Source organism: Ancylobacter mangrovi, assembly GCF_024752355.1.
Lineage (GTDB): Bacteria > Pseudomonadota > Alphaproteobacteria > Rhizobiales > Xanthobacteraceae > Ancylobacter > Ancylobacter mangrovi.
The window spans coordinates 115,344-171,023 of sequence record NZ_JANTHZ010000002.1; the positions used below are offsets into that span (position 1 = coordinate 115,344).

The following is a 55,680-nucleotide window of genomic DNA, read 5'->3' on the forward strand; positions in this document are numbered from 1 at the left end:
TGATCTGCCAGTGGCGCTCGATGCGTCGCGGGTCCTCGCCGACCAGATAGTCGCAATACTTGGCGAGCGCCGCCTCGGAGGCTTCCAGATGTCCCCAGGCCCCGCTCTCGCCGAAGCCGACGATGTCGTTGTCGGTCGTTATCTCGACAAAGAGAAACTGGCCGACCCGACGGGGGCGCGCGCGCTTAATCTTCATTGTGGGAACTCCAGCTTCAGTGCAGACCGAACGCGTACGGCAGTGCCGTCACGAGCCCGGGAACGAGGATCAGCAGGCACAGCACGGCGATGGCGATGACGACATAGGGGACGCTGACCCGGAACAGCGTGCCGAGCGGGACGTCGGCCACCTTCTTCAGCGCGTAGAGCACCATGCCGACCGGCGGCGTCAGCAGGCCGACGGTGAGGGCGAGCGCCATGACCACCCCGAAATGGACCATGTCGAGCCCGATCTGCGAGGCGATCGGCATGAGGATCGGGGTGAGGATGATGATGGCCGGCGTCTGCGCCATGAAGCAGCCGACCAGCAGCCAGACGATCAGCAGCAGGAACATGACGATCGTCGGGTTGGAGGAGATGCCCACAACGAGGCCCACCAGCGCCTGCGGCAGGCCGAGGCGCAGCATGATGACGCCGAAGGCCGAGGTCATGGCGATGATGAACATCAGCGTCGCGGTATCGAGCGCCGTGCCCTTGAGCTGCTCGAGGAGATCGCGCCAGGTGAGCTCGCGATAGACCAGCGTGGTGAGCAGGAGGGCGTAGAGCACCGCCACCGCGGCGGCCTCGGTCGGCGTGAACACGCCGCCATAGATGCCGGTGAGGATGATCCCCGGGGTGAGCATCGGCAGCAGGGCGTGGACCGCCTTGCGACCCACCTCGGAGGCGGACGGCCAGCTTCCCTCGGGCATCTTCTGCACATGGGCCTGGTAGGCGACCCACGACATGAAGGCGAGCGCCAGCAGGATGCCCGGCACGATGGCGGCGAGGAACAGCGTCGCCACCGACTGCTCGGCCTGCACCGCATAGGCGATCAGCACGATCGAGGGTGGGATGACCGGCCCGAGCAGCGAGGAGGCGGCGGTGACGCCGGCGCTGAAGGCGTCGGGGTAGTTCTTCGCCCGCATCGCCTTCATCTCGACCGCGCCGAGGCCGACCACGTCGGCGGTCGCCGATCCCGACATGCCGGCGAAGACGAAGCTCGCCAGCACGTTGGCGTGCCCGAGCCCGCCGCGCAGCGGCTGCACCAGCGCGGCAACGAAGTCGAACAGGCGGACGGTGACGCCGCCGGTGTTCATGAGCCGCCCCGCCAGGATGAAGAACGGGATCGCCAGCAGCAGGAAGTTGTCGATCCGGTCGATGGAGAAGCGGCTGATCATCATCGGCACGCGCGCGCCCAGCGGATCGCCGAACAGGGCCAGCCCGCCGACGATCGAGGCGAGGCCGGCGGCGACGGCGATCATCAGGCCGGACATGATCAGGCCGATGAGCGCCAGCGTCAGGATAACGGGCAGCATCAGACGTCCATTTCCTGCTCGTGCGAGACGTAGGTCTCCGGAGCGCCGAGAGTGAGGAGGATGACGACGGCAAAGGAGGCGAGCGAGGCCGCTTGAAGGGCATAGACCACCGCGATCGAGACGCTCGGTATGGCGATCAGCGTCATGTGGCGGGTCGCCTCGGCCTGCAGCCCCGCGCCGAGGGCGAGATAGGCGATCACCACGGCGCAGATGAGCTTCATCAGGATCACGTAGGGAACGAAGATCACCTTCGGCAGCAGCCCGACGAAGAAGTCGACGACGATGTGCTCGCCCCGCAGATAGGCCGGCGGCAGGCCCGCATAGACCGCGCAGACCAGCGCCAGCCGCGAGACCTCCTCGGTCCAGGCCAGCGGGAAGGCAAGCACGTAGCGGAAGGCGACCTGGCAGAGCACCGTCACGATGGTGACGACGATGAGGCCCACCGACACGGCCAACCAGGCCGTGCCGATGCCGTTTGCGAGGCGGCGCATGATGATCAGTTCGCGCTCGAGATCTGATCGACCTGATCGATCAGGCCCGGCTTGCAGTTCTTGTCCGCATACGCCTTGAGCACCGGGCGCGCCTTGGCGCGGAAGGCGGCGACGTCGGGCTCGACGATCTCGGTCTTCCCGCTCTTCTTGATCTCGGCGATGATGCGCGCATCGTCCTTCGCCACCGCGTCGTAGAGCCAGTCGAGCGCCTGCGAGAGGGTCTCGTCGAACGCCTTCCGGTCGTCGCCGAGGCCGTCATAGAAGGCGCTGTTCACCAGCACCAGATTGTACGTCCACACGTGGTAGGTGAGGCTGATGAAGGGCTGCACCTCGTGGAAGCGCAGGCTGTAGATGGTCGAGAGCGGGTTCTCCTCGCCGTCGAACACGCCCTGGCGCAGCGCCCCGTAGAGCTCGGAGAGCGGCAGCGGCGCGGGCTGGGCGCCATAGGCGGCGAACACCTGCGCGCGCAGGTCGTTGGTGACGCGGAACTTGAGGCCCGTCATGTCCTGCGGCTCGATGATCTTCTTGTTCGCGGTGACCACGCGCCCGCCGCGGCGGCCGACGGCGGCGATCTCGATGCCGTACTGCTTCTGCATGGCGGCGGAAGCTTCCTTGCCGATCTCGCCGCGCCAGACCTTGAAGCCCTGGTTCTCGTTCTCGTAGATGTATTCCGCCTCGAGGCACTGATATTGCGGGGCCACGTACTGCATCACCACCGGCGAGGAGAGGTCGACGTCGATCTCGCCCGAGGAGAGCTGCTGGAGCAGCTCGCGGTCACCGCCCAGCGTGCCGCCGGGAATGATGTTGATGGTTAGCCGGCCATCGGTCTTCTTGGCGAGCAGCTCACCCCATTTTTCCATCGCCTGCGTGCTCACGTCGCGCGCACCGTAGACAGTGGCGACGGTGACCGTGCGGGCCTCGGCAGCGGGGATCGCGGTGGTGAAGGCGAGCGCGGCCGCCGTCGCCGCGAGCGCGTGGGCCGCGAGCGCGTGTCTCCAGAACATTGCTGTTTCCTCCAAAAAACATCTGATGATTTTCTTTTTGTCAGTTCCGGCGCGGTGCGCCGGTCGTTCAGGCGGTCTCGTCCCTGTCGAGCGCCTGCAGATCGAAATGCTCTTCCATCCGTGCTCGCGCCTCCTGCGGATCGCGCCGCTCCAACGCGTGCAGGATCGCCCAGTGCTGGGCGCTGCGGTCGGCCGCCGGGCGGGGCATGAAGCCCTGCTGTTCCCAGGCGGCGCGGAAGTAGCGGTGGGCCTCCGCCTGCACCGCCTCGAGATAAGGGTTGCCGCCCGCGCGGCCGATCATCGCCTCGAAGGTGAGGTCGATGGCGTGGGCGAGCTTGGTGCGCAGCGGCTCGCTCTCGGCCCGCTCCAGATAGGCGCTGATCTCGGCGAGGTCCTCGGGACGGGCGGCGGTGGCGGCGAGCTCGACCGCCGCGCAGTCGATGAGGCGGCGCACGGCGGTCGCCTGCTTGAGCAGGCGCAGCCCCTCGCTCGACCCGACAAGCGAAGGGTCGAGCAGCACGATGCGCTGCGATTCCCGCACATAGGTGCCCGAGCCCTGCCGCACCTCGACGATGCCGAGCCCGGCGAGCAGCTTCACGCCCTCGCGCACCGCGCCGCGCCCGACGCCGAGCGCGGCGGCGAGCTCGCGCTCGGTCGGCAGCCGGTCGCCGGCCTTCATGCGCCGCGTGGCGATGAGGTGCTGGATCTGCCGCGCCACCTCCCCCGATACCTGGCGGCGGGAGATGGGCTGGAAGCCTTCGAGCTGATTGATTGGAAGATCGGTCATAAGCTCATCCGATGGTCGGACCAATTATAAGCGCCAGCGGGCGCACCCTGTCAACCGGCTGGAGCGGAGGCCATGTGGAGAGGCGGCGGCGGGGCTGAGGGCGAGGCGGTGGCCGGGGGACGCCAGCGCTTGGGTGGCGGGTTGCCCGGAAGCGGGCTCCGCCGTCGCACAAACAGGCGGGAGGTAGAGAAGCCCATGCCCACTCGGGCAGAGGCGGGCGGCCCTTCGCCGGATAAATCTCGGCGACGCGGCAAGGGGTTTGCTGTTGGGTCCGCCGAAATAGGCACGGCGGCAGACGACGATGAACGGCGTGCCGGCCGGCATCGCAGGCGCCGCCGCCTCTCGGCATGAGGGGGCGCGAGATAGCCGTCCTCTCAGACCAGTTGGCCGGCCGGTTCCTGCGCGAGGCCGACAGAACGACGGCGCCGCGCTCGCCCCGAAGGTCGTCCGTGCGGACGAGCACCCGCGTGCGGACCGCCATGCCGGCAGCGCGGGCGCGGGCGGCGCGCCGCCATTCCGCGCCTGCGCCAACGGCGCCCTTAGGTCTCGGACAGGGCGCGCTTTGCCTGCGCCAGCCGGGCGAGATAGCGGTCGCGCCACGCCTTGCGCTCGTCGAGCCCTTCCATCGGCGTCGCGGCGCGGCGCTGGCGCTCGACCTCGGACACGAGCCCGGCATGCCATTTGCGCGGATCCGCCTGCTCGCGGGCGAGGTCGTGATACATCGGCCCCAGCTTCTCGCAATAATCGTAGATGCCGCCCTGCGCGTTCAGGTCGATGGTCTCGAACGGGCCCATGAAGAACCAGCGCATGCCGAGCCCTTCAGCCATGGCGAGGTCGACCTCGGCGGCCGAGACGATGCCGTCCTCCACCAGCCGGAAGGCTTCGCCGAGGACCGCGCTCTGGATGCGGTTGACGACGAAGCCGGCGATCTCGCGGTTCAGCCGGATCGTCACCTGCCCGGCCTGCGCCATCACCGCCTCGGTGCGGGCGACGACGTCCGGGTCGGTCCAGGGCGCCGGGACGATCTCGACCAGCGGCACGAGGTGCGGCGGGTTGATCGGGTGGGCGACGAGGCAGCGCTGGCGCCCCTCCATGCCCTCGGAGAAGGAGGAGGCGGGCAGCCCCGAGGTCGAGCTGGCGAGCACGGTGTCCGGCCCTGCCAGCCGGCCGAGCTCCCGGTAGAGCTCGACCTTCACCGGCAGCCGCTCCGGCCCGCTCTCCTGCACATAGGCCGCGCCGTCCAGCGCCTCGGCCAGCGAGCCGGCGGGCCTGAGGCGCGCCATGACCTCGGCGGGCTCGTGGCCGTTCAGCAGGCCGAGCTCGGCCAGCGGGGGCAGCGCGCCGCGCACGAAGTCCAGCGCCGTATCGAGCGAGGCCGGCGTCGGGTCGTACATGGCGACGTCGAACCCGGCGCGGGCGAAGACGATCGCCCATGACCGCCCCACCAGGCCGCATCCAACCAGCGCAATCTTGGTCGTCATTCCGTTTCCTCTCCTAGGCGGGCGACGCGACCGGGCCCGCGCAGGGTCGGGAGGCGCTGCCGGCATTGTTGCGGGACCGGGCGGCGAGCGCGGTCACGAGGCGCACCAGGCAGCCGGCATCGCCATGGGCGCCGGGCTTGGTGACGAGGGTCATGCCGTCGAGCGGGGTGCCGCGGACGGCGCAGAGCGCGATACCCGGCTCCAGCAGCGTCTGCGGCTCGATCCTGTCGACGCCGAGGCGGTGCAGCAGGGCGATGGTGGTGTCGCCCCCGGTGGCGATGATCCCGCGGACCGGTCGGCTGGCGATGATGTCGGCGGCGGCGGCGGCGAGCAGGCCGGCGACGGCGGCGGCATCGGCGGGATCGCCTCCCTCCACAGGTGCGGCGCTGGCGACGACTATGGCCGGGCGCCCCTGCGCGGCCTCGAGCGCGTCGCGCACCAGCCCTTCATGGTCGCCCGCTCGCAGCGCTGCCTCGCCGAGCCACGCCACGCGGCCGAGGCCGGCCTCTTCGAGCGTGGCAAGTTGGGCGTGCGAGGTGGCGCTCGCCGAGCCCGCCACCACCAGCACCTGTCCCTCATCCGCGCGCTGCGCGGCGAGGACCTCGGCCACCGCGGCGGCGAAGTCGGAAGTGCCGGCGAAAATGGTGATGCCCGCACGGAGGCCGGCACACGCCAGGACGTGCAGATGCTCGGCGCGCTCGGCGTCGCACACGATCACGCGCCCCTGCGCATCCTCGAGCGTGCGCAGCAGAGCGTTGGGATCGGCGAGTTCGTCGAGCGCGACGGTGGCGATCTGCGCGTCCATCGCCGCGTGCAGCAGGGTGGGGATATGCGCCGATTCCGGCCGGGCGCGGATGAAGGCCCCTGCGTCGACGCCGCCCGAATCCGCGTCCGCGAGCCGCGTCTGCACGCCGTCGCGCGTGATCCGGCCGTTGCTCGGCGTCGCCGGCACCACCATGATCGAGCGGCCCGGCATCGCGTCGAGCATCGCCTGCAGTTCGAGCCCGACCTGGCCGCGCAGCAGGGAATCGATCTTCTTGTAGAACAGCGTGCAGCCCGCCGCGACGAGATGGCGGGTCGCCGACGCCACCACGCGGCGCGCCTCGGGTGCGGGCATGTGGCGGCTCTCCGTCATCAGCGCGAGCAGATCGGCCGGGGCGCCCTGGCCGGCACTGTGATCCGGGGTACGCGCGGTCGCGTCAGCGGTCTCGAGGACGCAGCGGAATCCGCGCTGGGCGAACGCGCCGGATACCGCGGCCGCGCCGGTCAGGTCGTCGCCGACGATGCCGATCCGTTTCCACATCATCGCCGCCCCCCTCGCGACGCACCCCGCGCAGACGAAGCCCGCCGGCCGGCAGGGGCGATGCATAGCCGGCAAGGCAGCCGGGCCGCTCGCGCTTTCATGATTTCCTCCCGCCGTTTCCCTTCGAGTATAACCCGAGCACCGAACGGTATACCGGTTTGTATCCTTGCATGTCGCGCGTTCTTGGTGTCAACTCGCCTGCATGGGATGGTTAGCGCATTTTGTGCGGTTTTGAAAAATCCTGTGAGAAAATGTTTACATTCGGGAGGGCCATGCTAGAAACGACGCTGCGGGATGGTGCCGGCGCCGCCAGCAATGCAGGTGTCGCGGGGACGCCCGGACGCGCTTCTTGGCCCGAGGGCCGAAGCAACTCGTCGACGTCGCATCACCGTGGACACGCCAAAACCCAAATCCACAAGATGTCGTGCATGCCGCAACTGGATGTAACCAAATAAGAAAATCCTGAAAAACGTGCCGAATGGCACGAATTGGGGAGCGAGATGACTCTGGATGGCCCGATCGACTGCGATATTCATCCCATCGTACCTTCGTCGGAGGCTTTGCTGCCGTACCTGCCCGGCCACTGGGCCGAGGTCGTAGTCCAGCGCGGCATCACCGATCTCGACAGCGCGAGCTACCCCCAGTCGACGCCGCTGGCCAGCCGCCCGGACTGGCGCTCGGACCATGCGCGGCCGGGCGCCGACCTGACGCTGCTGCAGGCCCACGCGCTCGACCGCTGGGGCCTGAGCGCGGCGATCTGCAACTGCGTCTACGGCGTGTGGCCGGTATTCAGCGCCGATATGGCGGCCGCCTTCTCGCACGGGCTCAACGCCTGGATCGCCGCCGAATGGCTCGACCGCGACCCGCGGCTGCGCAGCTCCATCATCGTGCCGCTGCAGTCGCCCCAGCTCGCCGCCGAGGAGATCGACCGCTGGGCCGGCGACAAGCGTTTCGTGCAGGTGCTGCTGCCGGTGTTCGCCGACATGCCGCTCGGCAATCGCTACTACTGGCCGATCTTCGAGGCCGCCGCGCGCCACGGGCTGCCGGTCGGCATCCATGCGGGGAGCACCTACCGCAACCCCGTCACGCCGTCGGGCTGGCCGTCCTACTACGTCGAGGACTACGTGGCGCAGTCGCAGGGCTTCCACTCGCAGCTCGCCAGCCTGATCTGCGAAGGCACCTTCGTGAAGTTCCCCGAGCTGAAGGTGGTCTTCATCGAATCGGGCTTCACCTGGATGCCCTCGGCGCTGTGGCGCCTGAACAAGTACTGGCAGGGCCTGCGCATGGAGGTGCCCTGGGTCGACCGCTCGCCCTCCGAGATCGCCCGCGAGCATATCCGGCTCACGCTCCAGCCCGTCGACGCGCCGCCCGATCCCGAGCTTCTCAACCGCTTCATGACGCACATGGAATCGGAGGACATGCTCCTCTTTTCCAGCGACTACCCGCACTGGCAGTTCGACCGGGACGAGGTGGTGCCGCCGGGGCTGAGCCCCTCGCTGCTGCGCAAGATCCAGTACGACAATCCGCGTGCAACCTACTCACGATTGACGGAGCGTGCACAATGAACGTTGTCGGCAAGATTGACGCCACCAAGGGCAAGGGCGTCGGAAACCGTCTGGCGGTTGCCGATTGCGATATCCATCCCACGGTGAACGGCTATCGCGATCTCTACCCCTATCTCGAGAAGCGCTGGCAGACCCATCTCCAGACCTACGGCGCCAAGGTGCGCCACGGCTACCAGCGCGGCGCCGCCTACCCGAAGGGCCAGCCCGACGCCAAGCGCCGCGACGCGTGGCCGGAAGGCGGCGGGCTCGCGGGAAGCGACCTGCGCCTGCTGCAGACCCAGCATCTCGACGCCAACAATGTCGAGCTGGGCGTGCTCAACCCGCTCACCTTCTGCGGCTACGGCCTGCTCAACTCCGACCTCAGCGCCGCGCTCGCGACCGCCGCGAACGAGTGGCAGAAGAACGACTTCACCCGGCGCGACCCGCGGCTGAAGGCGTCGATCGTGGTCCCCTACGAGGACGGGCCGGCCGCGGCGCGGGAGATCGAGCGCTGCGCGGCCGAGGACGACTTCGTGCAGGTGCTGCTGCTGAGCCGCACCGCCGAGCCGCTCGGCAAGCGCAACTACTGGCCGATCTTCGAGGCCGCCGCCGCCGCCAACCTGCCCGTCGGCGTGCACGCCTTCGGCTATGGGGGCGCGCCGGTCACCGGCTCGGGCTGGCCCTCCTACTACATCGAGGAGATGTTCGGCCATTCGCCCTCGTGCCAGGCGCTGCTCGCCAGCATGATCTTCGAGGGCGTGTTCGAGCGCTACCCGAACTTCAAGCTGGTGCTGATCGAGGCCGGCTGCGCGTGGCTGCCCGCCTTCACCTGGCGCCTCGACAAGCACTGGGAGCGGCTGCGCAGCGAGGTGCCCCACGTCAAGCGCCCGCCGTCCGAATACATCCGCCAGCAGGTGTGGATCACCACACAGCCGATCGAGGAGCCCGAGCCGCGCAGCCATCTGGTCGACGTCATCGACTGGATCGGCTGGGACCGGCTGCTGTTCGCCTCCGACTATCCGCACTGGGATTTCGACGATCCGGCGGTGGCCTTCCCGATCGATATCCCGCTCGACCTGCGCCAGCAGTTCCTGCTGACCAACGCCAAGGCGCTCTACGGGGTGCAGTGATCCCGCTCTACGGGGGTGCAGTGACCCCTGGCGCCGAACCGGGGCACGCCGAACGCGGCCCCGCGTGAAGCCCGGCGCCTCGCGTCGCCGGGCCGTTCCGGGGTGTCGGGAAGGAGCCGAAAGAAGCTCGCCCGGCCCCGCCGATCAAGAACAACCAGGAGGAAACCGATGACGTCCGACGGCAAGGGAATTTCACGACGAACCGCCATGAAGGCCGCCGGCGCGGCGGGCGGCCTGTTCCTGATGGGCAAGGCCCCGGCGCTGGCGCAGGGCACGCAGGAACTCACCTTCCTCACCGGCGAGGACGGCAAGGACACGCAGGCGGTCTGGGCCAAGATGTTCAAGGAGTTCACCGACAAGAACAAGTCGGTGAGCGCCGTGGTGCCCGAATATCTCAACCCCGACGAGGCGCTGTCGCGCCTGTCGATCCTGCTCAACACCGGGCAGGCGCCCGATGTCGGCAAGTTCGACGACGTCGAGCTGACCGCCCTCGCCTATAACGGCATGCTCGAGCCGGTGACCGACATCGTCGAGGCGATCGGCGTGCCGGAAGGCGCGCGGCTGCGCTACAAGGGCGAGGACTATTTCGTCCCCTCCGACATCGGCATCCCGATGATGTTCTATCGGAAGGACTGGTTCGACAAGGCGGGCCTGCAGGCGCCCAAGGGCTGGGACGACTACCTGAAGGCGGCCGAGACCCTGACCGACAAGTCGCAGCGGCGGTATGGCGACCTGCTGGTGACCAATCCGAGCTCGGGCTACACTACCAATGTCGCGCTCAACCAGGCGTGGTCCAATGGCGGCCTGTTCTTCGACTGGATCGACGGCAAGTGGCAGGTCGTGGTCGACCAGCATAAGGACGAGCTGACCCAGACCATCGAGTGGTTCAAGAAGCGCACCGCCTTCTCGCCGGTCTCCGCCAACTACGCCTATGCGCAGGTGAACCAGGCGTTCGCGGCCGGCAACGTCGCCATGATCGAGTACCCGGGCGCGCGCACGCTGAACTACCTGCATTCCGACTTTCCCGATATCGAGAAGGTGACGGGCGTGGCGCCAGTACCGGCCAACAAGAAGCCGGCGGTGAAGCTCTCCAATGGCGGCCTGTGCATCTTCAAGAAGCAGGGGCGCGATCCCGCCGCCGCCAAGGCGCTGGTGCGCAGTATGGTAGAGAGCCCGCTCTATCTCGAATGGCTGTGGACCGTGCCGGGCCATCTGGTGCCGACCAACAAGGCGCTGTTCCTCGGCAAGTGGCGCGAGCACGAGTTCTTCAAGGCGCATCCGGACCTGCTGGCGACCATCGATGCGGCCTATCCGAGCGGCTACAGCGCCGTCACGGGGCCGGTCGCGACCAAGGGCCCGGACCTCAATCCGGCCGCCAGCAGCGTGTTCCGCGCCGGCGTCTATGCGAGCCTGATCGGCAGCCCGATCCTCGACGGCACGTCGGCCGAGCAGACCCTTGGCGCCATCGCCAAGTCGATGCAGACCGCGATGGACAAGCTGAAGACGTAACGGCATGGCTCTTCACAGCGCACGCGAGTCCTACCCCGGACAGAACACTCCCGGCCTGAGAGATCAGGCCGGCGGCCGGGGCAAGGCTCTCCGGAGCATCATCGGCACCGCTATCGTCGCGCCGTGGCTCCTTCCGGCCCTGCTGATCATCGGCCTGGTCCAGATCGGGCCGATGCTCTACGCGATCTGGCTCAGCCTCTACGAGAAGGACGCCTTCTCCTTCACCTGGGACTGGGTCGGGCTCGGCAATTATGAGACCCTGCTGCAGAGCGCCGAGTTCTGGTCGGCGGCGGGCTTCGGCGTGTGGTTCGCGGTGCTGTCGGTGGTGGTGCAGCTCGCCGTCGGCGTGCCGGTGGCGCTGCTGCTGCACCAGAACCTGCGCGGGCGTGGCCTGGCGCGCGGCATCGTGCTGCTGCCCTACATGGTGCCGACCGCCGCGATGGCGCTCGTCTTCGCGCTGATGATGAGCGACATCTACGGCGTGTTCGACCACATACTGGTCTCGCTCGGCCTCATCGACGAGCCGATACCCTTCCTCGGCTCGCATGCATGGGCGCTGCCGGCGACGCTGGTCGCCTCGACCTGGAAGTGGACGCCCTTCGTCGTCATCGTGATCCTCGCCCGGCTGCAGACGATCGAGGTCTCGCTCTACGAATGCGCCAAGGTCGAAGGCGCGAACGCGTTCCAGCGCTTTCGCGACGTCACCCTGCCCTCGCTGCGCAGCACGCTGCTGCTGATCGTGATGCTGCGCTGCATCTGGATGTTCAACAAGTTCGAGGTGCCCTACCTGCTGACCAAGGGCGGCCCCGGCAGCGAGACCACCAATCTTCCGATCTACGCCTACAAGGTGACCTTCCTGCAGAACCAGCAGGGGCTCGGCGCCGCACTCTGTGTCGTCATGTTCGCGATGCTGTTCATCTTCGCCAGCATCTACACGAGCATCGTGAAGCCGGAAAAAGAGATCGAGGTGGAGTGAGATGGCTACGACACGGTTCCTGTCGAAGGGATTGAACTATCTCGCCCTCGCCGCGGTGTGCCTCTTCTTCATGTTCCCGATGTACTGGATGCTGAAGGGCTCGCTGGAGACGGCGCCTGAGCTGCTGAGCGCGCATCTGCTGCCCGGCTCGATCTCGTCGGAAGCCTTCCGCGAGCTCATCGGCCAGGCCTCGTTCCGGCAGTACTTCTTCAACAGCGCCACGGTGGCGATCGCCTCCACCATCGTCTCGACGACCTGTGCGGTGCTGGCAGGCTACGGGCTCGCCCGCTTCAAGTTCCCGGGCAAGGCTGCGATGAGCCGGGGCGTGCTGTTCTGCTACATGTTCCCGTCGCTGGCGCTGTCGATCCCGCTGTTCAACATCTTCTACAGCATCCGGCTCGGCAACACGCTGTTCGGCCTGATGCTGACCCATGTCACCCTGTCGCTGCCGTTCGGCATCTGGCTGATGTGGCAGTACTTCCAGACCATTCCCTCGGCCTTCCGCGAGAACGCGGCCCTGCTGGGGGCCGGGCGGTTCCGCACCTTCCTGGAGGTCGAACTGCCGCTGGCGCGCTCCGGCCTGATCGCGGTCGCGATCTTCGCCTTCGCGCTGTCCTGGGAAGAATACGAATTCGCCTTCGTGCTGATCACCTCGGAAGCGTCCAAGACGCTGCCGATCGGCATGACGCAGTTCGTCACGCGCGACTACGTGGTGTGGAACATGATCATGGCGGCCGGCATCACCATGGCCGTCCCCGCCTTCCTGCTGATCTCGTTCCTGCAGAAATACCTGGTGGCCGGCTTCACCTCCGGCGGACTGAAGGGCTGACGACAGCTCCCATCCGCGCCCATGGCCGGCGCGGCAAGACAACAGAGAAACCGGGAGGCCGGGAGGAACATGGCGAACATCGTACTGAGCGGAATCTACAAGGAGTTCACCTCGGGCCGCGAGACGCACCTCGCGGTCGACGGGCTGAACCTCGACGTCGCCAACGGCGAGTTCATCAGCCTGGTCGGCCCGAGCGGCTGCGGCAAGAGCACCACGCTGCGGATGATCGCAGGGCTGGAGAGCCCGGACCGGGGGCGGATCTTCGTCGACGGGCGCGACGTCACCGCGGTGCCGCCCCAGTCGCGCGGCCTCTCCATGGTGTTCCAGAACTACGCGATCTTCCCGCACATGACCGTGCGCCAGAACATCGGCTACGGGCTGAAGATCGCCGGCATGGCGCGCGCCGACCAGGAGAAGCGGGTGCGCGAGGTGGCGCGCCTCGTCGACATCGAGAACCTGCTCGACCGCTACCCGCGGCAACTCTCCGGCGGCCAGCGCCAGCGCGTCGCCGTGGCGCGGGCCTTCGCGCGCAACCCGGACATCATCCTGCTCGACGAGCCGCTCAGCAATCTCGACGCCAAGCTGCGCGACCAGACCCGGGCGGAGCTGAAGCAGCTTCACCAGCGGGTCGGCCACACCATGATCTACGTGACCCACGACCAGCTCGAGGCGCTCACCCTGTCGGACCGCATCGCGATCATGAACAAGGGCGTACTGCAGCAGTTCGCGGCACCCTCGGTGGTGTTCCAGCAGCCGGCCAACCTGTTCGTCGCGACCTTCATCGGCTCGCCGACCATGAACATCATCCCCGCCACGCTGCTGCACGGCGAGGCGCACACCGCCGTGCACATCGAAGGCTGGTCGGCCAGCCTGCCGCGCGGGGGAAGCGAATGGCTCGGGCCGACCGACGTGAGCGCCGCGCTGGTCGGTATCCGACCGAAGGACATCACCGTCCATGACGGCCACGTCGAGGGGCGCCTGCCCGCCGTCGTCACGCTGATGGAGCCGACCGGATCGGACGCCATCCTGCATCTCGACGCCGACGGCAGGGCGCTGGTCGCGCAGGTCGCCGACCGGTTCGATTTCGAGCCCGGCGACAAGGTCTCGCTCGACCTGTCGCTCGACCACCTGCACCTGTTCGACGTCGACAGCGGGCTCGCCCTCTATCACGGCCGGGCGAAGTACGGAGCCAGGCCGGCGCGAGCGCATGCCGGCCCCACCATGGCGCAGGGAGCGGCGTGACGGCGATGAAGAAGTATGTTGTCGGGTCCACCAAGGACATTCCCGAGGGCAGCCGCACGCTCGTTCACGTGAAGGGCCGGCCGATCGCCATCTTCAACATCAAGGGCGAGTATTTCGGCCTGTTCGACCGCTGCCCGCATCTCGGCGGCAGCCTGTGCCGCGGCGCGCTGACCGGGCTGATCCAGTCCAAGATGCCGGGCGAGTACAGCTTCATCCGCGAGGGCGAGATCGTGCGCTGCCCCTGGCATGGCTGGGAGTTCGATATCCGCACCGGCAAGTCCTATTGCGACCCGGAGAAGATCCGCGCCCGCAACTTCCCGGTCAGCGTGGAGGACGGCCGCCACCTGATGGAAGGGCCCTATGTGGCCGAGACGGTGCCGGTGAAGGTCGAGGACGACTACGTCGTCGTCGAGCTATAGGCAGGGGCCGCGCCCCCGCGCGCCCGACCTGCGGGCCTCGCTTCAAGCCCTCCGCCGGATCCCGATCCGGCGGATTTTTTTGCATGAAACAGTCGAAGCCAGACGCGTCGCGCGGGAGCGGCAATGCCGCCCCGGGCGCAGGCTCACCCTGGCTCAGCCGCCCCTTCAGGCGCCCTTGTCGAGCCGCTGCCGGGCGAGCCGCGCGGCGAGCTGAAGCGCGCTGATCATGGCGGTAGCGTCCGCCGTGCCCTTGCCGGCGATGTCGTAGGCGGTGCCGTGGCCGGGCGTGGTGCGGATGACCGGCAGGCCATAGGCGACCGAGGCGAATTTCAGCCGCTTCAGCGGGATCGTCCCCTGGTCGTGATAGAGCGAGACCACGCCGTCATAGCGCCCCTCCTCGCCCTGCATGAACGAGACGTCCGCCGGCACGGGGCCGACAATGTCGTAGCCCCGGCCGACCGCCTCGCGGATGGCGGGCTCGATCTCGTCGATCTCCTCCTTGCCGAGCAGCCCGTTGTCGCCGGCATGCGGGTTCAGCGCCGAGACCGCGATCCGCGGCTTCTCGATGCCCCAGGCGTTCTTCAGCGCGTCGGAGAAGCGGATGGCGATGTCGAGCACATTCTCCTTCGTCACCTTGCCGACCGCCGCCGCCAGCGACATGTGGCTCGTCATCTGCGCCACGCGCAGCTTGCCGCCGACGAGGATCTTGAGCGGCTTCGGGCCCCTGGACAGGGCCTGGATGAATTCGGTCTGGCCGGGATAGTCGCGCCCGGCGAGCTGCAGGCCCTGCTTGTTGACCGGGCCGGAGACGATGGCGTCGACCTTGCCCTCGAGCGCGATGCGGACCGCGGTCTCGGTGTCCTCGGCCGCGGCGGTGCCGCCGGCCTTAGAGAGCTTGCCGATCTCCCACTCCGCGTCGTCGATATTGTGGGTGTCGAGCACCACGACGGCGTTGGAGTTGATGCCGTCGATCTCCGACGCGTCCTTGATGGCGACGACGTCCGGGCGCTTCGCCGGGTCCCAGGTCGAGAGCGTGCGCTCGACGACGCTCGCGGCGCCGACCAGGATCGGCCGGCACTCGGCGCGCACGCCCGCTTCAATCGCGCCCTTCAGCGCCACTTCAGGGCCGACGCCGGCCGGATCGCCGAGCGTGATCGCCACCACGGGCAGCCTGGATGGACTGGCCGGCATGTCTTCCTCCCGCATTCGCAGCCGGTTCAGCGAAGGCCCGACCACCGCGGCGGTCCGAAGCCGAGCTTGCCCGGATTCATGATGTTGTTGGGGTCCCACGCGTCCTTGAGCGAGGTGATCAGGTGCCAGGCCTCGCCATACTGGTCGCGCATGAAGCGCCCGAGCTTGAGGCCGATGCCGTGATGCTCGTTGATGACGCCGCCATATTTGAGCGAGACGGCGATTGCCGCGTCCCACAGCCGGTCGTGCAGCGCCACCGCCTCGTCCGGATCGTCCGGCGCCTCGTCGACGTAGAAGCGGTCGTAGATCATCCCGCCCCACGGGTACCAGTGCGAGAAATGCGCGGTGTAGCGGGCGCCGAGATGAGCGAAGCCTTCCTCGATAGCGCGCTTCTTGGCGAGATAGAGCTCCGGCAGCTTGTCGAAGGTCGTCACGCTGTCGGTGGTGCCGAAGATCTGCGGCGGCGCCGGGGCGTGGCCGGAAGCGAAGGGCTGGTATTTGTTCTCCCACCAGACCGAGGCCAGCTCGGGGCCCAGATCCTCGCCGCCGGCCGCGGTGCAGATCGCGGCCACCGCGTCGACCTCGACCTCGACGACGGGCGCGTTGCCCTCGCAGCAGATGACCATCACCGAGCCGGAGATGTCGCGGCCGATGACCTTGCCGAGCTTGCCCGCATCGGCGGGATCGTAGAGACGAATGACCGCGGGCTTCCACCGCTTGGTCATGATCTGGCGCGCAGCCTCGATGCCGGCAACGGCGGTGTCGAAGCGGAAGGTCACGAAGTCGCGGCGCTCGGGCAGGCGCTCGAGCTGGAACTTGAGCTCGGTGATCGCGCCGAGCGTGCCCTCGGAGCCGACCAGCACCTGCAGCAGGTCCGGCCCGGCGGCATGGTTGCGCACCGGCAGGGTCTCGACGATGCGGCCCGGCGGCATCACGGCCTTCACCTGCAGCACGAGGTCTTCCGCCTTGCCGTACTTGGTCGAGACCACGCCCGAGCCGCGCGCCGCCACATAGCCGCCCGCGGTGGCGCCGTGATGCATCGAGCCGGGATAGTGCGGCAGGGTGAGGCCGCGCTCGTTGAGCTTCTGCTCCAGCTCCCAGCCATTCATGCCGGCCTCGACGGACAGGATCAGGCTCTGCTCGTCGATGTCGAGGATGCGGTTCATGCGGCTGAGGTCGAGCGCGATGCCGCCATAGGGCGCCAGCGTGCCGCCCTGCGTGCCCGAGCCGCCGCCGCGCACGATCACCGGCACCCGGAAATGATCGGCGATGCGCACGACCTCGGCGACCTCGGCCGTCGACGCCGGCGAGACGGCGAGGTCGGCGCTGGGCAGGGGAAGGTCGCGGTACTTCAGATATTGCGAGAACCAGGACCAGTCGGCCGCCTGCGCCTGCAGAACCTTCGGGTCATCGCTGACATGCGCCGGCCCGACGGCGCGCTCCAGCTCGTGGGCGACCATCGAGCGGATATAGGCGGCACCGCCGCTGGCGGCCGCCGCCCCGGCGGACGGGCCGGCCGTGGCGGGCCTGTCCAGCACCTGGGCTGCGCTTTGGGTTCGCATCGTTCACCTGGCCCTTCTACCTGTCGGTCCGCCCGACGTGCCGCGCGGCAGGAAGGCTGCGGCGCGCATCAGCAGGTCGGTCAGACTCAGCCGCATATGTGCGATGTGCTCCTTGACCATCGACACGACGCTCTCGACGTCGCCGTCGCGCATGGCCCGGGCGATCCGCTCGTGCTCGGCGGAGCATTCCTGAAGCCGCTCCGGCCGCACCGAGGTCGCCCAGAAGCGATGGATCCGGCGGCGCGTCTTCACCGCCAGCGAGGTGATGAGCTCGTTGTCCGCGCCGGCCTCGATCAGCTTGTGGAACTCGCGGTCGGCGAGGCCCCAGCGCTCGATGTCCTGCGCCTGCGCCGCCGCCTTCATCTCGGCCGTGTAGCCGATCAGCGCGTCGAACGTCTCCGGCGGGCAGTGCTGGATCGCGCGGGTGACGATGTAGCAGTCCAGCACTTCGAGCAGGTCGCAGATCTCGTTCACGTCGCGCGGCGTCAGCCCGCGCACGACGTAGGAGCTGCCGCTCGGCTGCTCCAGCAGGCCCTCGAGCTCCAATTGGCGGAGCGCGGCGCGCACCGGCGTGCGGCTGACGCCCATCTCCTTGGCCAGCTTGTTCTCGGAAAGCGCCGTTCCCGGCGGGATTTCCAGAGCAATCAGGGATTGGGTCAGCCGCTCGTAGACGAGGTCGCTGCGGCGGGTTGCCTCCGAGGCACTGAACGCTTCTTCGCTCATCGTCGCTCCTTGGATGCCAACCTGTATACAGACCTGTGCGGCACCGTCAATCGATGATCCCGATCCGCGCCCAGAAAATGGAAAACCCGTGCGCCGGCGGGCGCGCCGGGCCTATCTGAGCGCGAAGGAAACGGTGAGGTCGTCGACGTCGCCCTCGTCCAGCCGCCGCACCTTGAGGTGCCGGGTGAGCAGCACGAGCTTCGCCGTCTCCTCGAGTTCCTCCGCCGCGAAGACCGCGTCCTCCAGCGACTTGCCCGACACCACCGGCCCGTGATTGGCGATCAGCATCGCGGCGTGGTCGCGGGCCTTGATCTCGAATTGCGGGCCGAGCGGGGCGCCGGGCTTCACATAGGGCAGCACCGGGACCTTGCCGACGCGCATCACCACATAGGGCGTGATCGGCGGGATCGCGTCGCGCGGGTCGACATCGGCGAGGCAGGACAGCGCGGTGGCGTAGGTCGAGTGCAGATGCACCACGGCGCGCGCCTTCGGCCGGCTGCGGTAGAAGCCCAGATGCAGCGGCAGTTCCTTGGTCGGCTTGTCGCCTGATACCGGATGGCCGGTCTCGTCGACCTTGGACAACCGTTCAGCCTGGAGGAAGCCGAGGCAGGAATTGGTCGGCGTCGTCAGGAAGCCGTCGTCGAGCCGCACCGAGATGTTGCCGGTCGAACCCGAGGTCAGGCCGCGCTGGAAGAGGGATGCGCCCCATTTGACGATGGCCGCCCTCAGCTCGTGTTCGTCCGTCATACCGCCTCCAAAGCGCGCAAGGCACGATCGTAGAAATCCCGTCCGCCGAAGTTGCCGCTCTTGAGCGCCAGATGCAGCGGCGTTCGGCCGTTGGCGACCAGCGCCGGGACCCCGGGGTCGATCTCGCCGCCGACGCGCAGCTGCGAGATGCCGAGCGCCGTCACCACCGCGCCCGCCGTCTCCCCGCCGCCGACCGCCAGGCGCGCGACGCCGAGCGCGGGCAGGCTCCGCGCGAGATCGGCGAAGAAGGCCTCGAAGGACTGCGCGACCGCCTCGCGCCCGTAGCGGGACTGCGCGGCGGCAACCTTGTCGGGATCGGCGGTCGAATAGATCAAGGGACTCCGGTCCAGATGCTCGCTCACGAAGGCCAGCGCATCGGCAACCGTGATCCGGCTGGAGATGAGCGCCTCGGCCTCGACGCGCAGCCCGGGATGGGCATGCAAATGAACGGCCACCTGCTCGCGCGTCGCCACCGAGCAGGAGCCCGAAAGCGCGACGCCCGGCCCGGTGGCGCGGGCCTGCTGCGGGGCGGCGGCGGCGAGGAGGCCCTGCCGGCGGAAATTCTCCGGCAGCCCCAGCGCGATGCCCGAGCCGCCGGTGACGAGCCGATGCCCGGCGATCGCGGCGCCGATCGCCATCAGGTCCTCGTCGCCCAGCGCGTCGACGACGACGAGGCGGTTGCCGGCGGCGGCCTGTGCGTCGAGCGCGGCGCGGATCGGCTCGCTGCCGCGCCGCACCACGTCGAACGGCACCAGCCCCACCTCGCCCCGCGTCTGGTGCCGCAGCCAGCGGCACAGGTCCGCATCGGTCATCGGCGTCAGCGGGTGGTTCTGCATGCCGGATTCGTTCAGCAGGCGGCCGCCGACGAACAGGTGGCCGGCGAAGATCATGCGCCCGGCGAGCGGGAAGGCCGGGCAGACGACCGCGACCGGCGCGTCGAGGGCGTCGAGCAGCGCCTCAGCCACCGGGCCGATATTGCCTTGCGGCGTCGAATCGAAGGTCGAGCAGTATTTGAACAGGATCTGCGTGCAGCCCTGGCCGCGCAGCCATTCCAGCGCGTCGAGCGACTGGCGCACCGCCTCCGCCGGGGCGATGGAGCGCGACTTGAGCGCCACCACGCCGGCCTCGCAGTCGAGCCGCCCGTCCCCTTCCGGGATGCCGACGAACTGGGTCGTGCGCATCCCGCCCTTGGCCAGCGTGTTGGCGAGGTCGCTGGCGCCGGTGAAATCGTCCGCTATGCAGCCGAGCAGCATGGTCGTCTCCCGTCAGGCCGGGCCCGTCGCGGCCGCGAGCTCGTCTTCGATGTGGACGCGCACGATCGCGTCGAAATCCGGTTCCGCCCGGAAGCCGAGTGCGAGGGCGGCCTTCGGGTCGAAGCGCTGCGGCCAGCCGAGCACGATCCGCGCGATGGTCTCGTCCGGCTGGCGCCGGATCAGGCGCACCGCCCTCTCGCCGCCGAAGCGGCGCAGCGCCTCGATCTCCTCGCCCACCGTCGCCGACACGCCGGGCATGGTGAGGCTGCGCCGCGCGCCGAGGCCGGAAAGGTCGATCCCGGCCGCGTGCTCGAGGAAGCCCACCGCCGCGCGGGGCGAGGCGAACCAGTGCCGCACCGATTCGGGAACCGGCAGCACCGCCTCCTCGCCGACCAGCGGCTCGCGCAGGATACTCGAAAAGAAGCCGGAAGCGGCCTTGTTCGGCTTGCCGGGGCGGATGCAGATCGTCGGCAGGCGAATGGCGATGCCGTCGATGAAGCCGCGCCGGCTGTAATCGGCCAGCAGCAGCTCGCCGATGGCCTTCTGGGTGCCATAGCTGGTGGAGGGCGTGGCAAAGAACTCGTCGGGTATCTCCTCCGGGAACGGCGCCCCGAACACGGCGAGCGAGGAGGAGAACACCAGCCGCGGGCAATAGGGCCCCTGCGCGCCGGCGCTGCGGATCGCCTCCAGCAGGTGGCGCGTACCGTCCAGATTGATCCGGTAGCCCTTCTCGAAATCCGCCTCGGCCTCGCCCGAGACGATCGCGGCGAGGTGGAAGATCACGTCCGGCCGCCCGGCGACAAGCTCGGCCGCATCGCCGAGCGAGGAGACGTCGGCGGTCAGGGTGCGGATGCCGGGCCCGCACTGGGACGGCTCGATCACGTCCGCCAGCGTCAGCAGGTCGATCGGCCGGCCGGCGACCTCGCCCCTCGCGACGAGCCGGGACGCAAGCTTGCGGCCCAGCATCCCGGCCGCGCCGATGATCATCACATGCATTGTCGTCGACCCCGCCGCACGGCCTCCGTCCACGCTCGCGGGGAATAGCGTCGAGCACGCGCCGGCGCGTGCTTTCCCACCATCCTGCTGTATGAACTCTGTGAGACTTTTGACATTTTCTGTGAAAATATGATTACACTTTGGCCGATTGTGTTACAAGAGGGATATCGTCGTCGAAGGAAGTGAAGCCGCGTTTCGGGACAGGACTGCATCCTCGGTGCTGCAGAACCCTCCCCCTTCCGGGCTCCGACTTCGGTGACGCGATCTCCGTCAAAACGATTCCCGGCAAAGAGCCGAAGGCCTCCGGGACAATCCGCGTCATCATAATACCTGGGGAGGATGTGAGTGATGCCTAGTTCGATATGGGCCCGTGTGCCCACTCGCGCGGCGACAATAACCCTGTACACGCTGTTCTGCAGTCTGCCGGCGATGGCCCAGCAGCAGGTGGTGCGCTTCCTGCACAACGAGACCGATCCGCCGAGCATCGAATTCTACAACAAGGCGATCGCCGAGTTCGAAAAGGAAAATCCGGGCATCGAGATCCAGATGGAGGCCGTGGGAACCGACGCGCGCCTGCAGAAGGTGATGGCGACGATCTCGGCCAAGACCATGCCGGAAGTGTTCAAGATCCTTCCGGAGGAAGTGCCCGAATTCGCCAAGCGCGGCTACATCATGAAGCTGGACGATTTCGTCGACCAGATCGGGCGCGACGACTTCGTCGCCGGCTCGATCGCCACGGTCGACGGCGCGGCCTACAGCGTGCCCTACACGATGGGCAATTTCAGCGTCCTGTTCTACCGTAAGGATCTGCTCGACGCGAAGGGCATCGCCGTCCCGAAGAACTGGGACGAGTTGAAGGCGGCGGCCAAGGCGCTCACCGGCAACGGGGTCTACGGCTTCGTCTTCCCCGCGGGCAAGAACCGCATGACCAGCATCTTCTTCAGCTCGCTGATGTGGTCCGCCGGCGGCACCTATTTCGACAAGGACCTGAACGTCACCTTCAACAACCCGGGCACCATCAAGGCGCTCCAGTTCATGAAGGACATGAAGGCCTACGCCCCGCCCGGCATCGCGTCGTACTCCTATAACGACATGATCAACTCCTACATGACCGGCACCGTGGCGCTCGACATCTACGCCTCGCGGCTGCCGGCCAACGCGGCGGCGAACACGCCGGACCTGTTCGCCAAGACCGAGGCGGCGCCGATGCCGATCGGGCCCGCCGGCCTCGCCGTGCATTACGTCAGCCCGGACAGCTTCGCGCTGACCACGCCGGCCGCCGGCTCCAAGAGCCCTGAGGCCGCGCAGAAGTTCCTGAAGTTCATCATCACCGGCGAACGGCTGAAGGACTTCTCGATGACCGCTTTCCCCCATCTCATCCCGCCGCTGAAGAGCGTGCAGGCCGAGCTGATCAAGGACGGCTCGGTGCAGCTCGACAACCGCACCGAGTTCGCCGAGCAGGCGTTCAACACCACCAACGCGCTCGACTTCGACATCGAGGCCGGGGCGACGTTCAAGGACGGCAAGGTGACGCTGTCGGGCGTGCGCAACCCCTATATCGGGCCGATCATCGCGCGCGACATTCCCGCCGTGGTGGTCCAGCGCGTGGTGCTGCAGGGCGAGGACCCCGCCGCGGCCGCGGCCTGGGGCGCCAAGCAGATGCAGCAGATCGTGGACGATCTGAAGAGCAACTGACCTCGATGCCGGCATCCGGGGCACCGCCCCGGCGCCCCGGGACCGTCCGCCAACCGGGCGGTCCCGTTCGGGCCTCGGTCGGGATGCGAGCCGTCCCGCCCCTCTCGGAAGATCTCTGGAGGTACGACGCTCATGGCGCTTGTTGAAGTAAAACAGATCACGAAGAAGTTCGGAGCCTACTCCGCCATCAGCAACGTCAGCCTGACGGCGCAGGACGGCAAATTCCTCATCCTGCTCGGCCCGTCCGGCTGCGGAAAGACCACGCTGCTGCGGATGATCGCGGGGCTGGAGCTGCCCACCTATGGCGACATCGTCATCGGCGGCAAGGTCGCCACGCGGCTTCATCCCAAGGACCGGAACATCGCCATGGTGTTCCAGAACTACGCGCTCTACCCCCACCTCACCATCTACGAGAACGTCGCCTTCCCGCTGCGGGTGCGGGGCTTTTCCGGCGACATCGACAAGAAGGTGAAATGGGCGACCTCGCTGGTCGGCATCGAACACCTGCTCGAGCGCAAGCCGCGCCAGATGTCGGGCGGCGAACGCCAGCGCACCGCCCTCGCGCGCTCGCTGGTGCGCGACCCTTCAGTGTTCCTGCTCGACGAGCCGCTCTCCAATCTCGACGCCAAGCTGCGCCATTCGGCGCGCGAGGAGCTGCGCCAGTTCCAGGAGCGCATCGGCGTGACCTCGATCTACGTGACGCACGACCAGGTCGAGGCGATGGGCCTCGGCGACCGCATCTGCGTCATGCAGGGCGGGGTGGTGCGCCAGCTGGGCACGCCCGAGGAAATCTACCTGAACCCTGCCGACACCTTCGTCGCCAGCTTCATCGGCTCGCCGCCGATGAACCTGATCTCCGACGAGGGGCGCACCATCGGATTCCGGCCGGAGATGTTCCTGCCGGAATCCGCGTTCGACCCGAGCGAGGCGCTCTACCGCACCGAGTTCACGGTGCAGCGCATCGAATATCTCGGCGGCGACCGGATCCTCTACGGCATGGTCGGCGCGAGCCTGCCCTCGAGCAAGGCCATCGCCCGCCTGCCGGCCACCATCGGCACGCTGCCGGAGGTCGGCACCACCGCGAAGTTCGCCATGCGCCTGTCCGACATCCGTTACTTCGACGGCGAAGGAAAGGCCGTGGAACAGTCCCGGCGTCACGAAGCACGGCTGGTGGTCAATGGCTGAACCCAACACCGACCTGCCGGGCGACCGGCTGCTCGCCTATCTCGCCCTGTCCCCCAGCATCGCCATCCTGATCCTGCTCGTCGCCGTGCCGATGGTCACGGTGTTCGCCATGAGCATGCAGCACATCAGCCTCGGCGAACTGAGCGGCCCCTTCGTCGGCCTGCGCAATTTCGAGCGCGTGCTGGCCGACCCCGCCTTCCTCAACGCGCTGGGCAACACCTTCGTCTGGGTGTTCGGCAGCGTCGCCATCGAGATGGCGCTCGGCCTCGGCATCGCGCTGCTGCTGAACATCGACTTCAGGATGCGCGGCATCGCCCGCGCGGTGATCCTGACGCCCTACCTGATCCCCACCGTCGTCGCCGTGCTGACCTGGCACTACATGTTCAACGACATCATCGGTGTGCTGAACTACCTGCTGATGGCCGTCGGGCTCATCAGCCAGCCGCTGCTGTGGCTCAACAGCACCTCGATGGCGATGTTCTCGGTGATCCTGGTCGGGGTCTGGAAGTTCTTCCCCTTCGTCGTCATCGCGCTGATGGGGATCCTGCAGGCGATCCCGCAGGAGCAGTACGAGGCCGCCGACATCGACGGGGCGAGCGCGCTGCAGAAGTTCTGGCGCATCACCCTGCCGCACATCATGCCGGTGTTCCTGCTGACCGCGCTGCTGCGGACGATCTGGACCTTCCACAAGTTCGACATCATCTACCTGATGACGGGCGGCGGGCCGATCGACGCCACCACCACGCTGCCGGTCCTCGTCTACCAGCAGGGCTTCGTCGACTTTGCGCTCGGGCGCGCGGCGGCGACGGCGATCATCACCTTCGCCATCCTCGGCGTGCTGCTCGCCGTCTATCTCCACCTGATGAAGCGCGCGGAGGCCCGCCAATGAGCACGACGGAGCTCTCCCTCGCCGGCTCCCAGCCGGGCGGCCTCGGCCGCTACAACCGGCAGGCGGCGGACCTGCACTATGTCACCTCGCGCGTGATGGTCTATCTGCTGGCCTTCACCGCGGTCAGCGTGATCGGCTTCCCGCTGTTCTGGATGGTGATCTGCTCGTTCAAGACCTCGACCGAGCTCTACCAGTTCCCGCCCGCCTTCCTGCCGCACGACTGGACGCTGACGAACTACCGGGACCTGTTCATCCAGACCAACTTCCCGATCTACTTCGTCAACAGCCTCGTCGTTGCCGGCGGGGCGACGCTGCTCTCGCTGGTCGTCGGCGGGCTCGGCGCCTACAGCCTCAGCCGGTTCAAGTTCGCCGGCATGCGCACAGTCTCGATGCTGACGCTGCTGTGCTACATGCTGCCGGAAGTGCTGCTGGTGATCCCGCTCTACCTGTTCGTGGTGGATCTCGGCATGGCGGACACGCTGATCTCGCTGATCATCGCCAACACCGCCTTCACCCTGCCGCTGACCATGTGGTTCATGCGCTCCTACTTCAACGCCATCCCGGCGAGCCTGGAGGAGAGCGCGATGATCGACGGCTGCTCGCGCTTCCAGGCGATGCGGAAGGTCACGCTGCCGCTCGCCCTGCCGGGCCTCGTCTCGGTCGGCGTGTTCAGCTTCAACCACGCCTGGAACGAGTTCCTGTTCGCGCTCGTCTTCACCTCGTCGGAAACCAAGAAGGTGCTGTCGCTCGGCCTCGCGACCTGGATCGGGCAGGACAACATCTATTCCTGGGGCATGCTGCTCGCCGGGGCGGTGCTCGTCACCATCCCGGTCGTGCTGTTCTATCTGCTGGTGCAGCGCCGGCTGGTGGTCGGCCTGTCGGAGGGCGGCGTGAAGGGCGAATGACGCCCCTGGGCCGCGAGGGCCTCACCGGGGCGCATGTGGGGGACGGGAGGGGCGGGCATCCTCGGGGTGCCCGCCCTTGCCTGCTACTTCACGTAGCCGGGCCCGTCGATGAGCGGGAAGCGGGCGATGCAGCTCTCGTCGACCTCCACCCCGAGGCCCGGCCCTTCGGGCGCCCGGGCCATGCCGTCCGCGAAGACGTAGGGGCTGCTGCAGAGCGTGTCGCGGAACGGGTTGACCTCCGCGACCTCGGCTTCGAAATAGCCCGGATTGTCGATCGCGCCGAGGAAATGCAGCGTCGCCGCCATGTTGAGGCTGGTGGCCGAGCAGTGCGGGTTGATCGACAGCTTCCACGCCGAGGCGAGGCCGGCGATGCGCAGCGCCTCGGTGATTCCGCCGGCCTTGGAGAGGTCGGGCTGGAGATAGGTCACCGCCCCGTCCTCGATCAGCCGCACGAACTCGAAGCGGGTGTAGTGGTTCTCGCCGGCCGCGAGCGGGGTCGAGCCGAAGCCCGCCGCGGTCCGGTAGCGGCGGTAGTCGTGCGGGGCGAAGGGTTCCTCCAGCCAGCCGACGCGGTTGGCGTCGAGGCACGGCATGATCGCGCGCACATGCTCGACCGTGGCGTTGGCATTGGCGTCGGTGAGGATGTCGACCTCCGGCCCGACGCGCTCGCGCACCGCCGTCACCCGCGCCATGTCGTTGGCCGGCGTGTCGCCGATGCGCAGCTTCATCGCCCGATAGCCCCGCGCCACCAGCGCCTGCGCCTCGTCGGCGAGGCTCTCCGGCGGCTGGTAGCCGAGCGCGATGCCGCCCGCATAGGCCTTGGCCGGACGCCGCGCGCCGCCGAGCAGGGCATGGAGCGGCAGGCCGAGCGCCTTGCCGCGTATGTCCCACAGCGCCATGTCGATGCCGCTCATGGCGATCGCGGCGGCCGCGCCCATGCCGTGGCTGGCGAGTTGCAGCAGATAGATGCGCTGCCAGATGCCGACGACGTCGTTCACGTCATGGCCGGTGACGAGCTCGCGCAGCGTGCTGTTGACGAGGTTGGCGATGGCGCCCGGCGCGCGCCCGTGATGGGCCTCCCCATAGCCGGTAAGCCCGTCGTCGGTGGTGACCTTCACCAGCACCGTGTCGCGCTTCACCGTGGTGCCGATGCCGAGCGTGACGCGGGCATTCTCGGGCAGGCGGGCCGACAGGGGAAAGGCCTCGATGGAACGGATATGCATAGGCGGCGTGTCCTCGAATTTGTTATTTTATGTGAATAGCGGCCTTCTGGAACGGAGGACGAGCGCGCCTTGATTCCGTTTCCTAACAGATCCGCACAAAAACCGTACATCCATTCTTGCGCGCGAGATAGAGCGGTCTATAGTAGCCGATCAATAATCCTCGGCCGTCCGGCAGTCCTGACGCTGCTGACACGGGCGCGGTAACAAGAATGCCGGATGCCGCTCGCGGTCCATCCGCGGAGGAGCGCAAGGGCTACAAGTCGATGGACGCTGGCATACATTCGATCGACTGCGACATTCACCCCTCGATTCCCGGCACCAAGGCACTAATGCCCTATCTGGAGGAGCATTGGCGCGATCATCTCTCGTTCCGCGGGATCGATGACGTCGAACTGACTTACAACGCCTACCGCAATCCGTTTTCCTGCCGGCCCGACTGGCGCCCGCCCTCCGGCAAGCCGGGCGGCGACCCGTCACAGGTGCTGGAACAGGCGCTCGACGCGTTCGGCGCCTCGATCGGCATCCTCAACCCGCTGTGGGGCGGTCCGGTGGTTTATGCGGACGACATGGCGTTCGCGCTCTGCCACGCGGCCAATGACTGGATCGCCGCGACCTGGCTCGATCGCGACCCGCGCCTGCGCGCCTCGATGCTGGTGCCGTTCGAGAGCCCGGAGCTGGCGGCCGAGGAGATCGAGCACCGGGCGCGGGACCCGCGCTTCGTGCAGGTGCTGCTGCTGGCGATGACCGAGGCGCCGCTCGGGCGCCGGCACTACTGGCCGATCTATCGCGCGGCGGCGCGTGCCGGCCTGCCGATCGCGATCCATGCCGGGACCGGGTACCGCAATCCGCCGACCGGCATCGGCTGGCCCTCCACCTATGTCGAGGACTACGCCGCGCAGACCGGCGGCTTCCAGACCCAGGTGCTGAGCCTGATGACCGAGGGGGTGCTGACCAAGTTCCCCGAGCTGAAGGTGGTGCTGGTGGAATCAGGCGTCGCCTGGCTGACCAGCTTCCTCTGGCGCCTGAACAAGACGTGGCGCGGCGTCCGCATCGAGGTGCCGTGGATCAAGGAGGCGCCGGCCGAGATCCTGCGGCGCAGCCTGCGCATGACGATCCAGCCGCTGAACGCGCCGAAGGGCGAGGAGCAGGTGCGGCGCATGCTCGACCATATCGGCGGCGACCACATGCTGCTGTTCTCCACCGACTATCCGCACTGGCATTTCGACGGCGGCGACGCGATGCCCCCCGGCCTGCCCGCCGCGCTGCACCGGAAGATCCGGCTCGACAATCCGCTCGAGACATATAGCCGGCTAACGGAGACGCTGCAATGAGCGATACCGCCAAACGTGAGGTCGCCGTCGCTTCCGCGCAGAAGCTCGGATTGTTCGATGCCGATATCCATCCGGTGCCGAAGAGCGGCACCGAGATCCGAAGCTATCTCGCGCCCGACTGGCACGGGCATTTCGACCATTACCGCGAGTTCCAGCGCAAGCCGTTCGCGAACGCCAATTCCTATCCGCGCGCGGTCCGGGCGCTGTCGCGGCGCGATTCGTGGCCGCCCGGCGGAGGCCTGCCGGGCTCGGACCTCGAGTTCATGCGCGAGCAGCATCTCGATCCCTACAACATCGAGTGCGGCGTGTTGCAGGTGCTCGATCCGGTCGGCAACAAGCTGCGCCATCCCGGCTTCGCCGCCGCCATGTGCTCGGCGATCAACGACTGGCAGGCGCTGGCCTGGGCCGAGCCGGAGCCCCGGCTGAAGGGCTCCATCATCGTGCCGCAGGAGGACACCCGCGCCGCGATCCGAGAGATCGAGCGGCTCGGCAGGTCTCCCCTGTTCCGGCAGATCATGATCAGCCCCCGCAGCGAGGAGCCGCTCGGGCGCCCGCGCTACTGGCCGATCTACGAGGCCGCCGAGGCGCTCGGCATCAGCGTCACGCTGCATGTCGGCGGCGAGAACGGCTTTCCGGTCACGCCGGCGGGCCACCCCTCCTTCTTCTTCGAGCAGCGGGAATCGCACGTCCCGGCGGCCGAGGCCGTGCTCACCAGCCTGATCCTCGAAGGGGTGATCGAGCGCTTCCCGCGGCTGCGGGTGATCACGGTCGAGGCCGGCGGCATCGGCTGGGTGCCGGCGCTCTCCTGGCGGCTCGACCATTGCTGGGAGCGCATGGGCGGCGAGATACCTCAGGTCCGCAAGCCGCCCTCCAGCTATCTGCGCAGCAATTTCTGGTTCTCCAGCCAGCCGATCGACGAGCCGGAAAAGCCTGAGCATCTGCGCGAGGTGTTCGATTGGGTGGGCTGGGACCGCATCCTGTTCGCCACCGACTACCCGCACTGGGATTTCGACGACCCGAAATATGCGGTGAAGTTCGCCATGACCCCGGCCGAGCAGCAGATGTTCTTCCGCGACAATGCGCGCACCGCGTTCGGGCTGCAGTGACGATGGCGCGTTTCGTGGTGGCGAAGGTCGGCGAGATTCCGCGCGGCGAGCAGAAGGTGGTCCGGGTGAAGGGCCGCGAGATCCTGCTGCTGAACGTCGACGACGAGTACGCCGCTCTGCTCAACCGCTGCCCGCACGAGGGGGCGAAGCTTTTGTGCGGCGCTCGGGTGGGGCTGCTCGAATCCGACGAGCCCGGCCGCTTCTCCTATACCCGCCAGGGCGAGTTCCTGCGCTGCCCGTGGCACGGCTGGGAGTTCGAGATCAGGACCGGTCAGTCCTGGTGCGATCCCAAGGACACCCGGATCAAGAACTACGACGTGAAGATCGAGCCGGGGGAGAGCCTGGCGAAGGGCCCCTATGTGGCCGAGAGCTTCCCGGTCCATGTCGAGGACAGCTACATCGTCATCTATCTCTGAGCGCTCCGCCCAGGGGGCGCGTGCTGTCAGAAAAAGCTGTCGTAGTGGATCTGGCCGCGCGGCACCGAGGCGCCGGTCTCCAGCAACTCGACCAGCGCCTCCACCATCGGCGCCGGGCCGCACAGATAATAGTCGAAGTTCGGCATGTCGGCGCTCGCCAGCACCTTCTGCACGATCTCGTGGATGAAGCCGCGATGCCCGGTCCAGTCGGCCGCGCCCGCGGCAGTCGGATCGGAGATCGCCACATGGCATTCGGCATGGGTGTGCAGGCGGCGGTTCTCCTGCCAGAAGGTCGTCGTGCACAGGTCGTCCGGGCCGCGCCCGCCATAGAAGACCGTGATCCTGCGGTGCTCCAGCAGTTCGTCGTCGGCCACCGCCGCGCGCGCGATCGAGATGATCGGCGACAGGCCGGAGCCGCCGGCGATGCAGATGATGTCGCGCCCGGTGTCGGTGCGCAGATAGGCGTTGCCATAGGGGCCGTCGAGCTCGACAGCCGCGCCCTCTTCCATCTCGAACAGCCGCCCGGTGCCCGCGCCGCCCGGCACGCGGCGCACCACGAACTCCCAGCGGCCGTCCTCATTGGCGAGATTGGACATGGAATAGGCGCGCCGCCCCGCGACGCCGGGCAGTTGCAGCAACGCGAACTGGCCGGGCAGGAAGCGGGCGGCGCCCTCGGCGGCGAAGGCGAACTCGGCCATACCCGGGGCCAGCATGCGGCGGGAGACGAGCCGCGCCGGCCGCCGCGCCGGCCGGATCGGTGGCGCCAGTGCCGGGTCGGGGCGCAGCTTGATGGTGCAGTCGCCGAGCGGACGCGACTGGCAGGCCAGCCGGCGCCCGCGCTCGCGGGCCCTCGGCGACAGGCCCTTGGCCTCCAGCCAGATGTCCTCGACGGCGCCGCCGGCGAGGTCGAAATAGCACTTGCCGCAGCCGCCCGAGAGGCATTCATGCGGCAGGCCGATGCCCGCGCGCAGCCCGCCGCTGAGAATGGTGTCGTCCTTGCCGCAGGGAAAGGCCAGCGGCCCGCCGGCTATGGTGACGGTGTGGATGCCGGCCTTGATGTCAGTGCCCATGAGCCCGTCCCGAACCGGCGGTCAGCGCGGCATCGCCACGTAGATCTCGCCGTCCTCGAGCCGCACCTCGTAGGTCTGCAGATCCTTGGTGACCGGCGCGCAGACACCCTTGCCGGTCTTCACGTTGAACGCGCCGCCATGCAGCGGGCACTCGATGGTCTCGCCGTCGAGCCAGCCGTCGGACAGGTAAGCGAGGGCATGGGTGCAGATATTGTCGGTCGCGAACACGCCGCCCTCGTCCTCGAGCCGGTAGAGGGCGATCGACTTGTCGCCGATGGCGACGCCCAGGATCGCTCCCTCGCCGAGCTCGGCCAGCGAGGCGGCCCGAACCCAGGTCACATTTTCGGTGGTCGTCACGTTCTGCCCGCTCGTCTGTTGGAGGAGCCGCCGAGGGCTCTCGCGTTGATCCCTGGCGCGCCGGTCCCGGAAGGGATTTCAGGTGGCGCGCCGCGCCGCTTTCCACGCCGCGAAGACGATGCGCCCTTGTAACATAGACCGGAGCCATGTAAACATAAAATCACAGAATCCGATCAAATCGTAACGGAGAATACGGCCGCGATGACCCCGAAAATGAACTCCGTCGGCGTCATCGGATTGGGATCGATGGGTTACGGCGTCGCGACCTCCTGCATCGCAGCGGGGCTCGAGACCTACGGCTCGGACATCCGGCCGGAGGTATGCGCCAGGCTGATCGCCGAGGGCGCGGCGGATGCCTCGACCTCGCCGGCGGCCTTCGCCGGCCGGCTCGACGCGGTCATCCTGCTCGTGGTCTCCGCGGCGCAGTGCGAGGAGGCGCTGTTCGGCGAGGACGGCCTCGCGCCGAAGCTTCGCCCCGGCGTGCCGGTGGTAATCTCCGCCACCATCGCGCCGGCCGATTCACGCCGGCTCGGCGCGCGGCTCGCCGGGATGGGCCTGCCCATGCTGGACGCGCCGGTGTCCGGCGGCTCGATCAAGGCCGGCAAGGGGCAGCTCACGGTGATGGCGGCGGGCGCGCCGGAGACCTTCGACGCCGTCGCGCCGCTGCTCGATGCCATGGCCGAGAAGGTGTACCGCACCGGCACGCAGATCGGCGACGGGGCGATGGTGAAGACCGTGCACCAGCTCCTCGCCGGCGTGCACATCGCCGTCGCCGCCGAGGCGATGGCGCTCGCCGCGCGGGCCGGCATTCCGCTCGAGCTGATGTACGATGTCGTCACCCATTCCGCCGGCAATTCCTGGATGTTCGCCGACCGGATGCAGCACGTGCTCGACGGGGACTACACGCCGCGCTCGGCGGTCGATATCTTCGTCAAGGATCTCGGCCTGGTGAACGCGACCGGCGACAGCCTTTCCTTCCCTCTGCCGCTCGCGCGGAAGGCCTACGAGCTGTTCGCCAAGGCGAGCGAGCAGGGCTTCGGCAAGCTGGATGACAGTGCTGTTATAATGAATTATGTCGGTTCCGAGCTCCCGGGCACCCGGGACAACTGAAGAACGGCGAGGCACATGGCGAAACTGGCGAGTGCTTCGGCGTCGGCGCGGTTGAAGGCCAGCCGCGACGGGCAGCCGATGATCCCGGCGGAACGGCAGCACTTCATCATCGACCGGCTGGACGAGATGGGCGTGCTCAGCATCGCCGCTCTGAGCGAGGTGCTCGGCGTGTCGCAGATGACGGTCCGCCGCGACATCGAACAGCTCGAGCGGGCCGGGCGCGTAATGTCCGTCACCGGCGGGGTTCAGCTTCCCGAGCGCATCCTCTCCGAGCCCTCGCACACCATAAAGGGGCAGATGCACCGCGCCGAGAAGGTGGCGATCGGCCGGCTCGCCGCCTCCATGGTGAAGAGCAATGACGTGATCTATCTCGACGCCGGCACCACCACGCTTGAGATCGCCAAGCGGCTGCTCAACCTGCCCGACATCACCGTCGTCACCAACGACTTCACCATCTGCAGCACGCTGGCCGCGGCCGCGCACTGCCAGCTCTGCCACACCGGCGGGCGCGTGGACCGCGAGAACCAGTCCTGCATCGGCAACCGCGCCGCCGACATGGTGAAGCAGTTCAATTTCGACATCGCCTTCATCTCGACCTCCTCATGGGGCATGCGCGGCATTTCCACGCCGTCCGAAGACAAGATCGCGGTGAAGACATCGGCGGTCGAATGCGCCGTGCGCAGTGTGCTGGTGACGGATTCGAGCAAGTACGGAAAGCTCGCCGCCTATCACTCGCTGCCGCTGCGCGCCTTCACCACCATCATCTCCGATTCCGGGCTGGCCGAAACCGTGTGCCAGGGCATCCGCGAACAGGGTATCGAATTGCTGGTCGCCTGAGGGCGGACGAGCCAGGCCCGCCCTCTCCAGCACCGGGGCGCGTCGCGCCGGCTATCAGCCGGCCCGCGCGGCTTGTCCCGCGGCCTGCTCCATCGCCGTCGGCAGGGCGCCGCGCAGGAAGTCGCGCAGTTCGCCCGAGGGCCAGCTCCGCCCTTCGATCGCGTCGAAGGAAGGCGCGCGCCATTGCGGCGTCCCGCCCTCCGCGCTCACGCGCGACATGGCGGCGATCACGGTGCGGGTGAAGTCGCTCGTCGACACGCCGGCGCCGTTGGCGGCGAGGTCCGAGGTCAGGGCGCTGCCCTCGCGCAGCACCAGCGCCAGCGCCCGCTCGATCCGCCGCGCGGCGGCGAACCGGCCGACATGGTCGAGCAGCAGCACCGCCGCGCGCAGCAGCGCGGTGGGATTGGCGAGGTTGCGGCCGGCGATGTCCGGCGCGGTGCCGTGCACCGCCTCGAACAGCGCGACCTCGCGGCCGAGATTGATCGAGGCGCAGACCCCGAGCCCGCCGACGAGGCCGGCGGTGAGGTCGCTCAGGATGTCGCCGTAGAGATTGCTGGTGACGATGACGTCGAAGCTTTCCGGCCGGGTCACGAGGCGGCAGGCGGCCGCGTCGACCAGGATCCGGTCGGCCTCGATGCCCTTCCAGCGCGCCGCTTCCTCGTCGAAGATGCGGTCGAAGCCGCCATCGGTCACCTTGAGGATGTTCGACTTCGAGATGCCGGTGACGCGGCGCCGTCCCAGCGCCTGCGCGACCGCGAACGCGGCCTGGCAGATCCGGCGCGTATTGGTCTGCGAGTTCGCCTTCAGCGCCACCGAGACGCCCCGGTCGAGCCCGTATTCGAGGCCGAGATAGAGATCCTCGAGGTTCTCGCGGATCAGGACGAGGTCGACGCCCGGGAAACGGGCATGCCCCTCGAGGCCGGGCAGTACCGCGGCCGGGCGGATGGCGGCGAAGGTCTCGAAGGTCTCGCGCAGCCGGACATTGGCGCTGCGCTCGCCGCCGCCCAGCGGCGTCGCCAGCGGCGCCTTGAGCGCGACCCCGCAGCGGCGGATGGTGTCGATCGTCGCCGCCGGCAGGCCGGTCGGGTCGCCGCCTCGAAACACGCGCTCGCCCGCCGCGCACGGAATCCATTCGATGCCGGCGCCGGCCGCGTCGACGATCTCGGTGACGGCGGCGCTGATCTCGGGACCGATGCCGTCCCCGGGGAGGAGTGCGACCGGGATCGCGTCGGTGCTGTTCGATGTCATCGGATGGGCCTTTGTCATTGTTCGGCGAAAGCGGTGAGGCCGAAGAGGCGGGCAGGGTTGGTCGTGAGGATCGCGCGGCGCGCGCCGGCGTCGGGCACCCAGCGGGCGAGCCAGTCGAGCGTGTCGGTGTAGCGGTAGCGGCCCTCGAACTGGGTCCATGGCCAGTCGCTGCCCCAGACCACGCGGCCGGGGCCGACGGTGGCGACGAGCGCACCGGCGCATCCGGCGGCGGCGCCGTCGGCGAAGCGGTAGGGACCGGAGAACTTGAACCAGAGGTTCTCCGTCTCCGCCGCCGCGGCGAGCAGCGCCTCGAAGCCGCCGCTCGCGTCGCCGGCGGGCGTGCGGCCGAAATGGTCCACCAGCACCGGTCCGGGAAGCTGCGGCAGGCACGGCGCGATCGATCGCCACTGCGCCCCCTCCGCCTGGATCTCGATCACGAGGCCGGCGGCGGCCAGGCGCTCGGCCATCTCGCGGTGGACGCCGCGGCTGAAATCGGGCGCCGGCCCGCCGATGCAGTTGAGCCGGATGCCGACGATGCCGGCCCTGCGTAGCGTGGCGAGGTCCTCCGCGCCCATGCCGGGATCGATCACCGCCACGCCGGCGAAGGCGCCGCGCGAGCGCAGCACCTGCTCGATCACGTAGCTGTTATCCGTGCCGAGAAAGCTCGGCTGGACCAGGATCGCGCGGGCGATGCCGGCCGGCCGCATCACGCCGAGCAGGTCCGCCGCGGTCGCGTCGTAATCGGGCTGGTAGCGCCGCTGTGCGGCGAGCGGGAGGCTGCGCTCGAACACATGGACATGGGTGTCGACCGTGGCCGGCATGTCTGCCGCAAGCCGGAAGCCGCCCTGGAAAGCCGATGCTGCATCCCGACTCATTCTCGACAAACCACCTTGATTGACTCCAATAGAGTTATATAAGACTAGAGCTATAAGCAGGACATCAAGGTCTTGCAAGCGCCAGGAGGAGACGGACGTGGCGATGAGCGAAGCGAGGGCCCAAGAGGCCGACACGCCGGCGATCGTCATCGACAAGGTGACCAAGCACTACGGCCCGCACCGCGCGCTCGACGACGTGGAGCTGAGCGTCGCCAAGGGCGAGGTCGTGGTCATCATCGGCCCGTCGGGCTCGGGCAAGTCGACGCTGTGCCGGACCATCAACCGGCTGGAGACGGTCGACAGCGGCCGCATCCTCGTCAATGGCCAGCCCCTGCCGGCCGAGGGGCGCGAGCTCGCCCAGCTTCGCGCCAGCGTCGGCATGGTGTTCCAGTCGTTCAACCTGTTCGCCCACCGCACCGTGCTCGAGAACGTCACGCTCGGCCCGATGCGTGTGCGCGGCCTGAGCGCGAAGGCCGCCCGCCGGCGCGCGCTCGAACTGCTCGAGCGCGTCGGCGTGCACGAGCATGCGTACAAGATGCCGGCCCAGCTCTCGGGCGGGCAGCAGCAGCGGGTGGCGATCGCCCGCGCGCTCGCCATGGACCCCGAGGTGATGCTGTTCGACGAGCCGACCTCGGCGCTCGACCCGGAAATGGTCAGCGACGTGCTCGACGTCATGCGCGCCCTCGCCGAGGGCGGCATGACCATGGTGGTCGTGACCCACGAGATGGGCTTCGCCCGCTCGGCGGCGGACCGGGTCGTGTTCATGGATGGCGGGCGCATCGTCGAGCAGGCCGAGCCCGAAGCCTTCTTCGCCGCGCCGAAGAGCGAACGGGCGCGGGACTTCCTCGCCAAGGTTCTCCAGCACTGACCCCCGTCGCGAGCGACGGCTCTCCACCACAACAACAGGGACGGAAACGATGAAACTCTTTGCTTCGATGGCGCTGCTCTGCGCCGTATGCGCCGGCGCCACGGCGGCGGTCGCGCAGGACGCGCCGAACTTTCCGGCCGGCTCGACCATGGAGCGCCTGTCCAAGGCGCCGAACCTGCGCGTCGGGGTGAAGTTCGACCAGCCGCTGTTCGGGCTGCGCGACCTGTCCGGCAAGCCGGTCGGCTTCGACGTCGAGATCGCCAAGCTCATCGCCGGCAAGCTCGGCGTGCCGCCCGAGCGCATCACCTGGGTCGAGACCTCCTCCGCCAACCGCGAGCCGTTCCTCGAGCAGGGCAAGGTCGACTACATCGTCGCCACCTACGCCATGAACGACAAGCGCAAGAAGGTCATTAACTTCGCCGGGCCGTATATCGTCGGCGGCCAGGACCTGATGGTGAAGAAGGGCAACCCGCTCAAGATCACGGGACCGGCCGACCTCGCCGGCCGCAAGGCCTGCGTCATCAACGGCAGCGAGGGCCAGGCGGTGCTGGTGCGCGACTACAAGGACGCGACCGTGGTGCCGTTCGACGTGATCTCCAAATGCGTCGAGGCGCTGAAGAACGGCTCGGTCGACGCGGTGGCCACGACCAACTTCATCCTCGCCGGCCTCGTCAGCCGCGACCCCTCGAACCTCGAGCTGGTCGGCAAGCCCTTCACCCGCGAGCCCTGGGGCATCGGCATGCCGAAGTCCGAACCGGACCTCTGCCGCTTCGCCGAGAAATCGCTGACCGAGGCCGACAAGGACGGCACCTACGCCAAGCTCTACGACGCCAAGCTGAAGCCCTATCTCGGCGGCGAGGGCAAGCTGCCGGAACTGGACCCCTGCCCGTGACCGGCCGCGGGACGGCGGGCGGCAGATCCCCTCAGGGTAGCGCGCGGACATGAATGTCTTTCTCGACAATATCGGGGTGTTCCGGGACGGCGTCCTGGTCACCCTCGCGCTGGCCGCGGCGTCGACCGCCGTGGCCCTGCCGCTCGGCGTCCTGCTCGCCGTGATGCGGGTGTCGCCGGTGGAAGGCTTCCGCACGGTCGGCACGGTCTATGTGGGGATCGTGCGCAACATCCCGCTCACGGTGGTGTTCTTCTTCTCCGCCTTCGTGCTGCCACAGCTCGGCGTGCGCTTCTCCTATTTCGGCTTCGCGGTCATCGCGCTGGTCGCCTACTACGCCTCCTTCTTCTGCGAGGCGGTGCGCTCGGGCATCAACGCGGTGCCGGTCGGGCAGGCCGAGGCGGCCCGCTCGATCGGCCTGCCGTTCCACGAGTGCCTGCGCTTCGTCATCCTGCCGCAGGCGCTGCGCAGCAGCATCCCGCCGATGGTGAACGTGATGATCGCGCTGGTGAAGAACACCGCGGTCGCCTCCGCCTTCGGGGTCACCGAATCGCTCGGCACCATGGAGCTGCTGGCCAACCGCGAAAGCACCGCCGTGCTGTCGGTGCTGATCGCGACCGGCCTCGTCTATCTGGCGATCACGATCCCGCTCGGCCTCCTCACCACCCACATCGAACGCAAGGTGGCGTTTTCCCGATGAGCTCCGTCCTCTACGACGTTCCGGGACCGAAGGCGCGGCGGCTCTCCCGCCGGCTGACCTGGCTGGCGGCGCTGCTGGTGGCGGCGGGGCTCGGCTGGATCGCCTACTCCCTGTCGCAGGCCGGCTTGCTGGCGCCGGAACTGTGGACCGCGCTGCTCAACCCGAACCTCGTGACGCTGCTCGCCGGCGGGCTGCTCGCCACCATCGAGGTCGCGCTGCTGTCCATGGTGCTGTCGCTGATCTTCGGCGCACTGCTCGCCGCCGGCCTGCTGTCGGGCTCGAACTGGCTGGTCGGCGTGCTGCGCGGCTATGTCGAGCTGTTCCGCGGCCTACCGCTGCTGCTGCTGATCTTCTTCATCTTCCTCGGCGGCCCGGCCATCGGCGTCGACGTGCCCACCTTCTGGTCGCTGGTGATCGGCCTCGTGCTCTACAACACGGCGGTGATCGCCGAGATCTTCCGCGCCGGCATCCTCTCGCTCCCGCGCGGGCAGATCGAAGCGGGACTGGCGATCGGGCTGAGCGAGGCCGAGGTGTTCCGCATCATCCTGCTGCCGCAGTCGATCCGGCGCATGCTGCCCGCCCTCATCAGCCAGCTCGTGGTGGTGGTGAAGGAGACCTCGTTCGGCTTCATCATCGGCTACACCGAGCTTCTGCGCGACGCCCGCACGGCGGTGGAGTTTCTCGGGGGCAGCTACTCGCTGCCGGTCTACACGCTGGTCGCGATCATCTACATCGTCATCAACTCCTTGCTGTCCTGGGTCGCCGAGCGGACCCAGAGGATTCTCTAGGAATCCCGTGCGGCAACGGGCATCGAGGGGACGCGACATGACGAATCGAAGCACCGGCTCCAATCCCCCCGCCCCGCTCGAGGGCGACGCGCACCTGCCGCTGTACCGGCGGCTGTACCAGACCATCGCCGGGCGCATCACCAGCGGCGACTGGCGGCCGGGCGACGCGCTGCCGGCCGAGCTCGACCTCGCGCGCCTCTACGGCGTGGCGCCGGGAACGGTGCGCAAGGCGATCGACGAGCTGGTGGATGACGGGCTGATCGAGCGGCGGCACGGCTCCGGCACCTTCATCCGCCGGCCGAACTTCGACAACATGATGGTCCGGTTCCTGCTGTACCGCGACCCGGAAGGCCGCGAGATCATGCCCGCGAGCCACATCATCTCGCGCGAGATCGTGCCGGCGCCCGCGGCCATCGCCCAGCATCTCGGGATGGCGGAGGGCGAGGACGTGATCCGCATGGTGCGCCACCGCCACTGGGAGGGGGCGGCGCGGCTGCTGGAGGACATCTACCTGCCGCCCGCGCGCTTCCGGCCGATGATCGAGCATTCGCCGGAGGAGATCGGCCCGCTGCTCTACCCGGCCTATGAGAGGCTGTGCGGCCAGCTCGTCTGCTTCATCGAGGAGGAGATCACCATCCTCGACGCCACGCCGGAGGATGCCGCCCTGCTCGGCCTGAAGGACGGCGACCTCGTGGTGGCGATCGAGCGCATCGCCAAGAACGCCTCGGGCCAGCCGATCGAATGGCGCATCTCGCGTGGCGAGGCCCGCCGCTTCCGGTACAGGATCAGCGTCGGCTGAGGCTGCCGTGGCATCCTTCCCGCTCGCCACCCATATACCGCCGTGCAGAGGTACAGCTTCGTGTCTTCATCCCGCCTTTCGGCCCATATCGGCTATCTCTACGGCGAATTCCCGCTGCTCGAGCGCGTGAACGCGGCGCGGCGGGCGGGGTTCTCGGCGGTCGAGCATCCCAACCCGATGGCGATCCCGGCGCGCGAGATGCGGGCGCGGCTCGAGGAGCAGGGCATGGCCTTCGCCCAGATGGCGGCGGCGACCGGCGACGGCGCGCGCGGCGAGAAGGGGCTCACGGCCTTGCCCGGCCGCGAGGCCGACTTCCGCGACGCGCTGGCGCGTAGCCTCGACTATGCCGAGGCGATCGGCTGCCCGCTGCTCCATCCCATGGCCGGCGTCGCCGAGGGCGATGCCGCGCGCGCCGCCGACACCTACCGCGCCAATCTGCGCCACGCGGTCGAGCAGTGCCGCGGGCGGCCGGTCCGCATCCTCGTCGAGGCGATCAGCGAGGCGGCGGTTCCCGGCTATTTCATGTCGCGGCTCGAGCAGGCCGTGGCCATGGCCGACGAGATCGCGCCTGACGAGATCCTCCTGCTCGCCGACACCTTCCACGCCGCCGCCAACGGCACCGACCTCCTCGCCTTCATCGGGGCGCAGGCGCCGCGCATCGGCCATGTGCACATCGCCGACCATCCCGGCCGTCACGAGCCGGGCACCGGCAACCTCGCCTTCGAGCCTGTCCTGCGGGCGCTGCTCGCGGCGGGGTACGGGCGGGCGATCGGCTTCGAATACATCCCAACCGCCGCGACGGACGCTACTCTCTCCTGGATGGCGGCGTGGAAGGACCTACTGAACGCGTGACGCTCCCTCGCGCCGCGGTTCCACAAGCGAAGGTGACATCATGATCCGATCGATCAATCCGGCCACGGGCGCGGAGATCGCGCGCTACGAATTCAACACGGCGGGCGAGGTGGACGCCGCGCTGTCGGCCGCGGTGGCGGCGCAGGCACGCTGGCGCGAGGTGCCGATCACCGAGCGCGTCCGCCTGCTCACCCGCATGGCGCAGGTGCTGCGCAGCAACGCCGACCGCTACGCCCGGCTGATCACGCAGGAGATGGGCAAGCCGCTCGCCGAATCGATCGCCGAGATCGAGAAGTGCGCCTGGAACTGCGATTTCTACGCCGAAAAGGCGCCTGAGTTCCTGGCCGACGAGCCCGTCGCCTCGAGCGCCTCGGAAAGCCTCATCGCCTATGACCCGCTCGGCGTGGTGCTCGCCATCATGCCGTGGAACTACCCGTTCTGGCAGTTCTTCCGTTTCGCCGCGCCCGCGCTCGCGGCCGGCAACGGCTCGGTTCTGAAGCACGCCAACAACGTGCCGGCCTGCGCCCTCGCCTGCGAGGAGGTGCTGCGCGAGGCGCAGGCCCCGGCCGGGCTGGTGCGCACTCTGCTGATCGACGCAGGCGACGTCGCCGCGCTGATCGCCGACGAGCGGATCGCGGCGGTGACGCTGACCGGCTCGACCGAGGTCGGCGCCATCGTCGCCTCCCAGGCCGGCAAGGCGCTGAAGAAGCAGGTGCTCGAGCTCGGCGGCTCGGACCCCTTCATCGTGCTCGCCGACGCCGACGTCGAGCAGGCGGCGGCCATGGCGGTGAAGGCGCGCTACGTCAATGTCGGCCAGAGCTGCGTCAACGCCAAGCGCTTCATCGTCGAGCAGAGCGTGGCGGATCGTTTCGCCGACGCCTTCGTCGCCGGGGTCGCCGGGCTCAAGGTCGGCGATCCGATGGAGATGGACACCAGGATCGGCCCGATGGCGCGGGCCAATCTGCGCGACACGCTGCACGACCAGGTCGAGCGCTCGATCACCGCCGGTGCCACGCTGCGATGCGGCGGCGCGCTCGCCAACGGGCCGGGCTTCTACTACCCGCCGACCGTGCTCGACAACGTGACGCCGGCCGCCGCCGCCTTCACCGAGGAGACCTTTGGCCCGGTGGCGGCGATCATCCGCGCCGGCGATGCCGAGGAGGCGATCCGCCTCGCCAACCAGAGCGAATACGGTCTCGGCGCCGCACTGTGGACGCGCGACCTCGATCTGGCGCGCCGGCTGACGCGGCGCATCGAGGCCGGCGCGGTGTTCGTCAACGGCATGGTCGCCTCCGATCCGCGCCTGCCGTTCGGCGGCATCAAGCGCTCGGGCTACGGGCGCGAGCTCGGCTATCACGGCATCCGCGAGTTCACCAATGTGAAGACGGTGTGGATCGGCCCCGCGCGGGCCTGATGAGGCGGTCCCTCACGATGTCCGCCAACCAAGGAGCGAGCGTATGACGGAGCAACCGCGCGCGAGGGCCGCGATCCTGCGGCCGGGCGAGATCACGCCGCATGACCGCGGCAACGGGGCGCGCACCATTCCGCTGGTGACGCGCGCCTCGGGCTCGACCAGCCTGCTCAACGGCATCACCGAGTTCGGGCCCGGCGCGGCAATCGCGCTCCACACCCACAATTGCGAGGAGAGCGTGATGGTGCTGGAGGGCGAGGCGATCGCCGAGATCGACGGCACCGCGCACCTCATGGGCGCGGGCGACACCACCTGGGTGCCCGCCAACCTGCCGCACCGCTTCATCAACACCTCGGATACGCAGCGGATGCGGATCTTCTGGACCTACGCCTCGGTCGAGGCCACCCGCACCATCGTCGCCACCGGCGACACGCGGTCCATCGATTCCGAGCGGAAATAGCGGGGGCCGCCGGGCTCCCGCTGGAGGCGGGGCAACGGACCCGGGGAGACGGCGCGTGCCGCGCCCCCCGGCCTGCCCTCCCAGGCACTCTGAACAGTCGACGCAGCCGAAGGCGCCGAAGCGTCTCCGGCCGGTCTGGCACGGCTCCTAGGCCGGCACGCGGACGGCGGCCTCGTCGGACATGCCGCTCAGCCAGCGCTCCACGTCGATGGCGGCCATGCAGCCCATCCCCGCTGCCGTCACCGCCTGTCGGTAATGCTCGTCCGTCACGTCGCCGGCGGCGAACACGCCCGGCACGCTGGTCTGCGTGCCGCGGCCCACGATCTCGATATAGCCCGACGGCGTCAGCCGGAGCTGGCCGGCGAACAGTTCGGTCGCCGGCTTGTGGCCGATGGCGACGAACACGCCGTCGACCGGGATCAGGTCCGCCACCCCGGTCACGCTGTCGCGCACGCGCAGGCCCTGCACGTTGCGCGGCTTCTCGGAGCCGACGATCTCCTCGACCACCGTGTTCCAGCGGATCTCGACATTCGGCGCCCGGCGCAGGCGCTCCTGCAGGATGGCTTCCGCGCGCAGCGTGTCGCGGCGATGGATCAGCGTCACCCGGGCGGCGATGGAGGACAGCGCCAGCGCCTCCTCGACCGCCGTGTTGCCGCCGCCGATCACTGCCACCTCCTGCTGCCGGTAGAAGAAGCCGTCGCAGGTGGCACAGGACGACACACCGAAATTGCGGAACGCCGTCTCACCGGCGACGTTCGTCCAGCGCGTCTGCGCGCCGGTGCAGATGACGAGCGCGTCGCAGAAATAGGTCGCGTTGCGGCCGGTCAGGCAAAACGGCCGGCGTGAGAGGTCGACCGAGACGATGTTGTCGGACATGGCCCGCATGCCGAACGCCACCGCCTGCGCCTTCATCTGCTCCATCAGCCAGGGGCCGGTGATCGGCGCGGCGAAGCCGGGATAGTTCTCGACGTCGCTGGTGGTGGAAAGCTGGCCGCCCGCCTGCTCGCCCTCGACCATGATCGGCGCCAGCATGGCCCGCGCGGCATAGAGACCGGCGGTGCAGCCGGCGGGGCCGGAGCCGAGTATCAGCACATTCGTGTGGTGTTCAGTCATCGAGGCACACGTTCGGTTCGATGAGCCGCCACGGCGGCCGGGCGCGGGCGTGTGGAGTGCGGGCTTGTAGTCATTCCCAGACGCCGATCGGCATGGGCAGCCCGTCATAGGCGTCGGGCCGCAGCAGCGACGAGCCCTGCTCGCCGAAGCCGTCGAGCACGAAGGCAAGCTGGCGAATGTGCTGGGCCGAGTGCCAGGTGGAGCGCTCGAGCACACCGTGCACCGGCTGCAGGCCGTAATAGACCTGGATCATGTCCTGCTCGGTGGGAAGCGGCCGCGCGGCCCAGTCTTTCAGCCGCGCGAGGATGGAATCGGCATAGCCGAGGACGTCGTCCTTGGTCTTCAGGTCGGGACGCTTCACGCTGAAGATCGTGCGCAAGTCCTCGAGCCCGTTCTCCATCGCCTCGAGGAAGGCGTGCGGGCTCTGGAAGATGTGGTAGCTGAGGTCGCGCATAGTGCGCGGGCGCTCCGCGACCGGCCGGTATTCGAGCTTGTCGTCGGGAATGAGCGTTATCAGCTCGCGCGCGCATTCCAACAGGTAGATCCATCGCTCGACGAGCTGGGGGATCGACAGGCGTCGCCCGGAGAACGGGATGCCGACGAACTTCGCCACATCCGCCAGTTCCTGGGCGAACACGAACTCGTCGCCCTTGCTGACGATTGGCACGGTGCGCACGCCGAACTTGAGCAGTTCGTCGAATCCGGTCGGCTCGGCGAGGACGTTGACGGAGACGAAGGGGACCTCCATCGAGGTCAGGAACTCCTTCACCTTCACGCAGCTCGAGCAGCCCGGCTGCCAGTAGACCTTGAACGGATGTTCTTGGGTTTGCACAGGAATTCTCCTTTGAATGCTTGCTGCGCCACGACGCCGACCCGGCGTCAGGCTTCGAGCGCGCGCCCGTAGCGCCGGCTGACGAGCCGCGCCGCGATCGGCCAGATGCCGATGAGGACCGCGATGGTCAGCAGGATGATGCTGATGGGGCTGCTGATGAGGATCATCGGATCGCCCTGTCCGATGGCGAGGGCGCGACGAAGCTGCTGCTCGGCCAGCGGGCCGAGGATGAGGCCGATCACCACGGGGGCTATCGGGTAGTCGAGCAGGCGCATGACGAAGCCGAGCACGCCGACCACGAGAAGGATGGTCAGCTCGACCGGCGAGGGGTTCGAGCCCATGGTGCCGAGAACGGCGAACAGCAGGATGCCGGGATAGAGCCAGTGCCGCGGCACGGTGAGCAGCCGCACCCAGAGCCCGACCAGCGGCAGGTTGAGCACGATCAGCATCATGTTGGCGATGAACAGGCTGGCGATCAGCCCCCACACCAGGTCGCCGTGATTGGCGAACAGCAGCGGGCCCGGATAGATGCCGTATTGCTGGAAGCCGGCGAGCATCATGGCGGCGGTGGCCGAGGTCGGCAGACCGAGGGTGAGCAGGGGCATCAGCGTGCCCGCCGCCGAGGCATTGTTCGCCGCCTCCGGGCCGGCGACGCCCTCGATGGCGCCGGTGCCGAACTCCTCCGGGTGCTTCGAGAAACGCTTCTCGACCGCATAGGAGATGAATGTCGGGATCTCGGCGCCGCCGGCGGGCAGCGCGCCAATCGGGAAGCCGATGACGGTGCCGCGAAGCCACGGGAAGATGGAGCGCTTCCAGTCCTCGCGCGTCATCCAGAGCGAGCCCTTGATCGCCGTCACCTCCTCGTGGAAGTCGAGCGAGCGGGTGGCCATGAACAGCGTCTCGCCGACCGCGAAGATGCCGACCGCCAGCGTCGTGACGCTGATGCCATTCATCAGGTCGAGGCTGCCGAAGGTCATGCGCGGCTGGCCGGAAAGCAGGTCGATGCCGATCAGCCCGAGCGCGAGGCCGATGAACAGGCTGACGAAGCCGCGAAGTTGCGATTCACCGAGCGCCGAGGAGACGGTGGTGAAGGCGACTACCATCAGGATGAAGTATTCCGATGGCCCGAAGGCGAGCGCGATCTTCACCAGATAGGGCGCGAGCAGCGCCAGTGCCGCAGTGGCGATCGAGCCCGCCACGAAGGAGCCGATCGCGGCCGTGGCGAGGGCGGGACCGCCGCGCCCGCGCCGGGCCATCTGGTTGCCTTCCAGCGCGGTGACCACCGAGCAGCCCTCGCCGGGCGTGTTCAGGAGGATCGAGGTGGTCGAGCCACCATACATGCTGCCGTAGTAGATACCAGCGAACATGATGAGCGAGCCGGCCGGGTCGAGCTTGAAGGTGACCGGCAGCAGCAGCGCCACCGTCATCGCCGGCCCGATGCCAGGAAGCACGCCGATTGCCGTGCCCAGCATCACGCCGATGAAGGCGAACAGGAGGTTCATCGGCTGCAGCGCCGTATGAAGCCCGTTGAACAGAAGTGAGAAGGTCTCGAACGTCATAGGAGCGCCTCCAGAGGTCCTTCCGGAAGGGAGAGCTGCAATCCGAAGCGGAAGCCGATATAGGCCGCGAGTGCCGCGAGAATGCCGGCCGGCAGCAGCACCAGGAACGACTTCCTGGCGAAGGCGCGCGCGGAGAGCGCGAACATGACGCCGGTGGCGAGGGTGAACCCCGCCGTGTCGAGCAGCACGATGTTGGCGACGAGGCCGCCGAGGATCCAGGGCAGGGCCCCGGCGTTCGGGACGCCGAGGTTGACCGTGTGGTGGCCGAACGCCGATTTCAGCGTCAGCAGCCCGAGGACCGCTAGCCCGGCGGCGATGAGCATCGGGAAGGTCGACGGCCCGACGCCGACATCGGTCATCGGCTGCCTCAGATGCGAGGCGTCATAGACCGTCAGCCCTGCCAGCAGCAGGAGAAAGGCGCCGATCAGCAGCGTGGGGACGTCGCCGCGCCGGCCGTGCCCGGAGAAACCGTGCTCGCTCATTTGATGAATCCGATCTCGCGCAGGACGTCCGTCGTGATGTCGGTCTCCGACTTGACGAAGGCGTCGAGCTCGGGGCCGGTCATAAGGCCCGAGGTCCATCCGCGCTCTGCCAGCAGCTTGCTCCACGCCTCGCTGGTGGCCGCCGCCTTGACGCAGGCGACGAGCGCGGCGTGCTGCTCGTCGGTGATGCCGGGCGGGGCGGTGACCATGCGCCAGACCTGCGCCACCACGTCGACGCCCTGCTCCTTGAGGGTCGGCGCGTCGACCTTCGGCAGACGCTCGGGGCCGGCGACGGCGAGGAGCCTGAGATCGCCCGAGGCGATCTGCTCGCGGAACTCGCTATAGGTGTTCAGCCCCGCCGAGACCTTGCCGCCGAGCACCGAGGCCAGCGCCTCGCCACCGCCGGCGAAGGCGATGTAGTTGACCTTGCGCGGATCGACGCCGACCGCCTTGGCGATGAGGGCGGCGGTGATCTGGTCGGTGCCACCGGCCGACCCGCCGGCCCAGCTCACCTTGCCGGGATCGGCCTTCAGAGCGTCAAGGAGGTCCTGAAGTGTCTTGAAGGGAGAATCCTTCGGCACCACGATCACCTCGTACTCGCTGACGAGGCGCGCCACCGGGCGGGTGTCGGCGAGCGTGATCGATGAGCCGTTGGAGAGGATCGCGCCGATCAGCACATTGGCCGCGACCATCAGCGTGCCGGGGTCCTTGCGCGACTGCGTCACCATCTGCGCAATGCCGATCGTGCCGCCCGCGCCCGGCACGTTCAGCACCTGGACGTTGTCGTCGAGCTTTTCCGTGACGAGGATCTGTTGAAGAGCGCGTCCGGTTTGGTCGAGACCTCCGCCCGGGGCGGCGGGCGCAATAATGTGCAGCGGGCTGGGGCAGTTCTGCGCGAGCGCAGCCGAACAGACGGAGCCCAGCGACAGCGCCGCGAGGGCGCCGACAATAACGGTCTTTCTCATTCATTCCTCCCGATGGCGCATGATTATTTTATGGCGCGCCGTTTCTCCTTCCGCGGCGCCTGCCCTCTTCGACGCGCGGGCACCGGGTATCCCTTTTGCACTTTCACGCTACAGATTGTTCGTTTCACTGTAAACGAGCAATTCTGGCATACCAGAGAAAGTTTGAAATTCGCGCCGTCGGCCGGCCGACGGGGACTGCGCGGCGCGCCGCAAGGGGCTATTGACAAGCGCCCCGATCGATTGTTCGGGTTCCGCCCGGAATTATTGACCCTTGGGAATACATCGGGGACCGCACCGCCGACGCGTGCGGCGAATGTTCAGTCCATGGATTCGCTCTCGGCCCGACCGGGCTCCAGCCGACGCAGCACCGCGCTCAACGACCTCGCACGGCGGATCGCGGACCATATCCGCGAGTCGAACCTGCCGAGCGGCGCCCACATCTCGGCCCAGGACCTCGCCAGCCGCTTCAGCGCGTCGCGCACACCGATCAACCGGGCGCTGCGGCTGCTGGAGACGCGCAACATTCTCGTCCACCACACCAATCGCGGCTTCTTCGTCGCCTCGGGCGACAGCGCCCACACCGAAGCCGACGATTCGATCAACGAGCTGGAGCGGATCTACACGGCGATCCTGACCGACCGGATCCGGGACAACATTCCGAACGTCGTCCTCGAGAGCCACCTCATCAACCGCTACAACATAAGCGCCAGCCAGCTCTCCATGGTGCTGTCGCGCATTGCGAAGGAAGGATGGATCGAGCGCCGCGGCGGCTATGGCTGGGAGTTCACCGAGTACCTGACCACGCCCGAGGCGCTCGCCCAGACCTTCCGGGTGCGCCAAGCGCTCGAGCCGGCCAGCCTGCTGGAGCCGGGCTACGAACTCGATCTCGACCGCGCCGCCTATTGCCGGCTGGTCGAGCAGAACATGCTGGCGGGCGACATACAGAGCATGTCGCCCGAAGCGCTGTTCATGCGCGGCGTGCGCTTCCACGAGACGATCGTTGCCGGCAGCAAGAACCCGTTCATGATCGAGACGATCCAGAAGATGAACCGGCTGCGCCGCCTGCTTGCCTACTACGCCACCGAGCAGCGGCGGGCCTACCACCAGCACTGCTACGAGCATCTCGAGCTGCTCGACCTGCTGGAGGCTGGCAAGCACCGCCAGGCCGCCGACGCGCTGCGCCTGCATCTCCAGAACGTGGAAGCCAATTACGAGCGCATCCGCGCCGTGCTGACGAAGTGAACGGCTTCCGGATGGCTGGTTGGCGCAACAACAGAGCCGGCTAATTATCTATTCTCCGTAGGATATGCGCGGTTGCGATCGGCCGGCCAAAGCAGTGCTCGCGCCCAGGCCCGAGAACCGACCAACGCTAGATCGGCAGGATAACTTGCAAGTTTTCCTGTCGATCTCTATGTTCGGGGCATGAGCGTTCCCGCCGATGCATCGATGCCGCTGGAAGCGGCCGTGACCGAGCTTTCGCTGGCGATCGGCCAGCTCCTGCGGCGGTTGCGCGCCGAATCCAATCCCGACGGGCTGACCTGGTCGCAGACCGTGGCGCTGGCCCGGCTGGAGGAGATCGGCCCGACCACGACGGCGGACCTCGCCCGCGCCGAGTCGGTGAAGCCACAGTCGATGGGCGCCACGCTCGCCGAAATGGAGCGCGAGGGGCTGGTCGAGCGCCGCCCGCACCCGACCGACGGCCGGCAGGTCCTGTTCGCCCTCACCGCCGCCGGCATCGAGGCCAAGCGCAAGCGCAGCGCCGCCAAGCAGAAATGGCTGCTGTCGGCGATGGCCGCCCTCGATCCCGACGAACAGCGCACGCTCATCGCGGCCGTTGCCCTGGTGAGGCGCCTGAGCGAGGCCGGGACGGGCCACCCCGACGACTGAGGCCGGTCCGGCCCCGCCATCCCAACATCAGAAGGACAATACCCGTGACCGTAACCACCCTCGACCCGAGGTCGGCGCTCATCGTCGTCGACCTGCAGAAAGGCATCGTCTCGCTTCCGACCGCGCATCCGGCGGGCGATGTGGTGAAGCAGGTGCGCAAACTGGCGGACGCGTTTCGCGGCCATGGCCTGCCGGTCGTGCTGGTCAACGTCGCCGGCGGCGCGCCGGGCCGCACCGAGCAGCAACGGCCGCGACGGGACTATGCAGCCGACTGGGCCGAGCTCATTCCCGAACTCGATCGCCAGCCGCAGGACCATCTGGTGACGAAGCATACGCTGGGCGCGTTCACCAACACCGATCTCGACGCCTGGCTGAAGGCGGCCGGCGTCACGCAGGTCGTGGTCGCCGGCATCGCCACCAGCATCGGCGTCGAGACCACCGCGCGGCAGGCCTATGAGCTCGGCTTCAACGTCACGCTCGCGACCGACGCCATGACCGACCTGCAGGCGGATCCCCACGCCTACAGCATCACGCACGTCTTCCCCCGCATCGGCGAGACCGGCACGACGCAGGAGATCATCACGCTGCTGGAGCGGAGCGCCTGAGGGTGAACTGGCTCCACGAGCTGTCCTATTTCGCCGGCGGCGCGTTCCTCGCCAACGCCGTCCCGCACTTCGTCAGCGGGATGAGCGGAAGGGTGTTCCAGAGCCCGTTCGCCCGTCCGCCCGGCGAGGGGCTGTCGTCCTCGACGGTGAACGTGGTATGGGGATTTGCCAACTTCGTCGTCGCCTATGTGCTGATCGCCCGCGTCGGCAGCTTCGACCTCCACGCCACGCGCGACGTCGCCGCCGCCGGCGCGGGGGTCCTGCTGATGGGCGTGATCGCCGCGCGCCTGTTCGGGCGTTTGCACGGCGGCAACTCGCCGGCCTGAGCGGAGGACAGCCCCCGCCGGATCAGCCCTCCGCCCCCGGCCCGCCATAGGCACCCTCGTGCAGCGCGGTCTTGCCGCGGAACACCCAGTAGGCGTGGGCCTGATAGGCGAGGACGATCGGCAGCACGATCATGAGCCCGACGGCGATGAAGGCCAGCGTCTGCGGATCCGACGCCCCGTCCCACACCGTCACCTCGCGCGGCACCACATAGGGCCACAGGCTCACCACCAGTCCGACCAGGCCGAGCGCGAACAGCGCCAGCGCCGAGAGGAAGGTGCGCGGCTCGGCGCCCTCCCACAGCCCGCGCCACGTGAAGGCGACCACCGCGAGCGCCATCAGCGGCACCGGGGCGAGCAGGGCGAGGTTCGGCCAGGCGAACCAGCGCGCGGCCACCTCCGGCACGCTCCAGGCGCTCCACAGGCTCACCAGCCCCATCATGACGGCGGCGAGGATCAGCGCCGAATGGCCGATCTCGCGGGCGAAGACCTGGGTCGACCCGTCCGTCTTCCAGATCAGCCAGCCGGCGCCCATCAGCGCGTAGCCGCCGATCAGCCCGACGCCGCACATCAGGCCGAGCAGGCCGAAAAAGCTGAACGGGCCGCCCGCGAACATGCCGTGCTCGACATGCACCCCGCCGATCAGCCCACCGAGGATGAGCCCCTGGCACAGCGTTGCCACGATCGAGCCGGCCGAGAAGGCGATGTCCCAGACATAGCGAAAGCGGGTCGCCTGCAGGCGGAAGCCGAAGGCCACGCCCCGGAAGATGAGGGCGAACAGCATGAGCATGACCGGCAGGTAGAAGGCCGGCAGCAGCACGTAGTAGCCGGCCGGGAAGGCGGCGACGAGCAGCGTGCCGCCCATCACCAGCCAGGTCTCGTTGGCGTCCCACACCGGCTCGATGCTCGCCATCATCAGGTCGCGCTGCTCCTCGCGGGGCGCGACGAGGAAGATGATGCCGACGCCGAGGTCCAGCCCGTCGGCGAGCACGTAGACGGTGACGCAGAACGCCACCAGGGCGCCGAAGATCAGCGGAACGCCGTCCGACTGCATGAGCTCGATCATGGCATCAGCCTCCGATGGGACCGGACGTCGCGGCGGCGCCGTCGACCAGGGTTGTGGTGTTGAGCCGCTCGAGGCCGGGGCGCTCGCGGGTCGGGGGCGCGGCGTCGTCAGGGCCCTTCAGCGCCACGCGGGCGGCGAACCAGAAGAAGGCGAGCAGCAGCAGGTTGTAGATGACGAAGAAGCCGATGAAGCTCGCCGTCACCGCGCCGGCGCTGACCGGCGAGATCGCCTGCGCCGTGCGCAGGTGCCCGTAGACGACCCAGGGCTGGCGCCCGGCCTCGGTCACGGTCCAGCCGGCGACCACGGCGACGAAGCCGAGCGGCATGGTGGCCATGGTCAGAAGCTGGAACCAGCGCGCCTCGAACAGCCGCCCGCGCAGGCGCAGCGCCAGCCCGGCGACGGCGGTCGCCAGCAGCAGCATGCCGATGCCGACCATGATGCGGAAGGCGAAGAAGACTATCGGCACGTCCGGCTGGTCGGAGGGCGGCACGCTCTTGAGGCCCTGCACCTCGCCGTCCCAGCTATGGGTGAGGTAGAGGCTGGCGAGGTGGGGGATGTCGAGCGCGTAGAGGTTGCGCTGGTCCTTCTGGTCCGGCCAGGCGATCACCGTCATGGCCGGGCCGCGCGTGGTGTCCCACAGCCCCTCCATGGCGGCGAGCTTGACCGGCTGCTCCTTCAGCGTGTTGCGCCCCTGCAGGTCGCCGAGGAAGATCTGCGCCGGTGCGGTGATGAGGGCGAGCCACATCGCCAGCGAGAAGGCCGCGCGCGACACCTCGAGGTGCCGGCCGCGCCACAGATGCCAGGCCGAGACCCCGGCGACGATGAAGGAGCCGGTGAGGAAGCTCGCGCAGACCATGTGCGCCAGGCGATAGGGGAAGGAGGGCGAGACCACCGCCTGCCACCAGTCGACGACGTGGAAGATGCCGTTCGCGTCCTCCACCGCACCGGCGGGGGTCTGCATCCAGCTATTGGCGGCGATAATCCATGTGGCGCTGAACAGCGCCCCGCTCGCCACCATCAGGCAGGCGAAGAAATGCGCGCCCCGGCTCACCCGCCCCTCGCCGAACAGCATGATGCCGACGAAGCCCGCCTCCAGGAAGAAGGCGGTGAGCGTCTCGTACATGAACATGGGGCCGAGCACATTGGCGACGGCGCGCGAATAGCCGGCCCAGTTGGTGCCGATCTCGTAGCTCATCACGATGCCGGTGATGACGCCCATGCCGAAGCCGAGCGCGAAGATGCGCATCCAGAAGCGCATCAGGTCGCGATAGACCGTGTTCCCGGTCCGCCACCACAGCAGGCTGAGCAGGGTGACGAACCAGGCGATGCCGATGGTGAAGGTGGGCCACAATATGTGGAACGCGGCGGTGAAGGCGAACTGCGCGCGGGCGATGTCGACGGCGTCCATGGTCAGCGCCCTCCCCCGGCCGGGGTGCACTTCTCCAGCCGCACCGGCACCGCCTTGTAGGAGGGCGTGAAGCTCTGGGGATCGTGCGCCGCCAGCGGGACCAGCGGGTTCATCTCCGGGTAGTAGGCGGCGCAGGCGCCGTCCGGGAAGGCGTGGGGCACGACGCGGAAGCCGCGCACCCGGCGCTCGACGCCGTCCTCGGCGATGGTGACGATGTCGACCCGGTCGTCGGCGGCGAGGCCGCGCCGTTCGATTTCCGCCGGGTTGAGGAACAGCACGTCGCGCTGGCCGTAGACGCCGCGATAGCGATCCGAGAGCGAGTAGAGCGTGGTGTTGTACTGGTCGTGGCTGCGCACGCTGGTCAGCCACAGCGCCTCGGGATCCGTCATTGCCGGGTCCTCGCACAGGCCCTCGCAGACGAGGAGGTTGGCCTTGCCGGACGGCGTCGCCCAGATGCGCTCGCGCGCCGGCGAGGCAAGGTGGAAGCCGCCGGGCCGGGCGATGCGCGCGTTGTAGCCCTCGAAGATCGGGAACACCGCCTCGATGTCGTCGCGGATCAGCGCGTAGTCGCCCACCAGCCGCTCCCAGCCGACCTTCGAGCGCGTGCCGAGCGTGGCGCGGGCCATACCGGCGACGATGGCCGGCTCGCTCATCAGCTGCTCGGAGGCGGGCGGGTTCATGCCCTTCGAGGCGTGCACCATGGACATCGAATCCTCGACCGTGACCGCCTGCGCGCCGCCCGCCTGCAGGTCGAGCTCGGTGCGTCCGAGGCACGGCAGGATCAGCGCCTCGCGGCCGTGGACGAGATGGCTGCGGTTGAGCTTGGTCGAGACCTGGACGGTGAGGTCCAGCCGGCGAAGCGCCGCCTGCGTCGCGCCCCAGTCGGGAATGGCGGCGGCGAAATTGCCGCCCATGCCGATGAACACCCGCGCCTCGCCGCGCAGCATGGCGTCGAGCGCGGTGACGACGTTGTGGCCGTGCGCGCGCGGCGGCTCGAAGCCGAAGCGGGCGGCGAGGGCGTCGAGCAGCGCCGGACCCGGCACCTCGGTGATGCCGACCGTGCGGTCGCCCTGCACGTTGGAATGGCCGCGCACCGGGCAGATGCCGGAGCCCTCGCGGCCGATATTGCCGCGCAGCAAGGCGAGGTTCGCGAGCTGCTGGACGTTCTGCGCGCCGTGCCGGTGCTGGGTGAGGCCCATGCCGAAAGCGAGGATGGCGCACTTCGAGCGGGCGTAGGCGCGGGCGGCGCATTCGATGTCGTCGCGCGACAGGCCGGACCTGCGCTCGATGTCGGCCCAGTGCGTGGCGTCGAGATCGGCGACCAGCGCCTCGATGCCGGCGGTGTGCCCGCGGATGAAGTCCCAGTCCAGCACCCGCGCGCCGTCCTCGCGCAAGGCGAGGCGGTCGGCCTCGACCAGCCACTTCATCATGCCCTTGATCACCGCGACGTCGCCGCCGACCCTGACCTGGAACAGGCGCGAGGAGATCGGCGTCGCGGTGAGGGTCGCCATCTCCACCGGGTTCTGCGGCGCCTGGAAGCGCTCCAGCGCCCGCTCGCGGAACGGGTTGAACGACATGATGGTGGCGCCGCGCCGGGACGCGTCGCGCAGGCTCGTCATCATGCGCGGCGAGTTGGTGCCGGGGTTCTGGCCGAAGATGAAGATCGCGTCGGCCTTGTCGAAATCCTCCAGCAGCACCGTGCCCTTGCCGACGCCGAGCGACTGCGGCAGCCCGACGCTGGTCGCCTCGTGGCACATGTTGGAGCAGTCGGGGAAATTGTTGGTGCCGTATTCGCGGGCGAAGAGCTGGTAGAGGAAGGCGGCCTCGTTCGAGGTGCGGCCGGAGGTGTAGAACTCGGCCATGTTGGGGTCTGGCAGCGCGTTGAGGTGGCGGGCGATGGTGGCGAAGGCCTCCTCCCAGCTCACCGGCACATAGGTGTCGCTGCGCTCGTCATAGCGCATCGGGTGGGTGAGGCGGCCGACCATCTCGAGCTCGAAGTCGTTCCATTCCTCGAGGTCCGTCACCGTGTGCGCGGCGAGGAATTCGGGCGTGCAGCGCTTCGCCGTCGCCTCCCACGCCACCGCCTTGGCGCCGTTCTCGCAATATTCGAACGGCGAGGTGTGCTGAGGATCGGGCCAGGCGCAGCCGGGGCAGTCGAAACCGCCGGGCTGGTTCATATGCGCCAGGGTCGCCATTCCGGAGACGGCGACGTGCTGTTCCACCAGCGCCTCCCCCATGGCCTTCAACGCGCCCCAGCCGCCGGCCGGCTGGTGATAGGGGCGGATGGTCTTCACGATCCCCATGGGGTCCTCCTCTGGCCGGACAGCGCCCCGACCGGGCGCGGATGGCTGCCGATTGCTCGAAACAGAGGACAGGAACGGCGCGGGTCGATCCATTCTACGTGGGTTTGCCCGAATATATTTTCGGCTATAGCGTATCATACCTGCGTATATCCGTCACGTATTCCGGGCGTTTAACAGACGTCTATCCGCCGTCTCCGACGCGATCTTAAGTATAATTTTCTCTTCAGCTTACATATCGGCAGGGAATGCTTCTCGTCACGGCGAAGGCGCGATGCGATTCGGCAAAGATGCGTGGCGGGCGAAAAGACCTGACCCACCGGCACGCGCACCCTCGGCCATCATTCATTCCGGCCCTGGAGGGGCACATGAACATGGCCACGGATCCCGCCAAGCTCGACGCCCGCCCCGTGCCGGCGCCGCTCCCGCCCGGCCCCGCCATTCCCGGGGCGAAGCCGGCCGTTCCCCCGCCGCCAAAGTCCCATGTCGGGCGCCGGCGCGCCATCGAGGCGGCGATCGCCCTCGTCGTGATCGGCGGCCTCGCCGTCGTCGGCACCGAATACTGGAAGGTCTGGCGCTTCGAGGTGGCGACCGACGACGCCTATGTGCAGGCGGACATCGTCACCATCGCCCCCCAGGTCTCCGGCTATCTCACCGCGGTCGACGTCACCGACAACCAGCCGGTGAAGAAGGGCGACGTGCTCGCCACCATCGACCCGCGCGACTACCAGGCGGCGGTCGACCAGGCCGGGGCCGACGTCGCCGAGGCGAAGGCCACCATCGACGACCGGCAGGCGCAGATCGCCGAGCAGCAGGCGCTGATCGAGGAGGCGAAGGCGCAGATCGTCGCCGACGAGGCGCAGGCGACCTTCGCCGAGCAGAACAACAAGCGCTTCGGCACGCTGGCGCAGGACGGCTACGGCTCGGTCGAGACCGCCCAGCAGGCGAGCGCCCAGATCACGCAGGCGCAGGCGCAGGTGAGCCGCGACAAGGCGGCGCTCGACGCCGCGCAGAAACAGGTCGCCACGCTCGACGCCCAGCTCGAGCAGGCGAAGGCGACGCTCGCCCACAATCAGGCGGCGCTCGACAAGGCCAAGCTAGACCTCGGCTACACGGTGCTGCGCGCGCCGGTGGACGGGGTGGTGGGCGCGCGCACGCTGCGCGTCGGGCAATATGTCGAGCCGGGCACGGCGCTGCTCGCGGTGGTGCCCCTGCAAGCGACTTACGTGGTCGCCAACTACAAGGAGACGGAGCTGTCGCAGGTGGAGCCGGGGCAGGCGGTCTCGATCGAGGTCGACACCTTCCCCGACCGGCCGGTGCGCGGCTACGTCGCCAGCCTCGCCCCCGCCAGCGGGCAGGAATTCGCCCTGCTGCCCCCGGACAACGCCACCGGCAACTTCACCAAGATCGTCCAGCGCATCCCGGTGC

55 protein-coding genes (2 of these 55 running past the window's edge) are annotated in these 55,680 nt (G+C 68.4%); 29 read left to right on the forward strand and 26 right to left on the reverse strand.

Annotation, left to right across the window (positions count from 1 at the left end; genetic code table 11):
• From NVS89_RS05875 to NVS89_RS05905, 7 genes are all read right to left on the reverse strand, one after another.
• Positions 1–196, reverse strand: partial view of a mandelate racemase/muconate lactonizing enzyme family protein gene (locus NVS89_RS05875; protein WP_258731644.1) — the 5' end (the start) only. It extends 968 nt beyond the left edge of the window; 196 of the gene's 1,164 nt are visible here — the first part of the coding sequence; the start codon lies at positions 194–196; its stop codon lies off the left edge, out of view.
• A gap of 16 nt (positions 197–212) precedes the next feature.
• Positions 213–1,511: a TRAP transporter large permease gene (locus NVS89_RS05880; protein WP_258731645.1), complete on the reverse strand. Its 1,299-nt coding sequence runs from the start codon at positions 1,509–1,511 to the stop codon at positions 213–215.
• Complete coding sequence (locus NVS89_RS05885; RefSeq protein WP_258731646.1) at positions 1,511–2,002, reverse strand: TRAP transporter small permease; 492 nt, start codon at positions 2,000–2,002, stop codon at positions 1,511–1,513. The genes NVS89_RS05880 and NVS89_RS05885 overlap by 1 nt, the downstream gene beginning before the upstream one ends.
• Before the next feature lie 5 nt (positions 2,003–2,007).
• On the reverse strand, positions 2,008–3,006 hold the full coding sequence (locus NVS89_RS05890) for a TRAP transporter substrate-binding protein (protein ID WP_258731647.1): 999 nt from the start codon (positions 3,004–3,006) through the stop codon (positions 2,008–2,010).
• 67 nt (positions 3,007–3,073) lie between these two features.
• On the reverse strand, positions 3,074–3,793 hold the full coding sequence (locus NVS89_RS05895) for a FadR/GntR family transcriptional regulator (protein WP_258731648.1): 720 nt from the start codon (positions 3,791–3,793) through the stop codon (positions 3,074–3,076).
• 539 nt (positions 3,794–4,332) lie between these two features.
• Positions 4,333–5,274 carry a 3-hydroxyacyl-CoA dehydrogenase gene (locus NVS89_RS05900; protein WP_258731649.1) on the reverse strand — a complete coding sequence of 314 codons (942 nt, stop codon included), beginning with the start codon at positions 5,272–5,274 and terminating at the stop codon, positions 4,333–4,335.
• 13 nt (positions 5,275–5,287) lie between these two features.
• Entirely contained in the window at positions 5,288–6,580 is a 1,293-nt protein-coding gene (locus NVS89_RS05905) for a four-carbon acid sugar kinase family protein (RefSeq protein WP_258731650.1), read from the reverse strand.
• Positions 6,581–7,077: 497 nt separating this feature from the next.
• Between NVS89_RS05905 and NVS89_RS05910 the strand changes: the two genes are divergently transcribed.
• The 7 genes from NVS89_RS05910 (at position 7,078) to NVS89_RS05940 (ending at position 14,226) form a co-directional block, all read left to right on the forward strand.
• Positions 7,078–8,142 carry an amidohydrolase family protein gene (locus NVS89_RS05910; RefSeq protein WP_258731651.1) on the forward strand — a complete coding sequence of 355 codons (1,065 nt, stop codon included), beginning with the start codon at positions 7,078–7,080 and terminating at the stop codon, positions 8,140–8,142.
• Positions 8,139–9,251: an amidohydrolase family protein gene (locus NVS89_RS05915; RefSeq protein ID WP_258731652.1), complete on the forward strand. Its 1,113-nt coding sequence runs from the start codon at positions 8,139–8,141 to the stop codon at positions 9,249–9,251. The genes NVS89_RS05910 and NVS89_RS05915 overlap by 4 nt, the downstream gene beginning before the upstream one ends.
• 207 nt (positions 9,252–9,458) lie before the next feature.
• Positions 9,459–10,760 carry an ABC transporter substrate-binding protein gene (locus NVS89_RS05920; protein WP_258731653.1) on the forward strand — a complete coding sequence of 434 codons (1,302 nt, stop codon included), beginning with the start codon at positions 9,459–9,461 and terminating at the stop codon, positions 10,758–10,760.
• Positions 10,761–10,764: 4 nt separating this feature from the next.
• Positions 10,765–11,736, forward strand: coding sequence for a carbohydrate ABC transporter permease (locus tag NVS89_RS05925; RefSeq protein ID WP_258731654.1), 972 nt, complete (start codon positions 10,765–10,767; stop codon positions 11,734–11,736).
• Between the two features lies 1 nt (position 11,737).
• On the forward strand, positions 11,738–12,565 hold the full coding sequence (locus NVS89_RS05930; RefSeq protein WP_258731655.1) for a carbohydrate ABC transporter permease: 828 nt from the start codon (positions 11,738–11,740) through the stop codon (positions 12,563–12,565).
• Positions 12,566–12,634: 69 nt separating this feature from the next.
• Positions 12,635–13,807, forward strand: coding sequence for an ABC transporter ATP-binding protein (locus NVS89_RS05935; RefSeq protein WP_258731656.1), 1,173 nt, complete (start codon positions 12,635–12,637; stop codon positions 13,805–13,807).
• Positions 13,808–13,812: 5 nt separating this feature from the next.
• Positions 13,813–14,226 carry a Rieske (2Fe-2S) protein gene (locus tag NVS89_RS05940; protein ID WP_258731657.1) on the forward strand — a complete coding sequence of 138 codons (414 nt, stop codon included), beginning with the start codon at positions 13,813–13,815 and terminating at the stop codon, positions 14,224–14,226.
• Between the two features lie 165 nt (positions 14,227–14,391).
• Here the strand turns inward: NVS89_RS05940 and pdxA are convergent, their stop codons facing one another.
• The 6 genes from pdxA to denD form a co-directional block, all read right to left on the reverse strand.
• Positions 14,392–15,417, reverse strand: a complete 1,026-nt coding sequence (gene pdxA / locus NVS89_RS05945) for a 4-hydroxythreonine-4-phosphate dehydrogenase PdxA (protein WP_258731658.1) — start codon at positions 15,415–15,417, stop codon at positions 14,392–14,394.
• A 26-nt stretch (positions 15,418–15,443) separates the two neighbouring features.
• Positions 15,444–16,979 (reverse strand): FAD-binding oxidoreductase, encoded by a 1,536-nt coding sequence (locus NVS89_RS05950; protein WP_258731659.1) that lies wholly within the window; start codon positions 16,977–16,979, stop codon positions 15,444–15,446.
• A gap of 3 nt (positions 16,980–16,982) precedes the next feature.
• Positions 16,983–17,702: a GntR family transcriptional regulator gene (locus NVS89_RS05955; RefSeq protein ID WP_258731660.1), complete on the reverse strand. Its 720-nt coding sequence runs from the start codon at positions 17,700–17,702 to the stop codon at positions 16,983–16,985.
• A gap of 111 nt (positions 17,703–17,813) precedes the next feature.
• Positions 17,814–18,449 (reverse strand): 3-oxo-tetronate 4-phosphate decarboxylase, encoded by a 636-nt coding sequence (otnC, locus tag NVS89_RS05960; RefSeq protein WP_258731661.1) that lies wholly within the window; start codon positions 18,447–18,449, stop codon positions 17,814–17,816.
• The gene (otnK, locus tag NVS89_RS05965; RefSeq protein WP_258731662.1) at positions 18,446–19,702 is read right to left on the reverse strand and encodes a 3-oxo-tetronate kinase; all 1,257 of its coding nucleotides are present in this window, start codon (positions 19,700–19,702) and stop codon (positions 18,446–18,448) included. The genes otnC and otnK overlap by 4 nt, the downstream gene beginning before the upstream one ends.
• A gap of 12 nt (positions 19,703–19,714) precedes the next feature.
• Positions 19,715–20,698, reverse strand: coding sequence for a D-erythronate dehydrogenase (gene denD, locus NVS89_RS05970; RefSeq protein ID WP_258731663.1), 984 nt, complete (start codon positions 20,696–20,698; stop codon positions 19,715–19,717).
• Between the two features lie 429 nt (positions 20,699–21,127).
• Between denD and NVS89_RS05975 the strand changes: the two genes are divergently transcribed.
• The 4 genes from NVS89_RS05975 (at position 21,128) to NVS89_RS05990 (ending at position 25,372) form a co-directional block, all read left to right on the forward strand.
• Positions 21,128–22,393, forward strand: a complete 1,266-nt coding sequence (locus NVS89_RS05975) for an ABC transporter substrate-binding protein (protein WP_258731664.1) — start codon at positions 21,128–21,130, stop codon at positions 22,391–22,393.
• Positions 22,394–22,525: 132 nt separating this feature from the next.
• Positions 22,526–23,578 (forward strand): ABC transporter ATP-binding protein, encoded by a 1,053-nt coding sequence (locus NVS89_RS05980; protein ID WP_258731665.1) that lies wholly within the window; start codon positions 22,526–22,528, stop codon positions 23,576–23,578.
• Positions 23,571–24,467 carry a carbohydrate ABC transporter permease gene (locus tag NVS89_RS05985; protein WP_258731666.1) on the forward strand — a complete coding sequence of 299 codons (897 nt, stop codon included), beginning with the start codon at positions 23,571–23,573 and terminating at the stop codon, positions 24,465–24,467. Before NVS89_RS05980 ends, NVS89_RS05985 begins: the two co-directional genes overlap by 8 nt.
• Positions 24,464–25,372, forward strand: coding sequence for a carbohydrate ABC transporter permease (locus tag NVS89_RS05990; RefSeq protein WP_258731667.1), 909 nt, complete (start codon positions 24,464–24,466; stop codon positions 25,370–25,372). The genes NVS89_RS05985 and NVS89_RS05990 overlap by 4 nt, the downstream gene beginning before the upstream one ends.
• Before the next feature lie 83 nt (positions 25,373–25,455).
• Here NVS89_RS05990 and NVS89_RS05995 read toward each other — a convergent pair whose 3' ends face one another.
• On the reverse strand, positions 25,456–26,595 hold the full coding sequence (locus NVS89_RS05995; RefSeq protein ID WP_258731669.1) for a mandelate racemase/muconate lactonizing enzyme family protein: 1,140 nt from the start codon (positions 26,593–26,595) through the stop codon (positions 25,456–25,458).
• A gap of 263 nt (positions 26,596–26,858) precedes the next feature.
• Here NVS89_RS05995 and NVS89_RS06000 point away from each other — a divergent pair, with 263 nt between their 5' ends.
• Genes NVS89_RS06000 through NVS89_RS06010 form a run of 3 tightly spaced genes read left to right on the forward strand, consistent with a single transcriptional unit; the run spans position 26,859 to position 29,448 of the window.
• Positions 26,859–27,926 (forward strand): amidohydrolase family protein, encoded by a 1,068-nt coding sequence (locus NVS89_RS06000; RefSeq protein WP_374114546.1) that lies wholly within the window; start codon positions 26,859–26,861, stop codon positions 27,924–27,926.
• Positions 27,923–29,032, forward strand: a complete 1,110-nt coding sequence (locus NVS89_RS06005) for an amidohydrolase family protein (protein WP_258731671.1) — start codon at positions 27,923–27,925, stop codon at positions 29,030–29,032. Before NVS89_RS06000 ends, NVS89_RS06005 begins: the two co-directional genes overlap by 4 nt.
• A gap of 2 nt (positions 29,033–29,034) precedes the next feature.
• Positions 29,035–29,448, forward strand: coding sequence for a Rieske (2Fe-2S) protein (locus NVS89_RS06010; protein WP_258731672.1), 414 nt, complete (start codon positions 29,035–29,037; stop codon positions 29,446–29,448).
• A 26-nt stretch (positions 29,449–29,474) separates the two neighbouring features.
• Here NVS89_RS06010 and NVS89_RS06015 read toward each other — a convergent pair whose 3' ends face one another.
• Together NVS89_RS06015 and NVS89_RS06020 are read right to left on the reverse strand one after the other, a co-directional pair.
• On the reverse strand, positions 29,475–30,518 hold the full coding sequence (locus NVS89_RS06015) for a 2Fe-2S iron-sulfur cluster-binding protein (protein ID WP_258731673.1): 1,044 nt from the start codon (positions 30,516–30,518) through the stop codon (positions 29,475–29,477).
• 21 nt (positions 30,519–30,539) lie between these two features.
• Positions 30,540–30,875: a non-heme iron oxygenase ferredoxin subunit gene (locus NVS89_RS06020; protein WP_258731674.1), complete on the reverse strand. Its 336-nt coding sequence runs from the start codon at positions 30,873–30,875 to the stop codon at positions 30,540–30,542.
• Positions 30,876–31,076: 201 nt separating this feature from the next.
• Here NVS89_RS06020 and ltnD point away from each other — a divergent pair, with 201 nt between their 5' ends.
• Both ltnD and NVS89_RS06030 read left to right on the forward strand, forming a co-directional pair.
• Positions 31,077–31,985 carry an L-threonate dehydrogenase gene (ltnD, locus tag NVS89_RS06025; RefSeq protein WP_258731675.1) on the forward strand — a complete coding sequence of 303 codons (909 nt, stop codon included), beginning with the start codon at positions 31,077–31,079 and terminating at the stop codon, positions 31,983–31,985.
• Between the two features lie 78 nt (positions 31,986–32,063).
• Positions 32,064–32,822, forward strand: coding sequence for a DeoR/GlpR family DNA-binding transcription regulator (locus NVS89_RS06030; protein WP_309486182.1), 759 nt, complete (start codon positions 32,064–32,066; stop codon positions 32,820–32,822).
• A gap of 54 nt (positions 32,823–32,876) precedes the next feature.
• On the opposite strand, the gene NVS89_RS06035 is transcribed toward NVS89_RS06030, so the two are convergent.
• Together NVS89_RS06035 and NVS89_RS06040 are read right to left on the reverse strand one after the other, a co-directional pair.
• Entirely contained in the window at positions 32,877–34,070 is a 1,194-nt protein-coding gene (locus tag NVS89_RS06035; RefSeq protein ID WP_258731677.1) for an isocitrate/isopropylmalate family dehydrogenase, read from the reverse strand.
• Between the two features lie 14 nt (positions 34,071–34,084).
• Complete coding sequence (locus tag NVS89_RS06040; protein WP_258731679.1) at positions 34,085–34,891, reverse strand: amidohydrolase family protein; 807 nt, start codon at positions 34,889–34,891, stop codon at positions 34,085–34,087.
• 157 nt (positions 34,892–35,048) lie between these two features.
• Here NVS89_RS06040 and NVS89_RS06045 point away from each other — a divergent pair, with 157 nt between their 5' ends.
• Genes NVS89_RS06045 through NVS89_RS06080 form a run of 8 tightly spaced genes read left to right on the forward strand, consistent with a single transcriptional unit; the run spans position 35,049 to position 41,712 of the window.
• Positions 35,049–35,813 (forward strand): amino acid ABC transporter ATP-binding protein, encoded by a 765-nt coding sequence (locus NVS89_RS06045; RefSeq protein WP_258731680.1) that lies wholly within the window; start codon positions 35,049–35,051, stop codon positions 35,811–35,813.
• A gap of 49 nt (positions 35,814–35,862) precedes the next feature.
• On the forward strand, positions 35,863–36,705 hold the full coding sequence (locus NVS89_RS06050; protein WP_258731681.1) for a glutamate ABC transporter substrate-binding protein: 843 nt from the start codon (positions 35,863–35,865) through the stop codon (positions 36,703–36,705).
• 49 nt (positions 36,706–36,754) lie between these two features.
• Positions 36,755–37,402 carry an amino acid ABC transporter permease gene (locus NVS89_RS06055; RefSeq protein WP_258731682.1) on the forward strand — a complete coding sequence of 216 codons (648 nt, stop codon included), beginning with the start codon at positions 36,755–36,757 and terminating at the stop codon, positions 37,400–37,402.
• Entirely contained in the window at positions 37,399–38,190 is a 792-nt protein-coding gene (locus NVS89_RS06060; RefSeq protein WP_258731683.1) for an amino acid ABC transporter permease, read from the forward strand. The genes NVS89_RS06055 and NVS89_RS06060 overlap by 4 nt, the downstream gene beginning before the upstream one ends.
• A gap of 37 nt (positions 38,191–38,227) precedes the next feature.
• Complete coding sequence (locus tag NVS89_RS06065; RefSeq protein ID WP_258731684.1) at positions 38,228–38,989, forward strand: GntR family transcriptional regulator; 762 nt, start codon at positions 38,228–38,230, stop codon at positions 38,987–38,989.
• A gap of 60 nt (positions 38,990–39,049) precedes the next feature.
• Entirely contained in the window at positions 39,050–39,841 is a 792-nt protein-coding gene (locus NVS89_RS06070; RefSeq protein WP_258731685.1) for a hydroxypyruvate isomerase family protein, read from the forward strand.
• 40 nt (positions 39,842–39,881) lie between these two features.
• On the forward strand, positions 39,882–41,255 hold the full coding sequence (locus NVS89_RS06075; protein WP_258731686.1) for an NAD-dependent succinate-semialdehyde dehydrogenase: 1,374 nt from the start codon (positions 39,882–39,884) through the stop codon (positions 41,253–41,255).
• A gap of 43 nt (positions 41,256–41,298) precedes the next feature.
• Positions 41,299–41,712, forward strand: coding sequence for a cupin domain-containing protein (locus NVS89_RS06080; protein WP_258731687.1), 414 nt, complete (start codon positions 41,299–41,301; stop codon positions 41,710–41,712).
• A 147-nt stretch (positions 41,713–41,859) separates the two neighbouring features.
• Here the strand turns inward: NVS89_RS06080 and trxB are convergent, their stop codons facing one another.
• From trxB to NVS89_RS06105, 5 genes are all read right to left on the reverse strand, one after another.
• A complete protein-coding gene (gene trxB, locus NVS89_RS06085; RefSeq protein WP_258731688.1) occupies positions 41,860–42,825 on the reverse strand; it encodes a thioredoxin-disulfide reductase in 966 nt (321 codons plus the stop codon).
• A gap of 70 nt (positions 42,826–42,895) precedes the next feature.
• Positions 42,896–43,657 (reverse strand): glutaredoxin domain-containing protein, encoded by a 762-nt coding sequence (locus tag NVS89_RS06090; RefSeq protein ID WP_258731690.1) that lies wholly within the window; start codon positions 43,655–43,657, stop codon positions 42,896–42,898.
• A gap of 47 nt (positions 43,658–43,704) precedes the next feature.
• Positions 43,705–45,216, reverse strand: coding sequence for a tripartite tricarboxylate transporter permease (locus NVS89_RS06095; RefSeq protein ID WP_258731691.1), 1,512 nt, complete (start codon positions 45,214–45,216; stop codon positions 43,705–43,707).
• Positions 45,213–45,698, reverse strand: coding sequence for a tripartite tricarboxylate transporter TctB family protein (locus tag NVS89_RS06100; protein WP_258731692.1), 486 nt, complete (start codon positions 45,696–45,698; stop codon positions 45,213–45,215). The genes NVS89_RS06095 and NVS89_RS06100 overlap by 4 nt, the downstream gene beginning before the upstream one ends.
• Positions 45,695–46,663: a Bug family tripartite tricarboxylate transporter substrate binding protein gene (locus NVS89_RS06105; protein ID WP_258731693.1), complete on the reverse strand. Its 969-nt coding sequence runs from the start codon at positions 46,661–46,663 to the stop codon at positions 45,695–45,697. The genes NVS89_RS06100 and NVS89_RS06105 overlap by 4 nt, the downstream gene beginning before the upstream one ends.
• 324 nt (positions 46,664–46,987) lie before the next feature.
• Here NVS89_RS06105 and NVS89_RS06110 point away from each other — a divergent pair, with 324 nt between their 5' ends.
• The 4 genes from NVS89_RS06110 to NVS89_RS06125 all read left to right on the forward strand — a co-directional run bounded on the left by NVS89_RS06110 (position 46,988) and on the right by NVS89_RS06125 (position 49,481).
• A complete protein-coding gene (locus NVS89_RS06110; protein WP_258731694.1) occupies positions 46,988–47,905 on the forward strand; it encodes a GntR family transcriptional regulator in 918 nt (305 codons plus the stop codon).
• Between the two features lie 222 nt (positions 47,906–48,127).
• Positions 48,128–48,550, forward strand: a complete 423-nt coding sequence (locus NVS89_RS06115; RefSeq protein ID WP_258731695.1) for a MarR family winged helix-turn-helix transcriptional regulator — start codon at positions 48,128–48,130, stop codon at positions 48,548–48,550.
• A gap of 44 nt (positions 48,551–48,594) precedes the next feature.
• Complete coding sequence (locus tag NVS89_RS06120; RefSeq protein WP_258731696.1) at positions 48,595–49,155, forward strand: isochorismatase family protein; 561 nt, start codon at positions 48,595–48,597, stop codon at positions 49,153–49,155.
• Between the two features lie 2 nt (positions 49,156–49,157).
• On the forward strand, positions 49,158–49,481 hold the full coding sequence (locus NVS89_RS06125) for a hypothetical protein (protein ID WP_258731697.1): 324 nt from the start codon (positions 49,158–49,160) through the stop codon (positions 49,479–49,481).
• A gap of 22 nt (positions 49,482–49,503) precedes the next feature.
• On the opposite strand, the gene cydB is transcribed toward NVS89_RS06125, so the two are convergent.
• Genes cydB through NVS89_RS06140 form a run of 3 tightly spaced genes read right to left on the reverse strand, consistent with a single transcriptional unit; the run spans position 49,504 to position 54,255 of the window.
• Positions 49,504–50,544 (reverse strand): cytochrome d ubiquinol oxidase subunit II, encoded by a 1,041-nt coding sequence (cydB, locus tag NVS89_RS06130; protein WP_258731698.1) that lies wholly within the window; start codon positions 50,542–50,544, stop codon positions 49,504–49,506.
• Between the two features lie 4 nt (positions 50,545–50,548).
• The gene (locus NVS89_RS06135; RefSeq protein ID WP_258731699.1) at positions 50,549–51,952 is read right to left on the reverse strand and encodes a cytochrome ubiquinol oxidase subunit I; all 1,404 of its coding nucleotides are present in this window, start codon (positions 51,950–51,952) and stop codon (positions 50,549–50,551) included.
• A 2-nt stretch (positions 51,953–51,954) separates the two neighbouring features.
• Positions 51,955–54,255: an FdhF/YdeP family oxidoreductase gene (locus tag NVS89_RS06140; RefSeq protein WP_258731700.1), complete on the reverse strand. Its 2,301-nt coding sequence runs from the start codon at positions 54,253–54,255 to the stop codon at positions 51,955–51,957.
• Positions 54,256–54,620: 365 nt separating this feature from the next.
• Between NVS89_RS06140 and NVS89_RS06145 the strand changes: the two genes are divergently transcribed.
• Positions 54,621–55,680, forward strand: the 5' portion of a protein-coding gene (locus tag NVS89_RS06145) for an HlyD family secretion protein (protein WP_258731702.1). It continues 128 nt past the right edge of the window; only the first 1,060 of its 1,188 coding nucleotides appear in the window; the start codon lies at positions 54,621–54,623; the stop codon falls past the right edge of the window.

Coding starts and splice junctions, on each gene's coding strand:
- NVS89_RS05880 (WP_258731645.1), bottom strand. CDS start 1,511: ATGCTGCCCGTTATCCTGACGCTGGCGCTCATCGGCCTGATCATGTCC.
- NVS89_RS05885 (WP_258731646.1), bottom strand. CDS start 2,002: ATGCGCCGCCTCGCAAACGGCATCGGCACGGCCTGGTTGGCCGTGTCG.
- NVS89_RS05890 (WP_258731647.1), bottom strand. CDS start 3,006: ATGTTCTGGAGACACGCGCTCGCGGCCCACGCGCTCGCGGCGACGGCG.
- NVS89_RS05895 (WP_258731648.1), bottom strand. CDS start 3,793: ATGACCGATCTTCCAATCAATCAGCTCGAAGGCTTCCAGCCCATCTCC.
- NVS89_RS05900 (WP_258731649.1), bottom strand. CDS start 5,274: ATGACGACCAAGATTGCGCTGGTTGGATGCGGCCTGGTGGGGCGGTCA.
- NVS89_RS05905 (WP_258731650.1), bottom strand. CDS start 6,580: ATGATGTGGAAACGGATCGGCATCGTCGGCGACGACCTGACCGGCGCG.
- NVS89_RS05910 (WP_258731651.1), top strand. CDS start 7,078: ATGACTCTGGATGGCCCGATCGACTGCGATATTCATCCCATCGTACCT.
- NVS89_RS05915 (WP_258731652.1), top strand. CDS start 8,139: ATGAACGTTGTCGGCAAGATTGACGCCACCAAGGGCAAGGGCGTCGGA.
- NVS89_RS05920 (WP_258731653.1), top strand. CDS start 9,459: ATGAAGGCCGCCGGCGCGGCGGGCGGCCTGTTCCTGATGGGCAAGGCC.
- NVS89_RS05925 (WP_258731654.1), top strand. CDS start 10,765: ATGGCTCTTCACAGCGCACGCGAGTCCTACCCCGGACAGAACACTCCC.
- NVS89_RS05930 (WP_258731655.1), top strand. CDS start 11,738: ATGGCTACGACACGGTTCCTGTCGAAGGGATTGAACTATCTCGCCCTC.
- NVS89_RS05935 (WP_258731656.1), top strand. CDS start 12,635: ATGGCGAACATCGTACTGAGCGGAATCTACAAGGAGTTCACCTCGGGC.
- NVS89_RS05940 (WP_258731657.1), top strand. CDS start 13,813: ATGAAGAAGTATGTTGTCGGGTCCACCAAGGACATTCCCGAGGGCAGC.
- pdxA (WP_258731658.1), bottom strand. CDS start 15,417: ATGCCGGCCAGTCCATCCAGGCTGCCCGTGGTGGCGATCACGCTCGGC.
- NVS89_RS05950 (WP_258731659.1), bottom strand. CDS start 16,979: ATGCGAACCCAAAGCGCAGCCCAGGTGCTGGACAGGCCCGCCACGGCC.
- NVS89_RS05955 (WP_258731660.1), bottom strand. CDS start 17,702: ATGAGCGAAGAAGCGTTCAGTGCCTCGGAGGCAACCCGCCGCAGCGAC.
- otnC (WP_258731661.1), bottom strand. CDS start 18,449: ATGACGGACGAACACGAGCTGAGGGCGGCCATCGTCAAATGGGGCGCA.
- otnK (WP_258731662.1), bottom strand. CDS start 19,702: ATGCTGCTCGGCTGCATAGCGGACGATTTCACCGGCGCCAGCGACCTC.
- denD (WP_258731663.1), bottom strand. CDS start 20,698: ATGCATGTGATGATCATCGGCGCGGCCGGGATGCTGGGCCGCAAGCTT.
- NVS89_RS05975 (WP_258731664.1), top strand. CDS start 21,128: ATGGCCCAGCAGCAGGTGGTGCGCTTCCTGCACAACGAGACCGATCCG.
- NVS89_RS05980 (WP_258731665.1), top strand. CDS start 22,526: ATGGCGCTTGTTGAAGTAAAACAGATCACGAAGAAGTTCGGAGCCTAC.
- NVS89_RS05985 (WP_258731666.1), top strand. CDS start 23,571: ATGGCTGAACCCAACACCGACCTGCCGGGCGACCGGCTGCTCGCCTAT.
- NVS89_RS05990 (WP_258731667.1), top strand. CDS start 24,464: ATGAGCACGACGGAGCTCTCCCTCGCCGGCTCCCAGCCGGGCGGCCTC.
- NVS89_RS05995 (WP_258731669.1), bottom strand. CDS start 26,595: ATGCATATCCGTTCCATCGAGGCCTTTCCCCTGTCGGCCCGCCTGCCC.
- NVS89_RS06000 (WP_374114546.1), top strand. CDS start 26,859: ATGGACGCTGGCATACATTCGATCGACTGCGACATTCACCCCTCGATT.
- NVS89_RS06005 (WP_258731671.1), top strand. CDS start 27,923: ATGAGCGATACCGCCAAACGTGAGGTCGCCGTCGCTTCCGCGCAGAAG.
- NVS89_RS06010 (WP_258731672.1), top strand. CDS start 29,035: ATGGCGCGTTTCGTGGTGGCGAAGGTCGGCGAGATTCCGCGCGGCGAG.
- NVS89_RS06015 (WP_258731673.1), bottom strand. CDS start 30,518: ATGGGCACTGACATCAAGGCCGGCATCCACACCGTCACCATAGCCGGC.
- ltnD (WP_258731675.1), top strand. CDS start 31,077: ATGACCCCGAAAATGAACTCCGTCGGCGTCATCGGATTGGGATCGATG.
- NVS89_RS06030 (WP_309486182.1), top strand. CDS start 32,064: ATGATCCCGGCGGAACGGCAGCACTTCATCATCGACCGGCTGGACGAG.
- NVS89_RS06035 (WP_258731677.1), bottom strand. CDS start 34,070: ATGACATCGAACAGCACCGACGCGATCCCGGTCGCACTCCTCCCCGGG.
- NVS89_RS06040 (WP_258731679.1), bottom strand. CDS start 34,891: ATGCCGGCCACGGTCGACACCCATGTCCATGTGTTCGAGCGCAGCCTC.
- NVS89_RS06045 (WP_258731680.1), top strand. CDS start 35,049: ATGAGCGAAGCGAGGGCCCAAGAGGCCGACACGCCGGCGATCGTCATC.
- NVS89_RS06050 (WP_258731681.1), top strand. CDS start 35,863: ATGAAACTCTTTGCTTCGATGGCGCTGCTCTGCGCCGTATGCGCCGGC.
- NVS89_RS06055 (WP_258731682.1), top strand. CDS start 36,755: ATGAATGTCTTTCTCGACAATATCGGGGTGTTCCGGGACGGCGTCCTG.
- NVS89_RS06060 (WP_258731683.1), top strand. CDS start 37,399: ATGAGCTCCGTCCTCTACGACGTTCCGGGACCGAAGGCGCGGCGGCTC.
- NVS89_RS06065 (WP_258731684.1), top strand. CDS start 38,228: ATGACGAATCGAAGCACCGGCTCCAATCCCCCCGCCCCGCTCGAGGGC.
- NVS89_RS06075 (WP_258731686.1), top strand. CDS start 39,882: ATGATCCGATCGATCAATCCGGCCACGGGCGCGGAGATCGCGCGCTAC.
- NVS89_RS06080 (WP_258731687.1), top strand. CDS start 41,299: ATGACGGAGCAACCGCGCGCGAGGGCCGCGATCCTGCGGCCGGGCGAG.
- trxB (WP_258731688.1), bottom strand. CDS start 42,825: ATGACTGAACACCACACGAATGTGCTGATACTCGGCTCCGGCCCCGCC.
- NVS89_RS06095 (WP_258731691.1), bottom strand. CDS start 45,216: ATGACGTTCGAGACCTTCTCACTTCTGTTCAACGGGCTTCATACGGCG.
- NVS89_RS06100 (WP_258731692.1), bottom strand. CDS start 45,698: ATGAGCGAGCACGGTTTCTCCGGGCACGGCCGGCGCGGCGACGTCCCC.
- NVS89_RS06105 (WP_258731693.1), bottom strand. CDS start 46,663: ATGAGAAAGACCGTTATTGTCGGCGCCCTCGCGGCGCTGTCGCTGGGC.
- NVS89_RS06110 (WP_258731694.1), top strand. CDS start 46,988: ATGGATTCGCTCTCGGCCCGACCGGGCTCCAGCCGACGCAGCACCGCG.
- cydB (WP_258731698.1), bottom strand. CDS start 50,544: ATGATCGAGCTCATGCAGTCGGACGGCGTTCCGCTGATCTTCGGCGCC.
- NVS89_RS06135 (WP_258731699.1), bottom strand. CDS start 51,952: ATGGACGCCGTCGACATCGCCCGCGCGCAGTTCGCCTTCACCGCCGCG.
- NVS89_RS06140 (WP_258731700.1), bottom strand. CDS start 54,255: ATGGGGATCGTGAAGACCATCCGCCCCTATCACCAGCCGGCCGGCGGC.